This window comes from Stenotrophomonas sp. NPDC077659, from assembly GCF_050268705.1.
Lineage (GTDB): Bacteria > Pseudomonadota > Gammaproteobacteria > Xanthomonadales > Xanthomonadaceae > Stenotrophomonas.
Genome location: NZ_JBNNHG010000017.1, coordinates 1 through 43,336, shown reverse-complemented (window position 1 = coordinate 43,336; position 43,336 = coordinate 1). Strand labels below are relative to the sequence as shown.

Genomic DNA, 43,336 nt, shown 5'->3' with positions numbered 1-43,336 from the left:
TCGACAGGTTCACGCGGCTGTTGGTGGGTGCCGACCGTTGGTCGGCGCATCTGTCAGATATCGATATTCAAATGGGGTCGGAGCCCGGCCAGTACATCCACGCCATGCGTGGATGAAATCCATCAGATATCGAAATGGATCTCCGTGCCGACCAAAGGTCGGCACCCACCAACATCGGTATCCGCCATCAGCAGCACGTTCCGACAGATCGCGGGACAATGTCGAAGGCGGGGTGCGTCCGGTTGAGGGGGCGGCGCAAGTACGTCCATGTAGCCTTGGTCGCACCATCCATGGCGCTCACATCCCGCAAACCCACAGTGCCCCGCCTTCGACAGGTTCACGCGGCTGTTGGTGGGTGCCGACCGTTGGTCGGCACATCTGTCAGATATCGATATTCAAATGGGGTCGGAGCCCGGCCAGTAGATCCACGCCATGCGTGGATGAAATCCATCAGATATCGAAATGGATCTCCGTGCCGACCAACGGCCGGCACCCACCAACATCGGTATCCGCCATCAGCAGCAGGTTCCGACAGATCGCGGGATAATGTCGAAGGCGGGGTGCGTCCGGTTGAGGGGGCGTGAGCCGCATGGATGCGGCGACCGAGGCTACATGGACGTATTCACGCCGTCCCCCTCAACCGGACCCACCCCGCCAACCCTCAGGAAACCAGCTTCTGCTGTTGACGTTGACGTTGACGTTGACGTTGATTCGGCAGGTGCAGGGCGCAGCCTTGCCAGCCCCCCCCCCTTATACTTCCCGCCGTGAGTACCTTCCCCACGCTCGTCGCGCTGGAATCCCCGCTGCTCGTCGCCTACAGCGGCGGCCTGGATTCGACCGTGCTGCTGCACTGGCTGCACAGCTGCGCACAGGCCAACGGCACGCCCCTGCGCGCCGTGCACGTGCACCACGGCCTGCAGGCCAGCGCCGATGCCTGGGTGCAGCACTGCCAGCAGCAATGCGATGCGCTGGGCATCGCACTGGCGGTACACCGCGTGCAGGTCGATACCACGGCAGGCCTGGGCCTGGAAGCGGCGGCACGCCAGGCGCGGCGCGCGGCCTTCGCCGCCGAACTGCGCGAAGGCGAAACGCTGGCGCTGGCCCAGCACCAGGACGACCAGGCCGAAACCTTCCTGCTGCGCGCACTGCGCAGCTCCGGCATCGATGGCCTGGCAGCGATGACTGAGGACAGCGTCCTGCACGACAACCGCCTGTGGCGGCCGCTGCTGCACACCGCACGCGCAGCACTGCGCGACTACGCGCAGACCCACGCCCTGCACTGGATCGAAGACCCCAGCAATGCAAGCGACGAAGTCGACCGCAACTTCCTGCGCCTGCGCGTCCTGCCGCTGCTGCGGCAGCGCTGGCCACATGCAGCCGCTGCGCTGGCCGGCAGTGCCGCCCACTGCGCGCAGACGCGCACGCTGCTGGACGAGGAAGACGCCGAGCTGATCGCACACCTGGAAGTGGTGCCCCGCGTACTGTCGCTGCAGCTGCTGCGCCAGGTATCGCCGGCACGCGGTGCACGGGTGCTGCGCGCCTGGGTGCGCGCGCATGGCGCCGCGCCGTTGCCGGCCTCCGTGCTGCGGCAACTTCAACAGGAGCTGCTGGAAACCCCCAAAGATCGCCAGGCCCAGGTGCGTTGGCAGAATCATGCCATCCAGCAATGGCGCGACCATGCCTACCTGCTGCCGGCACACCTGCCGGTGCTGCCGGCAGGCTGGCAAGCAACGTGGGATGGCCGTGAGCCGCTGCCGCTGCCCGATGGCGGGCAGCTTCGCCTGCTTGGCGGCGAAGCGTTCGACCGCCCCCTGCAGGTCCGTGCGCGGCAGGGCGGCGAACGCATCCTGCTGCCGGGCCGCACCCATTCACACGCGCTCAAGGACTGCCTGCAGCGCGAACACCTGGCGCCGTGGCGGCGCGCGCAGCTGCCCCTGTTGTTCGACGGCGGGCAGCTGCTGGCCGCCGCTGACGTGGTGGTTTCCGCGCCGCTGCAGGCCTGGCTGCAGGCCCACGATGCGCAGCTGCAGTGGCGACCCGGCGGTTGGTGAATTGACCCCCGCGCGGCAGCCGTCCACACTTGTCGCATGGCCAAGAAGTCCCCCGAAAACGCCTCCCCCGTTGCCCGGTTCGAGCAGTCGCTTGAATCGCTTGAACAGCTGGTGGAGCAGATGGAAACCGGCGAGCTGAGCCTGGAAGCGTCGCTCAGTGCTTACGAACGTGGCGTCGGTCTGTACCGCCAGTGCCAGCAGGCGCTGGAACAGGCCGAACTGCGCGTGCGCCTGCTCAGCGACCCGGCACAGCCCGAAACCGCAGAACCCTTTGATCCGCCCAGCCATGACGGCTGACGCGCAGTTTGCCCGCTGGCGCGACCGTATCGAAAGTCAGCTCGACGCCGCCCTGCCCTCCCCTGCCGAAGCACCCCGGCGCCTGCACCAGGCGTTGCGCTATTCGGTGCTGGGCGGTGGCAAGCGCATGCGCCCGCTGCTGGTGTACGCCAGCGGCCAGCTGTTCGGCGCACCGGCGGACCAGCTCGATGCCGCTGCCATGGCGGTGGAAATGATCCACGCCTATTCGCTGGTGCATGACGACCTGCCGGCGATGGACGATGACGCCCTGCGCCGCGGCAAGCCGACCACCCATATCGCCTTCGACGAAGCCACCGCGATCCTGGCCGGTGACGCCCTGCAGACACGCGCCTTCGGCCTGCTGGCCGATGCCCCGCTGCCGGCCACGCTGCGCGTGGCCTGCCTGCAGACCCTGGCCCACGCCTCCGGTGCGTCCGGCATGTGCGGCGGCCAGGCGCTGGATATCGATGCCACCGGCCAGCAGCAGTCGCTGGCCGCGCTGACCCGCATGCACGCCCTGAAGACCGGTGCATTGATCCGCGCCGCGGTGCGCATGGGCGCGCTGTGCGGCCACGCCCCGGAAGCACGGCTGGCCCAGCTGGATGACTTTGCCGATGCGCTCGGCCTGGCCTTCCAGGTGCGCGATGACATCCTTGATGTCGAAGCCAGTTCCGAGCAGCTGGGCAAGACCGCCGGCAAGGACCAGGCACAGGACAAGAGCACCTTCCCGGCACTGCTGGGCATGGACGGCGCCAAGGCGCACCTCCGCGAACTGGCAGCGCGCATGCAGTCGGCGTTGGCCGGGTATGGCGAAGAGGCCGACGCGCTGCGTGCGCTGGCGACGCTGGCGGTAGAACGCGATCACTGAGCGGGCTCGCCGGGCCTGGCCCGGCGCTACCCGCGCCGCAAATGGAAACGCCCGGCACTGCCGGGCGTTTCTTCATGCGTCGTTGATCGTTGCCGCTTACTTGATCAGGCGCAGCGCGAACGGGTAGCGGTAGGCTTCGCCGTTGTTGGCCTTCACTGCAGCGATGACGCTGAACACCAGGCTGATCAGGCCGACAACCGGCGCCAGGATGCCGCCAATGATCACGATCATCAGGATGATGCAGATCAGCATGGCGATGCTGATGGTGATCTGGAAGTTCAGGGCTTCCTTGGCCTGGTCGGTGACGAAGGCCTTGCTGGCGTCATCCTTGTTGATCAGCCAGATGATCAGGGCGCCGATGAAACCGGTGAAGATGCCCAGCAGGTGCGCGGCCAGCGCCATGGTGCGCTGGTCGCTCGGCACGCTCGCGGCGGCCGGCACGTTTTCGAAATCGCTCACGACAAAACTCCTTTTCTTTGGGTGGTCTTGAGCAACCGGCAGCGGGCCGATTGCGTCAGGCGCGCATAGCTTACGCCATCAATGGCATCAATCATTACCGGCGATGGTCATCCGCCCGACCAGGATCGAGCCGGTCCGGATGTGCGAGCGCGGGTCGATGTCACTGCCGACCGCTTCAATGGCGCTGAACATGTCCCGCAGGTTGCCAGCGATGGTGATGCCGTCGACCGGGTACTGGATCTCCCCGTTCTCGACCTTGAAGCCCCCGGCGCCGCGCGAATAATCGCCGGTCACCCCGTTCACGCCCTGCCCCATCAGCTCGGTCACCAGCAGGCCCTGGCCCATCTGCCGGGCGATGTCCTGCAACGGGCCTGCGTTGGCCGCCAACTGCAGGTTGTGCACGCCACCGGCATTGGCCGTGGTCTGCAGGCCCAGCTTGCGTGCTGAATAGCTGCCCAGCACATAGCGCTGCAGCACGCCGTCACGGACCAGCGCCGAGGCGCGGGTGGCCACGCCGTCACCATCGAAGGCGGCCGAACGCAGGCCACGGCGCAGATGCGGCAGCTCCTCGATCTGCATCCAGTCGGGGAACAGCTGCTGGCCCACGCTGTCCAGCAGGAAGCTGGCCTGACGGTACAGGGCACCGCCGGACACCGCCGACAGCAGGTGGCCGACCAGGCTGCGCGCGACTTCCGGGGCGAACAGCACCGGCATGCTGCTGGTGGGCAGCGAGCGCGGCTGCAGGCGGGCCACGGTGCGCTCGGCCGCGTGGCGGCCCACATGGTCGGCTGCCTCCAGGTCCTCGCGGGCCAGGCCACCGGTGTACCAGCCATCACGTTGCATGCCGTCGCCGCTGCCGGCGATCAGCGCGCAGCCGACTGAATGGTGGGTGCCGCGCTCGCGGCCGATGAACCCGTGCGAGTTGGCATAGACCGAGACGCTCTGCATGCTCGACACCGAAGCGCCATCGGAGTTGCTGATGCGGGCGTCGGCCTCGCGGCCAGCCGCTTCACAGGCCAGGGCCAGGTCCACGGCCTCGTCGGCCTGCAGCGCCCAGGGGTGCCAGCTGTCCAGATCAGGGAAATCGCGGGCCATCAGCGCGGCCTCGGCCAGGCCGGCGGCCAGGTCGTCTTCGGTGTGCCGGGCGATCGCGCAGGCCTGCTCGACCGTGGCCGCCAGGCTTGCCTCGTTCAGGTCGGCGGTGCTGGCACTGCCCTTGCGCTGGCCGAAATAGACGGTCACGGCGATGCCACCGTCGCGGGTGGACTGCACGGTCTCGACCTCGCCGAGGCGGACATTCACTTCCATGCCACGGTCTTCGCTGCAGCTCACTTCGGCTTGGCTGGCGCCCAGCGCGCGGGCGCGCTCCAGCAGCTGCTGGGAAAGGTCGGCCAGGCGTTCCAGACGGGCCGGGCTGTCGTCGCCGACGGCCACTTCAGGGGCGATCACGTTCAATGCTTTATCCTGTGCGGGTTGGGCCCGGCATCACGCCGGGCGACTTTTTTGAGATCAGGTAGGGACGATGCGCGGACGCGACGAAGAAACCGGTGAATTCCACGACAAGAGCCGCAGCCAGAACCGGCGCGACGCGCTCGATGTCCTGGCCCTGGGCGAGAAGCTGGTGTCGCTGACCCCGGCCCAGCTGGCGCGCCTGCCGATCCCGGAAGACCTGCTGCCGCATATCGCCGAGTGCAAGCGGATCACCGCCCACATCGCCCACAAGCGGCAGTTGGCGTTCCTGGCCAAGCACATGCGCCGCGAGGAAGACGCCACGCTGGACGCGATCCGCGATGCGCTGGACGCCAACAGCGAAACCGGCCGCCGCGAGGTGGCGATGATGCATCGCGCCGAAGACTGGCGCGAGCGCCTGCTGACCGATGGCGACAAGGCGCTGGCCGCCCTGCTGGACGACTACCCGCAGGCCGACCGCCAGCAGCTGCGCACGCTGGTGCGCAACGCGCAGGCCGAAAAGGCGAAGAACAAGCCGCCGCGCGCCTACCGCGAGATCTTCCAGGTGCTGCGCGCGCTGATGCTGCCGGCGGCGCTGGGCCTGAAGGCCGTGGCCGATGAGGCCGACGACGTCGAGACCGGCGAAGCCGACGAGGACTGAGTCCGCGCCGGCCCGGGCGGTGGCGCTGGCCATCGCCCGGTTCAGGCCTGGGTACCGCCGACCGTGATGCCCTCGATCAGCAGCGAGGGCTGGCCCACACCCACCGGCACGCTCTGGCCATCCTTGCCGCAGATACCCACGCCCTCATCCAGCGCAAGGTCGTTACCGACCATGCGTACCTTCTGCATCGTTTCCGGCCCGTTGCCGATCAGGGTAGCGCCCTTCACCGGCGCGGTGATCCGGCCATCCTCGATCAGATAGGCCTCGGTGGCCGAGAACACATATTTGCCGCTGGTGATGTCGACCTGGCCGCCACCGAAGTTGACGGCGTACAGGCCCTTCTTCACCGAACGGATCATCTCCTTCGGGTCGTGCTGGCCGGCGCGCATGTAAGTGTTGGTCATGCGCGGCATGGTCAGGTGCGCGAAGGATTCGCGGCGGCCGTTGCCGGTCGGCGCCACGCCCATCAGCCGCGCATTGAGGCTGTCCTGCATGTAGCCCACCAGGATGCCGTCCTCGATCAGCGTGGTGCACTGGCTCGGGTGGCCCTCGTCATCGATGTTGAGCGAGCCGCGACGGCCATCCAGGGTGCCGTCGTCGACGATGGTCACGCCCGGCGCGGCCACCCGCTCACCGATGCGGCCAGCGTAGACACTGGTGCCCTTGCGGTTGAAGTCCCCTTCCAGGCCGTGGCCGACCGCCTCGTGCAGCAGGACGCCGGGCCAGCCCGGGCCGAGCACCACCGGCATCACGCCAGCCGGCGCGGGTACCGCATCCAGGTTCACCAGTGCCTGCCGCAGCGCCTCGCGGGCGAAGGCTTCCGGGCGGCCCTCGGCAAACAATTCGGCATAGCCGTAGCGGCCGCCGCCGCCGGCATAGCCCGATTCTCGGCGGCCGTTCTGCTCGACGATCACCTGCACGTTCAGCCGCACCAGCGGGCGCACGTCGGCGCCCAGCACGCCGTCGGTGCGCGCGACCAGCACGGTGTCGACGCCACCGGACAGGCTGACCATCACCTGCTTCACCCGCGGGTCGGCAGCACGCAGGTAGCCGTCCAGGCGCTTGAGCACCTCCACCTTGGCCTCGTTGCCCAGGCTGTCGATCGGGTCCAGCGTCGGGTACAGCGCACGCGCGTTGCCGCGCAGCAGCGAACGACCGGTCTGCGCGCCGCCCTCGCGCGAAATCGCGCGGGCCGACTGCGCCGCGGTCAGCAGGGCATCGGCATGGATGTCATCGGAATAGGCAAAGCCGGTCTTCTCACCGGCGATTGCGCGCACGCCCACGCCCTGCTCGATGGAGTGGGCGCCGTCCTTGACGATGCCGTCTTCCACGCTCCAGCTTTCGCGCCGGGCATGCTGGAAGTACAGGTCGCCGAAGTCCACGCCGGGGCCCAGCAACTGGCCGAAGGTGCGCTCCAGGCCGGCGGTGTCCAGGCCACCGGGGCGCAGCAGGCGGTCCTGGGCAAGCGTCAGTGCGTTATCAGTCATGGTCTCGATCTGGGGGTCTGGAGGCGGCCAGGCAAGGCCGCGGATGAACAGGGGCCACGCCGCTCAACGCGGGCGCGGCAGGTCGGTGACGCTCGGCGGCACGCCCGGAACCGGAACCGGGGCCGGAGCCGACGCCGGCGATGGAGCCGGGGTGCGGTCGCGGCTGCGCTCGATCACCTCCACCTTGGGCTCCTTCCACGGGCCGGTGACCCGGTAGGTGCGGGCGCCGATCTCGCCCAATGGCTTGGACAATACCGCATTGGTGGCCGCACCCAGCGCCGCGCCCACGGGGCCGCCGGCCACCGCGCCAACCACGGTCAGCAGGTTGCCCGCGCGCGGGTTGACATCGATGGTCTGGTCGAACTGCTGCTGGCGCAGATCGGTCTGGCCGCGGATGGTGATGTTGGCCGCCGGGCCCTCGATCAGCACCTTGTCGGTACGCGCCATGCCATCGGCGAAGCGCATGCCGCCTTCGATATGGTTGAAGGCGAAGCCCTTGGAGAAGAAGTCGCGGAAATCGAACATCAGGCGACGCGGCAGCTGCGCCACGCTGAGCAGGCCGAGCACGCGGCCGGCGCCGGGATCCAGTTCCAGCAGCTGGCCATTGCGCGCATCGATGTCGAGCGTGCCCTGTAGATTGCCCAGCTGGAAATCCGACGGGCCACCTGCCCAGGCTGCCTGCAGCTGCGCCTGTCCGGAGCCGCCACGCAGCTGGCCGCCGTAGTCCAGGTTCTGCATCAACCCGCCCAGGTCTTCGCTGCGCACGTCCGCGGTCAGCTCAGTGCGTGCACCGTCGCCCTTGCCCAGCCAACGGCCGGTGATGTCGATCTCCTGATCGGGTGCGCGGAAGCGCAGCTGGTCCACGTTCAGCCCATTGCCCAGCGGCCGCGTACGCAGCACCGCCTGGCCCAGCACCACCTTGCCGAACTTCAGGTCGGCGATGTCCAGCGCGAATGGGGGCAGCTTGGCCGGATCGATGTCATCGGCACCGGTCTGCGGCCGCGCAGCAGCCACTGCCCTGTCAGCGTCCGGCGCGGTCGGGGGCGACTGCCAGTGCACGCGGTCAAGCTGGCCGCTGATGGTGCCGCCGTCGGCATTGGGCACGCTCAGGCGGCCTGCCAGCGCGGGACCGTCCAAGCGCACCTCCAGGGCCTGCGCGCCCGGCCGCAGCCGCAGCCGGGTCTGTTCAAAGATACCGCCGATCAGCATCAGCCGGCCGACCTGCACGTCCACCGCGCGCAGCGGCATCGGGTCGCCGTCACCGCCTGCGCCACGGGCCAGGCTGATCCACTCCAGCGCATCCAGGGTCGGACTGTGGCCGTTGATGACCAGCCCGCTCGGCGGCGGATCACGGTCGACGCGACCGCTTCCCATCGTCACCTGCACGCCGGTCTGGTTGTTGTGGGTGCGCGCCGCCAGGGCCAGGCGCTGGCCGAAGGCGACGTCGATGCGCCCATCGCCCATCGGTAGCTGGGCCGACACAGTGGTGGCCAGCGGGTCTGCCGCCGGCTTGTCCAGCGGCGCCGGCAGGTCCAGGCGGGTACCGACCAGGTCCGAATGCAGGCGAAGCTCGCTCGGCGGGGCCGGCGCACCGGGAACTGCCTTGGGCAGGTTGACCGCGATGGTCCAAGCCGAGGTGCCATCAAGGTAGGGCTTCAGCCAGGCCATCTCCGGCGCCCGGTCGATCAGCACCTTGGCATCCAGGCGGGCGGACAGTTCCGATTCGAAGGCCAGCGCCGGATCACGCACGTAGCCCCCGGCGCGCAGGCTCAAGCGGCCGTCCTGACCGAGGTGGCGCACGGCCAGATCCTCGGCACCGAACCCACCGCTGCCATAGCGTGCCTGGCCGCGCATTGCATCGAATTCGAGATCGAAGCGTTTGTCCACCAGCTTCACCCCGGCCAGGTCCACCGTGCCTCCCAGGTGGCCGCCGCCTTCGTCGTGGTGCAGCGGCTGCAGCAGATCGAAATGCACGTTGGCCGGTCCGCTGGCCACCAGATTGTCGAGGGTGTCGCCGTATTCTTTGTGCAGCCCGCTCTGCCGCAGCATCGCCAGCAGCCGGCCGGCATCGCTCTGGCTGTCGGCGCGCACGTACAGCGGCTGCTGGCCGAAATCGGCAATGCCCGCCTCGAACTTCTGCACTGCCACGCCGGCCAGATCGCCGCGGCCCTGCATGTGGAAGCCGGGGCCGATGAAGGCGATATCGGCATCGACCTGGCCCATCACCGGCCAATCGTGCTGGAAGCGGATGTCGCCGTTGCTGATGTGGCCGGTGGCCTCGAAGCGGCCATCGTTGTGGTCGAACGGCCAATCGTCCAGATCACCGCTGACCAGACCGATGCCGCCGCGCACCTGGCCGCCCACCAAAGCGGCATCCAGCCAATCGGTGGCGCCCTTGCTCATTTTCGAATGGATCCAGAACCGCTTGGCGGCGGTCATCGGCACATCATCCAGCTTGGCCGCCAGTTGCAGCCACGGGCGCGTGCCGTCGCCCTGGAACCAGACCCCGCCGCGCACGTCGGCCGCATAGTTGGTGCCTTCCACGCGCATGGCCGGGGTGCCGATGCGCCAGCCGCCCGCTTCATCGCGCCAGCCGACGATCTGCCCGGCCAGGTGCAGGTCGTGGCGCTCGCCGAAGCCGGTGGGCCAGTCGAACTGCAGTTCCTGCTGCGGCTTCAGCTGCAGGCTGAAGCCATCAGCATCGCCTTCGAAACGACCGCCCAGGCCGCGCACGCCCGGTGCGTCGCCGATGCTGGCAAAGCCCAGCGCCTGCAGTTCACCCTGCGCCCACAGTGGACCGTCACGCTGGCCCTGCATTTGCAGCGTACGCACGTCCAGCTGCGGCTTGGACAGATAAAGCCAATGGCGCAGCCCTGCATCCAGCCGGTCGCTCAAGGCCAGAGCGCGCAGAGCGGTACCGGCCTGGACCGGCCCGCTGCTGATCCGCAGCTGCCTGCCCACCTGCACCTGCAGGCCGTCAAGCCGCTGTTCGTCCGCTCCGCTGCGCAGGCGCAGCCGTGGCACCTGCAGCGCCCAGCCATCGCCCTGGCGCTGCCAGCGCAGGCGCGCCTGCACGCGCTGCAGCTGCAGGCCGGGCGCGGCCACCCCCGGCATCGGTGCGCCTTCCAGGTGCACCTCGCGCAGGTCCGAATCGGTGGTGACGGCCACCGGTGCGAAATCGCGCAGGGTCAGCCATAGATTGAGTTCGCCCTTGCCCTCACGCAGGCGCAGGCCACCGGCTGCCAGCAACGGCGACCAGGCATGGAAATCAACCGGGTCGGCCCCCAGCCACGCCTGGCCATTGCCATGGCGGCGATCCAGATCCAGCACCGCCGTCAGTGGCAGCGCGTCGGCCTGTGCCCAGGCGCGTACGCCCACCCGAAGACGGTTGCCATCCACCCGCAGGCGCAGGTCGATGCGCGGCAGCGTGGCATCCACGCCCAGCGCGGGCGCGTGCACGCCCAGGCGGCCACCGATCACCTGCAGCTCGCCCAGCCGACGCAGCGCATCGAGCGGGTCACCATCGCTGCTGGACTGCGGCAGGCCACGCACAGACCAGCGTCCGTCCACGCCCTGCTGCAGGTCCAGGGCCACACCGCGAAGGCGCAGCTCGGTAAGGGAACGGCCCGGCAGCAGGCCGCTGTACATCGACACCAGCACTTCGGCCTCGCCGATGGCCAGGCCCTGCCCGGCACCGATGCGCAGGCCCTTGAGCTGCAGCAGCGGGCCACGCCGCGTCCAGGCGGTATCCAGCTGTTCGAAGCGCACCGGTTGCCCGGCACGTTCACTCAACCACGCAGCGATGGCCTCGGGGTGGCGCTCGGCCAGCGGCAGCAGCTGGCTGAGCGTACCCACCAGCAGGGCCAGTACGACCAGCGCGACCGCACACGCAGCAATGAAATGACGGCGGATCCTTCGCAGTCGCAGGCGCGGCGGCGCGCTCATCGGCCTCGACCGGTGCCCGGCCCGTGCGGGTTACAGCAGAACGACATCGAACTGCTCCTGCAGGTACTGCTCATCGGCCTGGAAGCGGATGCTCTTGCCGAGGAACTCCTCCAGCTCTGCCACCGCCGCCGACTCCTCGTCGGTGATGCGCGCCACGACCTTGGTCGAGGCGATCACCAGCAGGCGCGCCGCATCGAACTGGCGCACTGCGCGGGTGATCTCGCGGAAGATCTCGTAGGTCACCGTTTCGGTGGTCTTGATGCTGCCGCGGCCGCTGCACTGCGGGCAGGTTTCCGACAGCTGCCGCTCCAGGCTTTCCACCGTGCGCTTGCGGGTCATTTCGACCAGCCCCAGCGGCGAGAAGTCGTAGACCGTGGTCTTGGCATGGTCGCGGGCCAGGGCTTTTTCCAGCGTGCGCAGCACCTGGCGGCGGTGCTCGGCGTCATCCATGTCGATGAAATCGATGATGATGATGCCGCCCAGGTTGCGCAGCCGCAGCTGCCTGGCCACCGCCTGCGCGGCCTCCAGATTGGTGCGGAACACGGTCTCTTCCAGGTTGCGCTGGCCAAGGAACGACCCGGTATTCACATCGATGGTGGTCATCGCCTCGGTCTGGTCGATGACCAGGTAGCCACCGGATTTCAGCGGCACCTGCTTGTCCAGCGCGCGGCCGATCTCGTCCTCCACGCCGAACATGTCGAAGATCGGCCGGTCGCCCGAATACAGTTCCAGCTTCTCGGCCAGCACCGGCATGTACTTGGCCACGAAGGCCTGCAGCTGGGCGAAGGTTTCCTTGGAATCCACCTTCACCTTGTCCACGTCCTTGCGGATCAGATCGCGCACCGAACGCAGCGGCAGGCTCAGGTCTTCGTAGATGTTGCTGCACGAAGGCGCCTCGCGGCCGCGGCGCTCGACCACGTTCCAGACGCGCGACAGGTAGGCCACGTCCTCGGCGATCGCCTCGGCCGGCTGCCCTTCGGCATTGGTGCGCACGATGTAACCATAGCCGCCGTGCTGGGCGGACAGTTCGGTCACCAGCGCCTTCAGCCGCGCGCGTTCGCCTTCATCCTCGATGCGCGCCGACACGCCCACTACCTTGGACTGCGGCAGCAGCACCATGTAACGGGACGGAATGCTGATCTGGGTGGTCAGGCGGGCGCCCTTGGTACCGATGGGGTCCTTCACCACCTGCACCACGATGTCCTGGCCGTCACGCAGCAGCTCGACGATGGGCACGCTGGACGGCGGCGGCAGGGTGGTGTTCTCGGTATCGGCACTGGCCACCGGCGCCGGCCGCACCACGTCGTTGGCATGCAGGAACGCGGCGCGCTCCAGGCCGACCTCGACGAAGGCGGCCTGCATGCCGGGCATGACCCGCTGCACCTTGCCCTTGTAGATGTTGCCGACCACCCCGCGGCGCCAGCCGCGTTCGATGTGCAGCTCCTGCAGCATGCCGTTTTCGATCACCGCGACGCGCGTCTCGCGCGGGGTCACATTGACCAGGATTTCCTCAGACATCAGCAGCCTCCCTGGCGGCATCGGCAATGGGGGCCGGCACGCCGCAGCGCGCCAGCAGACGATCGGTATGCAGCAGCGGCAACCCCATCACACCGGAGTAGCTGCCGGAAAGGTGTTCGATCCAGCGCTCGGCCCCGCCCTGGATGGCGTAGGCACCGGCCTTGTCCAGCGGCTCGCCGGTGGCGACATAGGCCGCAATGTCGTCGGCGCTGATCGGGGCAAAGGTGACTTCGGAGACGACCAGCTCACTGTCCAGCCCGTCAGCGCCCACCACCACCACGGCCGTCATCACCTGGTGGGTGCGCCCGGCCAGTCGCGCCAGCATCGCCCGCGCATCGGCCGCATCGGCCGGCTTGCCGAACACCTCGCCTTCCAGCACCACCTCGGTGTCAGAACCCAGCACCCGCGCCTGCGGGTCGACGGCCAGCACCTGCGCCAAGCCAGCGCGCGCCTTGTCGGCGGCGACACGGCATACATATGCGTCGGCGCTTTCGGCTGCCGCACGCCGCTCGGGCACCTCCAGGTCGAGTGCCTGGAAGGGGCGTCCGAGTCGAGCCAGCAGCTGGTTGCGTCGGGGGGAGCGGGAAGCGAGATAGAGCATCGGCACAGCATAACCTGAGGGCGCTGCCTGAATCGTCGGCAACCCCACCCGATGCACCGCCAACCCCGACCGGACTCACAGCGCGTTCATCGCTACGACACCACCCTCACCGCACAACAAGGAGATCCCATGCGCCGCACCGCCACCCCGCTGCTGCTCACCCTGTCCCTCGCTCTTGGAGCCTCGATGACCGCCCACGCTGCCCCGTCGTCACCGTCGATCGCCGCCGCGGCCGAAGGCACCCTGCTGAACATCTCGGCCAATGCCGAGGCCACCCGCGTGCCGGACGTGGCCACCCTCTCGGCCGGCGTGGTCACCCAGGCCGCCGACGGCAACAGCGCCATGCGCCAGAACGCCCAGCAGATGGACAAGGTGCTGGCCGCGATCAAGGCTGCCGGCATCGCCGAGCGCGACGTGCAGACCAGCGGCGTCAGCCTCAACCCGCAGTACCGCTATGCCGACAACGAAGCGCCGAAGATCACCGGCTACCAGGCCAGCAACACCGTCAGCCTGAAGGTGCGCGACATCGCCAAGCTCGGCAAGGTGCTCGATGCGCTGGCCGCACAGGGCGCCAACCAGATCAACGGCCCGCAGTTCGAGATCGACCAGCCCGAACCGGTCTATGACGAAGCTCGCCTGGCCGCGCTGAAGAAGGCCCAGGCCCGTGCCCAGACCTATGCGAAGTCACTGGGCCTGCAGGTGCGCCGCATCGTCAGCATTTCCGAAAACAGCAACGGCGGCTTCCGCCCGATGCCGATGATGCGGGCCATGGCTGCCGGTGCGGCGATGGACAAAGCCACCCCGGTGGCGCCGGGCGAGTCGACCGTGTCGGTGAACCTGGACGTGGTGTTCGAACTGGGGCGTTGACGGCCCATCATCCGCCGGGCATGGCCCGGCGCTGCCGCCGGACAAACCGGTAGCGCGGGGCCCCGCCCTGCGAGCGAAGCGGCATCCCACCTTCCGCCGGGCATGGCCCGGTGCTACCAGTTCATGAAGCCCAGCCCAACAGCCCTGCCCCTGCCTCTAGGCAGGTGCCGGCGGCTGGCGCTAATGATTGACCGCCAGCCGCGTGCGGCAACCCCGATGGCGGCCCTGGTGCGTTGAGGACTTCGTCACTGGCATGGAGGTGGACCATGGTTCGTACGTATCCCGTTGTACCGCTGCAGTTCGATCCCGCCCGCGTCGCCGCCTGGAGCGCGGCCATCGCCCTGCACCTGCTGGCCTTCCTGTTGCTGCTGATCCCGGCAACCTACCAAGCCATCACTGCTCTCCCCCGCGACACCACCGAGGTCAGGCTGATTCCCAAGGAACAGCCGAAGCCACCGGAGCCGTTGCCGGTGGACCCGAAGCCGGTGCAGGCGGAGGTCAAGCCCAGGCCGCAGGCCGCGCCGACTGTGGTTCCGCCGCTGCCCGCCCCGACCGCAACGCTGGAAGAGGCCCAGGGCATCATCCTGCCCGCGGCCGAACCGGCCCCCGTGCAGGCGGCACCGAGTCTGGCGCCGTCCACGCCGATGGCCGGGGTGCAACTGCAGTACCGCAGCGCACCGCCGCCGGCCTACCCGATCCAGGCCCTGCGCAACCACGAGCAGGGCACCGTGCTGCTGCGGGTCGAGGTCGATACCAGCGGCAAGCCGGTGAACGTCAGCATCGAGCGCAGTAGTGGCTCGCGCAGCCTGGACCAGGCCGCCCGCCAGCAGGTGCTGCGCCAGTGGCGCTTCGTGCCGGCCGAGCAAGACGGTGAGACCGTGCCGGCCATTGGCATGGTGCCGGTGCAGTTCTCCCTGCCCGACTGAAGCCCGCGGGCGGCCCGGCGCCATGCCGGGCCGCCCACTGCTCTCCAATTTGGCGCCTCGTCAAGAGCCGTCTGCGCCAAAACATTTCGCTTCGGTCGAAAGATCGTTACGAATTCAGTAAAACTTCACAGCTTCGTCACCTGGCAGAAACCTAGATTGATACGTCCCGGTACATACCGGATGACGCCCTCAATGCTCGAGTTTTCCAGTCAGGAGAGAAGCTGTGAAACACCCGATCCAACGGCCCGCCAGCCGCCGCCAAAACCACCTGGCATCGTCCATCACCCATATCCTCGCTGGCGGCACCCTGCTGCTGGTCGGCGCCGTTGCCTCCTCCTCTGCCTTCGCACAGGAACAGGCCACCAACCTTGACCGCATCACGGTCACCGGTTCGAACATCCCGCGCACCAACACCGAGACTCCGTCCCCGGTGCAGGTGGTGACGCGGCAGGAAATCGACCGCACCGGCAAGACCACAGTCGCCGAGTACCTGCAGACGCTGACCGCCGATGGCGCCGGCTCGATTCCCAAGACTTTCGGCAACGGCTTTGCCGGCGGTGGCGCCGGCATTTCGCTGCGCGGCCTCGGTGCTGGATCGACCCTGGTCCTGTTGAATGGCCGCCGCATGGCGACCTACGGCCTGGCCGATGATGGCCAGAAGGTGTTCACCGATCTCAGCACCATCCCGCTCGACGCCGTCGAACGCGTGGAGGTGCTGAAGGACGGCGCGTCGGCCATCTACGGTTCGGACGCCATCGCCGGCGTGGTCAACATCATCCTGCGCAGCGACTTCCAGGGCGCGATCCTGCGCGGTTCCTACGGCATGTCCGGTGATGGCGACGGCGATGCCAGGAAGGCCACCCTGACCGCCGGTACCGGCGACCTCTCCAGCGATGGCTGGAACGCCTTCTTCAGCCTGGACGTCGGCAAGACCGATGCGATCAAGATCAGCGACCGCAAGAACCGCAAGTGGATCGGTACCGGCGATATCCGTCGCTGGGGCTACGATGCCGCCGATGCGCAGTTCCTCGGTGGCGCCTACCTGTCCGGCGGCACCGCCGGCGGCACCGGCCCGAACGGTTCGGTGTTCGACAACACCGGCCACCTGGTCGCCCTGCCGGGCTGTGCCGGCGTGAGCACCATTCCGGGGCAGACCGATGCCACTGCCCAGGCACAGGGCTGCCTGTGGGATCCGGCGCAGCAGTACCGCGACCTGACCCCGGAAGAGAAGTACGTCAACGTGTTCGGTCGTGCCAGCTTTGCCTTTGGTGAAGGCGGCGAGGTCTACACCGAGATCGGCTATTCGAAGAAGGAAACCATCTTCAGCAATACGCCGTCCGGCGTCTCCGGCGGCTGGGGTTACCCGGGTGGCCCGGTCAATGCCAACAGCGGCCCGGGTGCTACCCAGCTGTATGCCGGCCACCCGGACAATCCGCTGCCCTACGCTGCGCGCCTGCGCTACAGCGCCTGGGATGTGGGCCCGCGCGTGACCAACAACACCAACGAGTTCAACCGCTTCCTGGTGGGCGTGAAGGGCAACTGGGGTGAGTGGAGCTACGACACCGCCTACCTGCATTCGGGCACCGACCTGGTCAACAAGCGCACCGGCTTCCTGAACTACGACGCCGTGCGCTGCGTGCTGGGCAACCCGGCCTGCCCGTATGGCACCTGGCGCATTGGCGACAACGCGTCGCTGACCCCGCAGTCGGTCTACGACGCGATCAGCCCGACCATCAGCGCCCGCGCCAAGTCCAGCCTGGACATGTTCGACTTCACCATCTCGCGCAGCCTGATGGACCTGAAGGGCGGCCCGCTGGGCCTGGCCTTCGGTACCGAGTGGCGCAAGACCAGCAACAGCCTGACCCCGCAGACCTTCACCGACGTCGGCCAGATCATCGGCCTGGGCTACTCGGCCTATGACGGCACCCAGAACGTGTATGCGGGCTACGCCGAACTGTCCGCGCCAGTGCTGGAATCGTTGGAACTGTCCGGCGCCGTGCGTTACGACAAGTACGAAAGCGGTGAAGGCAAGGCCACGCCGAAGCTGGGCGTGAAGTGGACCCCGGCCGACTGGATCGCCCTGCGCGCCAGCTACGCCGAAGGCTTCCGCGCGCCGAACCCGGCCGAAAACGGTGACGGTGGCCTGGCGGCCTTCTCCAACGCCCGCGATCCGGTGCGCTGCGCCATCGATCCGGCCAACGAGTGCACCGCGCGCTCGGTGGCGATCATCACCCGCCCGAACAAGGACCTGAAGCCGGAAGAGTCCAAGAGCTACTCGGTGGGTATCGTGCTGCAGCCGACCTCCACCACCTCGCTGACCGTGGATGCCTGGGAAATCAAGCGCACCAACGAAATCGCCCAGGGCAGCACCGCCGATGCGATCGCGGCCGGCAACGTGCTGCGTGACTCCAACAACATCGGCGGCGTGGCCAACAGCGGCACCATCCTGGCGGTCAACACGGCTTATGTGAACGCCAACTCCTCGCGTGTGCGCGGTATCGATACCGATGTGCGGCAGACCTTCGACCTGGGTCCGGGCCAGCTGGAAATGGACCTGCAGTGGAGCCACATCCTCAAGTTCGAGCGTACCGAGGGTGATACCACCGTCGATTACGTCGGCACCCACGGCAACTGCGACGTGACCAACTGCATCGGTACGCCGCAGGACAAAATCAACTTCGGCACCACCTGGAAGCAGGGCCCGTGGAGCGTCAGCGGTGTGGTCAACTACATCGACAGCATCGAGAACAAGGACCGCCGCGGTGGCGATTACCTGGCCTTCTACGAAGACGGCACGCCGGTGGAGAAGATTTCCTCCTTCACCACCTTCGATCTTTCCGGCCGTTGGAACATCACCGATGCCTTCGAACTGAACGCCTCGGTGCAGAACGTGTTCGACCGCATCGCCCCGCTCGACCCCAGCACCTACGGTGCGGTCAACTACAACCCGCTGCACTTCAGCGGTGCGATTGGCCGTTACTTCACCGTCGGCGCCAAGTACACCTTCAAGTAATCGAAGTCGCGTCACCCGCAAAGGCCCGGGCATCTGCCCGGGCCTTTGCTTTTGCGGAAATGGTGGCGCCGATGCCGTGCTCTGTAGAGCCGAGCCCATGCTCGGCTGCGGTTCTGCAGCAGCCGAGCATGGGCTCGGCTCTACAAAAAACCACAGCAGCCGAACGTGGGTTCGGCTCTACAGGGACTTCAGGGCCGGACAGTCGACGCAAAAAAAACCCGCATCTCGCGATGCGGGTTTTCAAAGGTGGCGCCCGAAGTTGGACTCGAACCAACGACCCCCTGATTAACAGTCAAGTGCTCTAACCGGCTGAGCTATTCGGGCAGACGATCAGTATAACCACTCTTCACGCGCGATGGTAGGGGTGATTGGCAATCATTGCCGCCGCGCGATACAGCTGCTCGGCCACCACCAGCCGTACCAGCATGTGCGGCAGCGTCAGCGGTCCGATCGACCATTTCTCATCGGCCAACGCGGACACATCCGGTGAATGACCTTCCGGCCCGCCGATCAGGAATGCCAGGTCCCTTCCCTGTGCGCGCCAATGCTCCAGGCGCTGTGCCAGCTGTTCGGAACTGAGCTGGCGGCCCGGCACGTCCAAGGCTACGACATAGGCATTCTTCGGCAGCGCGGCGATCACCCGCTTGCCTTCGTCCTCGGTGGCGCGACGCGCATCGCGGCCCTTGCCGCGCAGGCCCGGCTCGATTTCCACCAGCTCGAACGGCAGCCAGTGCGACAGCCGCTTCTGGTATTCGGCAAACCCCTGCGCGACCCAGCTGGGTGCGCGTTCACCGGTGGCGATCAGGCGCGCTTTCATCTATGGCATCTCCAAAACGTCGACGGCGCCATCGGCGCCGTCGAAAGGTGCATCGCCGCGTGGCTCAGGCCACTTCGTCGTCGCTGGGCGGCGGCTGGTCGCCGACGGTCCACAGGCGCTCCAGCGCGTAGAACTCGCGCACGCGCGGCAGCATCACATGGACGATCACATCGCCCAGGTCAACCAGTACCCATTCGGCTTCGCGCTCGCCTTCCACGCCAAGGGGCATCACGTCGATGTTCTTGGCGAAGCGCACGACCTCATCGGCAATCGATTTGACGTGGCGGGTCGAAGTACCCGACACGACGATCATGTAGTCGGCAACGCTGGACCGGCCGCGCACGTCGATCTCGACCAGGTCCTTGGCCTTCAGGTCTTCGGTGGCTTGGCGGACGCTGGCCAGCAGATCCGGCACGGAGGGCGGCGGGCTGGGCAGTTCGACTTTGATGGTCTGGGGCTGGGTCTGGTTGCTCAAAGTGGATCGACTCTATAAACGTGGGGGCGATTATACGGGCAAGCCGCGCCGACGCCATTCACGGCGCGCTTCATGGCGTCGTGGCGCGGTACAGGCGCTGCTCGGCCACGTAGTCGGCCACCGCCGGGGGCAGCATCGCCCGCCAGGGGCCCGCCGCGGCAATCTGCGCACGTACGGCACTGGCCGATTCGCTGCGCAGGGGCTGGTGCAGGCGCAGCACGCGGCCGGCCGGGCTGGCAAACAAGGCCTGCTCGGTATCGCACCAGCGCCCTTCCAGGGCCTGGCCCAGCTCGCCGGCCACTGCATCACGCAGCGGGCTGCCCGGGCGCTCGGCCACGATGAAATGGGCCAGACCCAACAGCGCCTGCCATTCATGCCAGGCCGGCAGGGCCAGCAGGCTGTCGGCGCCCACCAGCCAGGCCAGCGGTCGGCTCGGGCCAAGTTCCGCGCGCAGCTCGCGCAGGGTGTCCACGGTATAGGACGGGCGGCCAGGGTGACGCGCGGCCCGGTCCAGCTCGCGCCGGTCCAGCAGCAGGCCGGGCTCGTCACCGATGGCCAGCGCCAACATGCGGCAGCGTTGTTCAGCGGTGGCGCCCGGTACGGCGCGATGCGGCGGGTCGGCAGCCGGCAGCATGCGCACGGCCACCTGCAGTTCGTCGCGGGCGGCCCGCGCGATGGCCAGATGGCCCAGGTGCACCGGATCGAAGGTGCCCCCGTAATAGATCCGCAGGCTCATCACTCAGGCCCGCGCGAGCAGGCGCACGGCACGGGCCTCGGACACCGCCACCAGCAGGCGCTCCAGCGCCACCCAGGCGTCACCGTCGGCACGCCCCTTGGCGATGCGGTCGACCAGGCCGGCCTCGGCCACGAAGCGTTCCCAGCGCTTGCCTTCCGGGTGGCGCTGCAGCGCGCGCTTGTAGGGCGCCTGCCGCGATTCCCAGATGCCGCGCGATTTCATTTCGGCGGCCAGGTTGCCGCCGCGGGCCTGCACCCGCGCCAGGCCGGCACCGGCCAGCAGTTCACGGATCACGATCGGCATCAGCGCGGCCACGGCCTCGCCTTCGCCACGCAGGCCGGCCAGCATGCGCAGCACGGCCTGCGGTTGGCCCGAGAAGGTCGCCTCGACCAGTCGGAACACGTCGTAGCGGGCGGCGTCGGCCACCAGCGACTCCATCCGCTCCACGTCCAGCGGCTGGCCGTCGGCCAGCAGCGCCAGCTTGTCGATTTCCTGCGCGGCGGCCAGCAGATTGCCTTCCACCCGCTCGGCCAGCCGCTGCACGGCCGCGCCATCGGCACGCAGGCCCTTGCTGCGCAGGCGGCGCTCGATCCAGTCCGGCAGCTCATGCGGCTTGATCGCCCAGGCCACCGACAGCACGCCGACGCGGTTGACCGCCTCGGCCCACTTGCCCTGATGGGCCTTGCTCCATTCGTTGGCGGTGATCAGCAGCACCACATCCGGCGCCGGATTGGCGCAGAACTGGCTGATCACCTCGGCGCCGTCCTTGCCCGGCTTGCCACTGGGCAGGCGTACCTCGACCAGGCGGCGGGCACTGAACAGGCTGGGTGCATTGAAGCTGGCATCGAGCTGGTTCCAGTCGAAATCCCGACCGTCGGCGTCGAACACCTCGCGCTCGCCGATACCGGCGGCGCGTGCGCGCGCCCGGATGGCGTCGGCCGCCTCCAGCACGCGCAGGGTTTCCGGGCCGGCAATCAGGTAGACCGGTGCCAGCGCGGTATCAGCGCCCTGGCTGGCCAGCTGCTCCGGACGCAGTTCCATCGCTGCGGCTCAGTGCTTGGCTGCGGGGACCGGCTCGGCCGGCACCGCGCCTTCAACCGGCTTGGCCTTCGGCGCCGACAGGCTGCCGCCCTTCTCGATCTCGGCACGCACCACGCTGTCGATGCGGCGGATGATCGAGGCGGACATTTCCCGGCGCAGCTCGTCGGCCAGGATCTCGCGTTCGGTGGTGGTACCGGTGGCGTCGGTCGGCGGCGACACGTAATCGCGCGACAGTTCGATGACCTGCTGCGGCACCAGTTCGCTGCCATCCTCGCGGCGGAAGATGAAGATGACCGCATAGCGCAGGCTGTATTCCTGTGCACGGCCCTGCGCGTCGATGGCGATGGGCAGGTCGCCCCAGCGCTCGGACAACACCTGCAGCTGCGCTGCCGGATCCTTGCTGTCCTCCTCGGCCAGCTTCGCACCGGAGGCCAGCAGGCTGCGGTTCAACAGCTTGACCAGCTCGCTGTAGGGCGCGGTGGACACCACCTTCACCGGCGCGGTGTCGGTCGGCAGCATCAACTTGTTGCGCAGGTGGAAGCCACAGCCGGCAAGGCCGAGGACAAGGACGAGGGCAAGCAGGATTCGGGTCATGGGAACAGTCTGGCGGAGCCGGGCGATCACGGCAACAGACAGCGTGCCCGAGGACGCGTGAACGCAGGGCCATCGGCCGGTGGCCGTGGCGACAACGCACCGGCCGCCTGTGCGGCGGCCGGTGCCGGGTACATCAGGCAGCGACGATGTTCACGATCTTGCCGGTGACGATGATGATCTTGCGCACCGTCAGGCCTTCCATGAACTTGGCCGTGTTCGGCTCGGCCAGGGCCAGCGCCTCCACCTGCTCGCGTGCAGCGTCGGCGGCCACCTCGATCGTGCCACGCAGCTTGCCGTTGACCTGCACAGCCAGGGTCAGCGCGTCGCGTACCAGCGCCGCAGTGTCGGCCTGCGGGAACGGCTGGTCTTCCAGCAACGTCTGGCCGTGGCCCAGCACCTGCCACAGCGCGTGGCTGGCATGCGGGGTGATCGGGTTGAGCAGCAGCACGACGGCCTGCAGCGCTTCCTGGCGCACCGCGCGGCCCTGCTCGCTGGCATCGTCGAACCTGGCCAGCGCGTTCATCAGTTCCATCACCGCGGCAATGGCGGTGTTGAAGCTGTGGCGGCGGCCGTAGTCGTCGCCGACCTTGCCGATGGTCTCGTGGGTCTTGCGGCGCAGCGCCTTCTGGTTGGCATCCAGCGCGGCCACGTCCAGTGCCGGGGCGGCGCCGTCAGCGGCGTGCTTGTGCACCTGGGCCCACAGGCGGCGCAGGAAGCGCGCCATGCCGTCCACACCCGCCTCGTTCCACTCCAGCGACTGCTCCGGCGGCGCGGCGAACATCGAGAACAGACGCACGGTGTCGGCGCCGTACTTGCCGACCATGGCCTGCGGATCCACGCCGTTGTTCTTCGACTTGGACATTTTCTCGGTGCCGCCAACCACCACCGGCTGGCCGTCGGCGATCAGGGTCGCGCCGGTGATGCGGCCGCGCTCGTCGCGCTGCACGTCCACGTCGGCCGGGTTGATCCAGTCCTTCGAGCCGTCCGGGTTCGGGCGGTAGTAGGTTTCGGCGATCACCATGCCCTGGCACAGCAGGTTGCGCGCCGGTTCGTTGCTGTCCACCATCCGCGCGTCACGCAGCAGCTTGTGGTAGAAGCGGAAATACATCAGGTGCAGGATCGCGTGCTCGATGCCACCGATGTACTGATCCACCGGCAGCCAGTAGTTGCCGCGCTTGTCGACGGCATCACGGGCGCCCGGCGAGGTGTAGCGGGCGTAGTACCAGCTTGACTCCATGAAGGTGTCGAACGTGTCGGTCTCGCGCTCTGCCGCGCCGCCGCACTCCGGGCAGGTGGTCCTGCGCCATTCCGGGTCGGTCTTGATCGGCGAACCGGTGCCGGAGAACGCCACGTCCTCCGGCAGCACCACCGGCAACTGTTCTTCCGGCACGGGCACCGCACCGCACTTGGCGCAGTAGATCACCGGAATCGGGCAGCCCCAGTATCGCTGGCGGCTCACGCCCCAGTCGCGCAGGCGGTAGTTGACGCGGCGCTGGCCCTGGGCCTTGCGCTCGAAACGTTCGGCCAGCGCCTCGAAGGCGCCCTGGAAATCCAGGCCATCGAATTCGGCCGAGTTGACCAGTTGCCCATCCTTTTCCAGATACGGCAGCCGGAGATGCTCGGCGAATGCGATGATTTCATCCTGCAGCTGGCTTGAATCAACCATGGACTGCGCTGCCGAAAGTGCCGCGTTGATATCGTCAAGATCTGCGGGGTAATCGGGGCAACCAACCCAAGCGCCCTTCAAACCGGCCTTGATCTGCGCCCAGCTCTCGACCCAGGCGGCCGGCGCCACGACATACTTGATGCGGCTGTTGGTGACGCCAATGGCGAACTCATGATCCCGCTGATCATGTGCCGGAACCGCCATCACCGCACCGGTCCCGTACCCCATCAGCACAAAATTCGCGACCCAGATTGAAATCGGGTCACCGGTTACAGGGTGAATTGCCTTCAGCCCAGTGTTGACGCCTCTTTTAGCCTGAGTCTCCAACTCCGCCTCGGATACGCCGCCCTGCTTGAAATCGGCGAGCTTTTCCGCCAGTTCCGGGTTGTTCTTCGCCGCGTGCAGCGCCAGCGGGTGCTCGGCGGCGATCGACACGAAGGTCACGCCCATGACGGTGTCCGGGCGGGTGGTGAACACGCGCAGCGGGTCCAGCGCGCTGCCGTCGACATCGCGCACGTCGAACTGGATTTCCAGGCCTTCGGAACGACCGATCCAGTTGCGCTGCATGGTCTTGACCGATTCCGGCCAGCCGTCCAGTTCATCCAGGCCGTCCAGCAGTTCCTGCGCGTAATCGGTGATGCGCAGGAACCACTGCGGGATCTCGCGCTTTTCCACCAGCGCACCGGAACGCCAGCCGCGACCGTCGATGACCTGCTCGTTGGCCAGCACGGTCTGGTCGACCGGGTCCCAGTTCACCACCGCATTGCGGCGGTAGGCCAGGCCCTTGCGCATCAGGCGGGTGAACATGCGCTGCTCGTGGACGTAGTAGTCCGGACGGCAGGTGGCGAACTCGCGCGACCAGTCGATGGCATAGCCCAGCGACTTCAGCTGGCTGCGCATGTGGTCGATGTTCCTGTAGGTCCACGCTGCCGGCGCGGTCCTGTTCTTGATCGCGGCATTTTCCGCCGGCAGGCCGAACGCATCCCAGCCCATCGGCTGCAGCACGTTGTGGCCGGTCATGCGCTTGTAGCGGCTGATCACGTCACCGATGGTGTAGTTGCGCACGTGGCCCATGTGCAGCGCACCGGACGGGTACGGAAGCATCGACAGGCAGTAGTACTTCGGCTTGTCCGAGGATTCATCGACCTCGAAGGCACGGGTGGCGTCCCAGAAGCTCTGGGCGGCGGATTCAACCTGCTGCGGGTCGTAGGCGATGGGTTCAGCGCTGGTCATGGAACACGCGGATGCGGCGGCAAAGCGGTACAGCGTACCGCAGTGCGGCAAACCACTCCAATCCCGTGGCGGGGAAGCCCATGCGGCGGTGGCGCAGCGGGCGTCTCAGCGCCCCCGCGACAGCGGCAGGGCCAGTGCCAGCCAGACCGCCCAGCAGGCAAAGGCCAGCCGCTGCGCCAGCGGTGCCGGCAGCACGCCCTGCAGGATAAAGGCGGCCAGGCCAGCCAGCGCACCGCAGGCCACCGCCAGGCCCGCCATCGCGCGTGCCTGCCCCGACCGCAGGCACGCGATGCCCAGCATCAGCGTGCCGACCACAAAGCCCAGCACCCACACCATCCACGCGCTGGCATGCAGTTGGCTGGCGCCGCCGTGCAGGTCCTCCGGGTCCAGCGGCAGCAGGCCCATCGCCGCGAAGGCCAATCCCGCCAGCAGCAGCATCTGGCTGCCCACGCGCGGCGCCCAGCCCGCCCCCAGTGGCAGCTGCCGGCGCAGGCGCTCGGCCACGACCATCGCCAGCGCACCTGGCAGTACCAGGCCCAGCAGGTTGAAGGCCAGCGCATGCGGCACGCCGTGGGCACCCAGCAGCGCCAGCGGATGCACGGACTGCGCATAGCCCGTCAGCCCCGCGCCGAAGCCGGCCACCGCCAAGATGAACAACGCCGCCGCCAGCAGCCCCACCCAACGATCAAGCCAGAGCACGGACATCGCGCGGATCCACCTGTAATGAAAGACCGCTGCATTGTCGCGGCAGGCGCAGAAACCGCCAAGCTGCGTCGTGCTGGCCTGTGCCCGCTGTGAGGACAGGGTTGAGACCGACATGGATCGACACCATAGAATCGGTCTCCCGTTGCCTGGCAATACCTCCCCCATGACCGAAACGACGACGCACGTATTTGATGCCACCACCGCGACTTTCGAGGCCGAGGTCCTGCAGAAGTCGCTGCAGACGCCGGTTCTGGTGGACTTCTGGGCCACCTGGTGCGGCCCGTGCAAGACCCTGGGGCCGATGCTGGAAAAGCTGGCGGCCGAGTACAACGGTGCCTTCGAGCTGGCCAAGGTCGATGTCGATGCCGAACAGCAGATCGCCGCCGCCTTCCAGATCCGCTCGGTGCCCACCGTATTCCTGGTCAAGGGCGGCCAGCTGGTGGACGGCTTCCCCGGTGCCATCCCCGAGGGCCAGCTGCGCGAATTCCTGGCCCAGCACGGCATCGTGCCGGCCGACGTCGGCGACACCGCCACCGAGGACGAGGCTCCGCTGGATCCGCAGGCACAGGTGGACGTGCTACGGGCACAGATCGCTGCCGAGCCGGACAAGGACGAGCTGAAACTGGACCTGGCCTTGGCCCTGCTGCAGGTAGGTGGCGTGGACGAGGCCGGCACGCTGATCGATGCCCTGCCCGCCAACCTCGCCACCGACGACCGCGCTGTGCGCGCCCGTGCCCGTCTGGCCTTCGCCACCGCGCTGAAGGATGCGCCGTCGGCGGAAGCCCTGGAGGCGCGCATCGCCGCCGACGGCAAGGACCTGCAGGCCCGCCACCTGCGCGGCGTACAGCTGCTGCTCGGCGGCCACGACGAAGCGGCGCTGGAACAGTTCCTGGAGATGCTGCGCATCGACCGCAGCTACGCCGATGGCCTGCCGCGCAAGGTGATGATCGATGCCTTCAACGTCATCACCGACGAAGACCTGGTTGGCCGCTACCGCCGGAAGATGGCCTCGCTGCTGTTCTGAACCACGGCGGGTGCCGTTCAGATACCGGCACTGAGCGCGGGCGATAATGTGATCGGTAGCGGTTTATTCAGCCGCTACGATCCATTCGGGGGGATGAGGTCGGGGCCATGAGGTCTTGCAGCTGCGCCCCGCACAGCCGGGACAGCACTCCGTGACCATTGGCCGTTCATCGTCATTCCTTGCGCGCCGTTTCACCGCACTGCTGTGCGCCCTGCTGCTGCCCGCCCTTGCTGCCGCACAGGACTGGAACTACCGGGTGCGCCCCGGCGATACCCTCTGGGATCTGGGTGGCCTGTACCTGAAGGCCGATGTGCCTTGGCAGCAGCTGCAGCAGCATAACCGCATCGACAACCCGTACCGGCTGCCGCCCGGTGGACTGCTGCGCTTTCCAGTGCGCTGGCTGCGGGTGGAACCGGCCCCGGCCCGGGTGCTGGCCGTGCGTGGCAGCGTATGGCTGACGGCCGCCAATGGCAGTGCCACCCGTGCCCTGTTGGCCGGTGAGCTGCTGCATAGTGGCGACACTGTGCAGACCGCCGCCGACGCCAGCGTCACCGTTGAATTCGCCGATGCCTCGCGCCTGCAGCTGCGCGAGCATTCGCAGCTGCGCCTGGACCAGCTGAGCCGCTACGGCCGCACCGGCATGGTCGATACCCGCATGCGCCTGCAGCAGGGCCGCGCCAGCAACCGGGTGACGCCTGCACGCGGCCCGGCCTCGCGTTACATCATCGATGCCCCTACCGCCACCAGCAGCGTGCGCGGCACACTATTCCGGGTCAGTGCCGGCGATGGCCCGCAGGCCGGTGCCACCGAAGTGCTGGAGGGCCGGGTCCAGGTCAGCAACCGTCATGGCCACCGCTTGGTCCGCCCCGGCCACGCCAGCCGCAGCGCCCGTGCCGATGTAGCGCCTGAAGCCGCTTCGGTGCTGCTGCCTGCTCCGCAGCTGCGCAGCGATGCCACCACTCTGGCGCCACTGCCGGCGCAGCTGGCGTGGCAGCCGGTTGCCGGTGCTGAACACTACCGGATCGAGGTGGTGCTGGCGGCGACACCGGAGATCCTGCTGTTCGCGGCCACCACCACCGACACCTCGCTGATCATTGACGACCTGCCGCCCGGCGCGCTGCGCCTGCTGCTGCGCGCAGTGGATGCGCAGGGCGTGGAAGGCCTCGATGCCAGTGCCGATTTCCTGGTCAGCGACCAGCCACCACCGCCACTGACGGTCTCACCAGTGCACGGCCAGACCGTCAACAGCGACCGGCCGCGCTTCCGCTGGAGCCAGGCACCCGGTGCCCGAAGCAGCGTGCTGCAGATCGCCGACGAACCGCGTTTCCTGGCCCCGCTGCAGCAGCAGGCCAGCACCGGCACCGCCCTGCGTCTGGCCGCACCGCTGCCGCCGGGCCAGTACTTCTGGCGGGTGGCCTCACGCGATGACAAGGGTCGGCAGGGGCCGTTCGGCCAGGCCCTGCCCCTGCAGCTCACCGATGAGCCGATCAACCCGGGCCTGCAACCGCCCGACGCCGCCCACCGCGAACTGACCTTGCGCTGGCAGGCGGGCAGCGACGGCCAGCGCTACCGCGTGCAGGTGGACCGGCACGGCGACTTCCGTGCGCCGCTGGTGGATGAAACGCTGGCGCAGCCACAGGTGAGCCTCAAGCGACCTTGGCGCGGCCCCCTGCACGTGCGCGTGCAGTACATCGACGACGACGGCCACGCCGGCCCGTTCTCGCCACCCCAGCAGGTCAAACTGCCCTGCCGGCTGTGCTACGGCGCCGGTGGCGGTGCGCTGCTGCTGTGGTTGCTGCTGTGAGACGCTTACCGCTGCCTTGGTCTCACCGCATCCTGCTGGCCCTGCTGGCCAGCATAGCCACGGCGGTGGTAAGCCACGGGCAGCTGCTGTGGCGGCAGGACGAAGCCGCCTACGATCTGACGGTGGGCGACTGGGGCTACCGGCCCGATCCCAGCGTGCTGATCGTAGCCATCGATGAAGAGAGCCTGCAGCGCATCGGCCAGTGGCCTTGGCCACGCTCGGTGCATGCGCGCCTGCTGGACCGGCTGACCGATGCCGGCGCGGAGCGGGTAGCGCTGGACCTGATGCTGTCCGAGCCGGATCGCGGTGATGCGCGCCAGGATGCCGCGCTGGCCGCGGCCGTCCGCCGCAATGGCCGCGTGGTGTTGCCCGTGCTGGCCGCGCCGGCAGCGGGCGACCGCCTGGCCGAGGAACTGCTGCCGATTCCGCTGATCGCCGCCAGCGCCGCGGCCATCGGCCACAGTGATGTTGAAGTCGATGGCGATGGCGTTGCCCGCGGCGTGTACCTGCGCGCGGGCATCGGCCAGGCGCACTGGCCGGCCCTGGGACTGGCCCTGGCCGACACTCCGGCCGACCGCGTGCATGGCCTGCCCGACCCTGATCCGGCGCTGGAATCGCCCTATCAATGGCGGCGCGATGACTACGTGCGTGTGCGCTATGCCGGTCCGCCCGGGCGCCTGCCGCAGGTGTCCTATGCCGATGTGCTCGAGGGCCAGGTGGACGCGTCGCTGCTGCGCGGCCGCCGCATCGTCGTGGGCATGACCGCCAGCGGCATCGCACCGCGGCTGCTGACACCGACCACCCGCGAATACTGGATGAGCGGCAGCGAGTACCAGGCCAACATCGCTTCGATGCTGCTGCAGGACAAACAGATCAAGGTGATACCGCGTGTCGTGCAGGATCTGCTGTCCGGGCTGGTGGTGGCACTGTACGTGCTGCTGCTCGGGCTGCGCCTGCCGTGGTTGGCGGCCCTGTGCGCGCTGCCGCTGGCACCGCTGCTGAGCTGGATGCTGCTGCGCGCAGGCAACCTGTGGTGGGCACCGGCCAGCGCCCAGCTCGGTGTATTGCTGGTGCTGGTCGTGTGGGCGGTCTGGCGCATCTCGGCCTGGCACCGCCAGGCCAACCGCGATGCGCTGACCGGGCTGGGCAACCGCCTGCGTTTCGAACAATCGCTGCAGGAGGAATGCAATGCCGCGCGGCGCAGCGGCAAGCCACTGAGCCTGGCCCTGATCGACGTGGACCACTTCAAGCAGCACAACGACCGGCACGGGCATCAGGTGGGTGACGGCGTGCTGCGCGACGTGGCGCGGCTGATCGCCGCGCACGCGCGCCGCCCGCGCGACATCGCTGCACGCTACGGTGGCGACGAATTCGCCCTGGTGCTGCCCGACACGCCGGCCGACGGTGCGCGCCAGGTGATCGAAGACCTCATTGCCTGCGTACGTGCACTGCCGCACCCGGGCGACGGGAGCGCTGCCGGCATCACGCTCACCATCGGCGTCTACACCCGCGTGCCCGACGGCATGCTGCAACCCCATCACTTCGTGGAAGGTGCCGACGCGGCCCTGTACCGCGCCAAGGACAACGGCCGCGACGGGTATGCCATGGGCGGTGACCCGTAGCGTCGAGCTTGCTCGACTGGCTTTTTCCTGACACCGCGCGAAGAGCCGTCGAGCTAGCTCGACGCTACGAAGGGTAAAACGCAGCGCCGTCGAACAGGCGGCAGGGGTTCACCATACGCATGCGAATGGCTAGACTCGACTCCTCGCCCCTGCGCCCTGCCTCCGATGAAAGCCAGCACCTTCCGCCTCGGCATCAATCTGTGGCCGCCGTTCCTGTTCACCGGCATCCACGTCAACCGCATCACCCCGGACTACCGGCAGATCGAGGTGGAGCTGCGGATGCGCCCCTGGAACCGCAACTATGTCGGCACGCACTTCGGTGGCAGCCTGTTCGCCATGACCGATCCGTTCTGGATGCTCGGCCTGCTGCATACCCTGGGCCGCGACTACTACGTGTGGGATCGCGCCGGCGCCATTGAATTCCTCAAGCCCGGCCGCGGCACCGTCCGCACCGCCTTCCATATCGACGAAGCGGTACTGGATGAACTGCGCGGCGAGGCGGCCAACGGCGAAAAAGTCCTGCGCTGGTTCAGCAACGACGTGGTCGATGCCTCCGGCGAGGTCGTCGCCCGCGTGCGCAAGCAGGTCTACGTACGGCTGAAACCGCAGGCACGCGGCAACGCGGCCTGACCTACAGCGGCACCGACAGTACCGACTCGCCCTTGGCATCGATGTCACGCGCACGCCGCGGCACCTGCAGGTGCGTGCCATCGGCAGACAGCACCGGCGTGCGTGTGGATGACCGCCATTGCGCAGGCAGCCGCTGCAGGGCCTGCTGCGGCGCATCCGCCTGCAGCCGCAGCCAGCGCTGCGCCCCCAGCAGGCGCAGCAGCGCGGCCACGTCCTGGCTGCGCGCCGCATAGTCCTGGTAGGCCGGTGCCGCGATGTCGCTCAGCGTGCATCCCACCATGTTGGACAGGCAGCCGAACTCCCAGCCGCCGACGCGGCCGACCACCAGCGGTTGGTCGGCCGCCAACAGTCGGTCATTGGCGGGGTCACATGCCCATCCCAGATTCGATGCCATGCGGCCAAGCGTGTGCTCGCGCCCCAGCATCAGCACGGCGCCGGTCTGCTGCAGCGAGCTGTCGATGGCGGCCCTGCTCATCGCGAACTCGCCCTGCATGGCCCTGCACAGGCGCTGGCCGGCGATTTCCATCGGTTGCAGTGCGCTTTCACAGGCCGCCGGCAAAACCTGGTCGGGCGGCAGTTCCGACAGCATCTCCGCCAACAGGTGCACATTGGTGCGTACCACCGCGGCGCCGATCATGCTGTCAACCAGCGTGTTGCCACCGCGCATCAACCGCCTGCCCAGCTGCACCGAACGGCAGCTGCCGGCCAGCGCAGCAGGAACATCGCCCTGCACGAAGGCCAGCGCGTGCACGCCGCTGCCATCCATCAGGGTCTGGTAGCGCGGCATCGGGAACAGCCACGTGACACCGTCAGGCTGGAACAGGGTGTCGAAGCGATCAGCATCGGCCAGCGCATCCAGGCGTTCATGCAGGCCTTCATGTCCGGCATGGCTGGCACTGAACCGTTGCACATCCGCGCGCACCTTGGCCAGACAGCGCTCGCCGGTGGGCCGGCAGTAACCCTGCCTGTCGACCTTCACCACCGGGTGCGTAGCCGCCAGCGCCGAATCCTCATTGCCGGGCGTGGCCCCGGTCTGCAAGCGCCGCACATCCTGCGCCAGCGCGGCCGCGCGCTGGGCCGGGTCCAGCCCATCAAAGGGCAGCGTCCACAGCAGCGCGAAACCATTCTTCCCCGGCAGCGGCCGCACATCCTCCAGCAGGCGCACCTGTTCCCGCTGCGCCGCTGGCAGCGGCCAGAACCGCGACAGGGTCCACAGCAGGACTACCAGCAGCAGCAACCCCAGCAGGGCCCAGCCTACTCCGCGCAGAATCCTCAACACAGCGTCCCTTCCCTGTATGGCACTCCGCCTGGCTGCCCAGCGTAAACGAGCACCGGCGGCCGCTACAATGCGCGGATGTCGCTCGAAGCCCCCGCCCTGGTCCCCCGCCCTTCCCTGCAGCGCCTGTTCCTGACCGGCCTGCTGACCCTGCTGCCGATCTGGCTGACCTGGGTCGTGGTGAAGTTTGTCTTCGTACTGCTGTCGGGCATTTCCAGCCCGCTGGTGGTGCCGCTCTCCGAAGAGATCGCGACCAACTTCCCGCATTACCTGGGATGGGTGCGTGCCGAGTGGATCCAGGACACCATCGCCCTGCTGGCGACCCTGCTGGTCATCCTGGCGGTGGGCGTGGCCAGCCGCCGCGTGGTCGGCCAGCGCCTGCTGCGCTGGGTCGGCGCCGTCATCAAGCGCATCCCGCTGGCCAGCATCATCTACGACAGCGCCAAGAAACTGCTGGACATGCTGCAGACCGAGCCGGGCAGTACCCAGCGCGTGGTACTCATCGATTTCCCGCATCGTGACATGAAGTCCATCGGCCTGGTCACCCGGGTCATCAAGGAACAGGGCACTGATCGTGAGCTGGCGGCGGTGTACGTGCCAACTACGCCCAACCCGACCTCGGGCTACCTGGAAATCGTTCCGGTGGAACTGCTGACCCCCACCGACTGGACCGTCGACCAGGCGATGAGCTTCATCATTTCCGGTGGCGCCGTGGCTCCGTCCAGCGTTCCGTTCACCCGCGCCGGCGAACGGCCGTAAGGCAACCGCAGCGGTCTGCTCAGCGATGCCTTCGCGGTGGACGCGGTGGCTGACTGAAGCCCCAGCGGCAGCCAGCTGACTGCGCCTTCACGCTGGCCGTACGCGCCCGGATCGTGCAAGCTCCACGGTCTGTGTTCCACGGAAGCTCCTGATGCCGTATCCCACCCGCGCCCTGGCCGCCGCCATCGCCGCGTTGTTCCTGTTCAGTGCGGTGCCCTCGGCCGAAGCAGCGAAGAAGAAGGCCAGCCGCCCCGCCGCCGCGCAGACCCGGCAGGCCGCCAAGCCGAAGGCGAAGCCGACACGCGCCACGCCGGCACGCAGCAGCACCGCACGCCGCGCCGCCGCGCGCCCCGTCGCACCGGCCCGCGCCGTGCCCAAGCAGGTGCAGCTGGAGCGCCTGTACGACGAATACTGGGACGCCTCGATGCGGCTGAATCCGCTGCAGGCCACCTTCCAGGGCGAAGCCCGCTACAACGACCAGCTGCCCAATATCCTGTCGGCCGCATGGCGCCAGCAGTCACACGATTTCACCACCGAGTGGCTGGGCAAGGTCGAGAAAGTCGGCAGCGACGGCCTGCAGGGCCAGGACCTGCTCAGCTATGAGATCTTCGTGCGCGATGCGCGTGCATCGCTGGCCGCCGAGCGCTACCCAAGCTGGATGATGCCGATCAGCCAGTACTACAACATCGGCAGCATCATGGCGATCCTCGGCGCCGGTGCCGGCGCGCAGCCGTTCAACACGATCAAGGATTACGACACCTGGTCGCGCCGCTCGCTGGGCATCCCCGATCTGTTCAACCAGGCCATCGACAACATGCGCCAGGGCATGAAGGCCGGCGTGGTGCAGCCGCGTGACCTGATGGAAAAGGTGCTGCCGCAGTTGGACGCGGTGATCACCCCGACCGCCGAGGAAAGCATCTTCTGGTCGCCGATCAGGACCATGCCGAGCGACATCCCGGCCGAGGAAAAATCGCGCATCAGCGCCGAGTACAAGCGCATGATCGAACTACGCATCATGCCGGCCTACCGCGCCCTGCGCGGCTTCATCGCCACCGAATACATGCCCGCCACCCGCAGCAGCAGCGGCCTGGGTGCCCTGCCAGATGGCCAGGCCTGGTACGCCAACCTGATCGTGCAGACCACCGCCAGCGACCAGACCGCCGCGCAGCTGCACGCGCTGGGCACGCAGCGCGTGCAGGAACTGAACGCGCAGATCGCCACGGTGATGAAAGACAACAGACTGCGCGGTTCGCAGGCCAAGCTGTTGAAGAACATGCGTAGCGACCGCCAGTTCCAGTATGCCGATGCCAACGCACTGATCACCCGCTACCGCCAGCTGCAGCAGCAGGTGGATGCGCGCCTGCCGCAGATCCTGGACACCCTGCCCAAGGATCGCCTGGAGGTGCGCGCGGTCGAGCCGGAGCGCGCACTGACTGCGGCCGCGGCCGCCTACCAGCCCGGCCAGCCCGGACAGCCGGGCGTGCTCTACATCAACACCCGCGACCTGCCCAGCCGCAAGCGCTGGAGCGTGCCGGTGCAGTACCTGCATGAAGCCATCCCGGGCCACCACGTGCAGCTGGGCCTGCAGCAGGAACTGGCCAAGCTGCCGCGTTTCCGCCGTCTCGGCGGTGATCTGGCCTTCATCGAAGGCTGGGGCCTGTATGCCGAAACCCTCGGCGACGACCTGGGTGTCTACAACGACCCCTACGACCGTATCGGCTACCTGTACTCGCGCCTGCTGCGCGCAGCGCGCGTGGTGGCCGACACCGGCGTACACGCGCAGGGCTGGAGCAAGCAGCAGGCAGCAAGCTATCTGCAGAAGACCGTGGACATGAGCGAGGACGACGCCAACGCCGAAGTGGAACGGATCATGGCCCAGCCCGGCCAGGCGCTGTCGAACGTGGCAGGCCTGGGCACGATCCTGGCACTGCGTGACAAGGCCAAGGCCCGCCAGGGCGCCGCGTTCGATCTGCGCCGCTTCCACGCCGAAGTGCTGAAGGACGGCTCGATGCCGCTGGACGTGCTGTCACACAAGGTTGATCGCTGGCTGGATCAGCCAGCTTCGACATCGGCCACGCCCACGCCATGAGCGGCGCAGCGAACCGCAGCCTGCTGGGCATCCACCATGCCGCACTGATCTGCAGCGACTACGCACGTTCCAGGGATTTCTACGTGCGCATCCTCGGCCTGCGCGTGCTGGCCGAGCACCATCGCGCCGCGCGCGGCTCGTGGAAGCTGGACCTGGCCCTGCCCGACGGTGGCCAGCTGGAACTGTTCTCCTTCCCCGCTCCACCATCGCGCCCCAGCCGCCCCGAAGCCCAGGGCCTGCGCCACCTGGCCTTCCGGGTGGCTGCGCTGGAACCGTTCATCCAGCACCTGGCCGAGTGCGGCGTGGCCTGTGAACCGATCCGCGTGGACGAATACACCGGCGCGCGCTTCACCTTCTTCGCCGACCCCGACGAGCTGCCGCTGGAGCTGTACGAGGCCGTCTGATCCCCCAACTGTCCAACTTTAGGGGGTCACTTCAGGGATGGATTTACGGCGTGTCCTGCAATCCCACACCGCCCCTGCCATCCCACGGAATGCCGCTCTTGCTCTGGAGGTTGCCGGCCAGCGGCCGGCACTACCGCAGGTGCAGGGCTGCAAGCCCTGCAAAGCCCCCCCTTCCCCATACCCCGCCGAATGGGTATACAGTCGCCCTGTACCGGCGCCGTGCCGGAATGAACCCTGGGAGGGGACCATGCGCAAGACCTTCAAGACCCTGTTGCTGGCACTGCCGCTGTGCCTGGCCGCCCTGTCGGCCCAGGCCGCCGACAGCGCCGCCGGCCGCTGGAAGACCATCGACGACAAGACCGGCAAGGTGAAGTCGATCGTGGAAATCAGCCAGGCCGCCAACGGCGGGCTCACCGGCAAGGTCGTCGAGATCCTGCACTCGGACAAGGGTCCAAACCCGGTCTGCGACGGCTGCGAAGGCGCCAACAGGAACAAGCCGGTGAAGGGCATGACCATCCTCTGGAACCTGTCCCAGGACAAGGGCAGCCACAGCAAGTGGTCCGGCGGTACCATCCTCGACCCGGCCAATGGCAAGACCTACAAGTCCAAGCTGGAGCTGCAGCCGGGCGGCGGCAAGCTGGACGTGTCCGGCTGCATCGCCTTCATCTGCCGCACCCAGACCTGGGTCCGCGAGTAACGCTCCCGGCCCGCGCCGTACCCCCGTGACCCGGCCGCGGCCGGGTCACCTCGTTGCAGGCATGCGATACTCTGCGGTTCCCCTCGGCTGCACCCCGCGACCATGACCCGTACCGCGCTCGTCACCACCGCCCTGCCCTACGCCAACGGCCCGCTGCACCTGGGCCATCTGGTCGGCTACATCCAGGCTGACATCTGGGTGCGCGCGCGGCGAATGAGCGGCGGCAAGGCCTGGTTCGTCTGCGCCGACGACACCCACGGCACGCCCATCATGCTGGCGGCGGAAAAGGCCGGGGTCACCCCGGAAACCTTCATCGCCAACATCCAGGCCGGCCATGAACGCGATTTCGCCGCGTTCGGCGTGGCCTTCGACCACTACGACTCGACGAACTCGGCGGCCAACAAGGCGCTGACCGAGCAGTTCTACCTGAAGCTGGAAGCGGCCGGCCACATCAGCCGCCGCTCGGTGGCGCAGTTCTACGACCCGGCCAAGGGCATGTTCCTGCCCGACCGCTACATCAAGGGCATCTGCCCCAACTGCGGCAGCGCCGACCAGTACGGCGACAACTGCGAAGTGTGCGGCGCTACCTACAACCCAACCGACCTGAAGGAGCCGAAGTCGGTGATCTCCGGCGCCACGCCGGAAATCCGCGATTCGGAACACTTCTTCTTCGAGGTCGGCCGTTTCGAAAGCTTCCTGCGCAGCTGGCTGGCCGGCGATGTCGCCCTGCCCGGGGTGAAGGCCAAGCTGATGGAATGGCTGGACGCCGACGGTGGCCTGCGCGCGTGGGACATCTCGCGCGATGCGCCGTACTTCGGTTTCGAGATCCCCGGCCAGCCGGGCAAGTACTTCTACGTCTGGCTGGATGCGCCGATCGGCTACCTGTCCAGCTTCCAGACCCTGTGCGGCGCGCTCGGCGAGGACTTCGAGTCGCACCTGCGCGAAGGCACCAGCACCGAACTGCACCACTTCATCGGCAAGGACATCGTCAACTTCCACGGCCTGTTCTGGCCGGCCGTGCTGCACGGCACCGGCCACCGCGCGCCCACCCGCCTGCACGTCAATGGCTACCTGATGGTCGATGGCGCGAAGATGAGCAAGTCGCGCGGCACCTTCGTGATGGCGCGCACCTTCCTCGACGCCGGCCTGGAACCGGAAGCCCTGCGTTACTACTACGCGGCCAAGACCAGCGGCGGCGTGGACGACCTCGACCTGAACCTGGGCGATTTCGTGGCGCGCGTGAACGCCGATCTGGTCGGCAAGTTCGTCAACCTGGCCAGCCGCTGCGCCGGCTTCATCAGCAAGCGCTTCGATGGCCTGCTGGCCGCGCAGCTGCCCGACGCCACGCAGTACCAGCGCTTCGTCGATGGCCTGGCGCCGATCCGTGAAGCCTACGAGCGCAACGACCCGGCTGCTGCCATCCGCCTGACCATGACCCTGGCCGACGAAGCCAACCGCTACATCGACGAGGTCAAGCCGTGGGTCATCGCCAAGCAGGAAGGCGCCGACGCGCAGCTGCAGGCGGTGTGCAGCCAGGGCCTGAACCTGTTCCGCGTGCTGGTCACCGCGCTGAAGCCGGTGCTGCCGGCCACCGCCGCGCAGGCCGAGGCCTTCCTGGCCGCGCCGGTGAACGACTGGACCGCCTTGGCGCAGCCGCTGCTGGGCCACCGCATTTCCGAATACACCCCGCTGTTCACCCGTATCGACCCGAAGAAGATTGACGCCATGATCGACGCCTCCAAGGACACCCTGCAGCCGGCCGCCGCTGCCGCCCCCGCCGCCAGGACCGAAGCCGTGAAGCCGGCTGCCCCGGCCAAGGACGAAGCAAAGAGCGCCGACGCACCGGCCTGCATCGGCATCGATGATTTCGCCAAGCTCGACCTGCGCATCGGCAAGGTGCTGGTGTGCGAGTTCGTGGAAGGCTCGGACAAGCTGCTGCGCTTCGAGCTGGATGCCGGCGATCTGGGCAAGCGCCAGATCTTCTCCGGCATCCGCGCCAGCTACGGCGAGCCGGAAGCGCTGGTCGGCCGCAGCGTGGTGTTCATCGCCAACCTGGCCCCGCGCAAGATGCGCTTCGGCCTGAGCGAAGGCATGATCCTGTCGGCCGGTTTCGACGGTGGCGCGCTGGCCCTGCTCGACGCCGACAGCGGCGCGCAGCCGGGCATGCCGGTCCGCTGATGCCGTGCGGGCGCGGCCCCCGCCGCGCCCCTTCAGGCAGACCGCCACGGAACGCATCGCCATGGGAGAGAGCAGGATGGAACTGGCGCTGTTCGATTTCGACCACACCGTCACCACCTGCGATACCTATGGCCGCTTCCTGCGCCGCGTGGCCACACCCGAGCAGCTGGCGCGGGCATGGTGGAAAGTCGGCCCCTGGCTGCTGGCCTACCGCCTGCGCATCATTTCCGCCGAGCGCATCCGCGCCCGCGTCACCCGCCTCACCTTCAGCCAACGCCATGCCGATGACATCGCCACGCTGGCGGCCGGTTTCGCGCGTGACGTGCTGCCCGAGGTGATGCGCCCGCAGATGCTGGAGCAGATCCGCTGGCACAAGGAACAACAGCACACCGTGGTGATCGTGTCCGGTTCGTTGGACCTCTACCTGCGGCCGTGGTGTGAACAGCTGGGTCTGCAGTTGATCTGCAACCGCCTGGAAAGCCAGGATGGCCGTCTGACCGGGCGCTATGCGGGCGGCGACTGCGCCCCGCGCAAGGTCGAGCACATCCGCCGCCAGTTTGACCTGTCGCGTTACCTGCGCATCCATGCCTACGGTGACAGCTACGAAGACCGCCCGATGCTGGACCTCGCCCACGAGCGCTGGTACCGCGGCAAACCCCTGAAGTAACCAACGCGCAGCCTTCGCCACGCATGAGCCTGATTCCGCCCCTGACCGAACGCCTGGACCGCCTGCTGCCGCAGACCCAATGTGGGCAATGCGGCTATGACGGCTGCCGCCCGTATGCACAGGCGATGGCACGCGGCGAAGCGGGCGTCGACCGCTGCCCCCCCGGTGGCGATGCCGGCGCACGGGCGCTGGCGCAGGTGCTGGGCGTGCCGGCTCTGCCGTTCGACCGCACACGCGGCGACCACAAGCCCGCGCAGGTAGCAGTGATTGTCGAAGCCGACTGCATCGGCTGCACCAAGTGCATCCAGGCCTGCCCGGTGGATGCCATCGTCGGCGGAGCCAAGTACATGCACACGGTCATTGCCGACCTGTGCACCGGCTGCGAGCTGTGCATTCCCCCGTGCCCGGTGGACTGCATCGACCTCGTGCCACGGTAACGGGTGGATTGGGGTCGGATTCCTTTCCGCAGGAAAGGGCTCTGACCCCGCTTCACGCGGTTCCGCTTTACGGCACGGCCGCCGTGATCACGATCTCGACCTTCCACTCGGCGTGCGCCAGCTTCGCTTCGAACGTCGCGCGTGCCGGGGTCGCACCGTCCACCACCCACTCATCCCACGCCTTGTTCATGCCGTCGAAATCGGCAATGTCGGCCAGGAACACTTCCGCACGCAGCACGTGCTGGCGATCACTGGCCACCAGCGCCAGCAGCTTGTCGATCTCGGCCAGCACCTGCCGGGTCTGCCCGGTGATGTCCTGGCTGGTGTCTTCCGGAATCTGGCCGGAGAGATAGGCAACCTTGTTGTGCACGGTCATCTCGGACATGCGCGGTCCGACGTCGTAACGCTCCATCATGGGCGTGGCTCCTGCAGGGTGGACAGAGCCTCATTCTCACCCAGCCGCGCAGGAAAATGTGGCCTCTGCCATGGCGGATCGCTGCCGCCAATCGCCGCACAGTGCCGGTGCTGGTCAAACGCCAGCGACAGGCGCACGATGCGCCACGTTCACGTTGACACCACCCTCGCCCCCGCTGCCGCACCCTTGCGCCGATGACCCCAGCCAACGACCCCTCCACCGCTTCGCATACCCCCGCATGGAAGCGGGTCCTGACCATCGTCGTTCCGCTCGTGATCCTGTCGCTGGCCCTGCACGGGCTGGCCGGTGAGTTCGACGAGCATGGCTACCGCGCCATCCGCGAAGCCTTCCACAAGCTCAGCGGCGCGCAGATCGCGCTCACCGTACTGCTGGGCCTGGCCAGCTACGCCTGCCTGATCGGCTTTGATGCCATCGGCCTGCGCCGCAGCGGCATCCGCGTGCACCCCGCACGCGTGGGCATCACCGCCTTTCTCGCCCACACGCTGGGCCAGACCGTCGGCTTTGCAGCACTGACCGGTGGCGCCGTGCGCCTGCGCGGCTACCGCAGCGCCGGGCTGGATCTGGCGCAGATCGGCCAGGTGGTGTTGATGAGCACGCTGGGCTTCGTGTTCGGCGCGTGGCTGCTGATCGGCGTGGCCCTGTGCATGGAACCGGCTGCCGCTGCGCTGGCTCTGCCGCTGGACCCTGCAGCCGTGCGCGTGGTGGGCATCCTGGCGCTGCTGGCCTACGCCGCCACCGTATTGCTGGTGGGCCGTGACGGGCGCCAGTTCCACATCTTCGGCCATGGCCTGTGGCTGCCCGACCGCCGCACCATGCTCGGCGTCACCGTACTCAGCGTCATCGAACTGGTGCTGGCCAGTGCCGCGTTCTACGTGCTGCTGCCCGACTCCACGCCCACCGGCCTGCCCGGCTTCGTCGGTCTGTACCTGGTGGCCGTGCTGGCCGGTCTGGTGTCGACGGTGCCGGCCGGGCTGGGTGTGTTCGAGTGGAGCCTGCTGAAGCTGCTGCCGCAGGTGGCACCGGCCGCCGTTCTCGCCGCTGCACTGATCTACCGTGTGACCTATTACGTGCTGCCGCTGCTGCTGGCCACCCTGCTCGCTCTCGCCCCGGCGCTGCGCCAGCCACTGCAGGCCAGCGCCGGGGCAACCCGCGCCGGCTGGCATGCGCTGCGCCCGTGGCTGCCTCAGATCATCGCGCTGGCGGTGTTCAGCATCGGCGCGGCATTGGTCATCGACGGCACGCTGCCGACGCCGCGCCGCCATCTGCTCAATGCCTCGCTGCCCATCCTGGAAACCTCGCACCTGATCGGCAGCCTCGGCGGTGTCGCCCTGCTGTTGATCGGCCAGGGCCTGGCGCGGCGCAGCCATGCCGCGTGGGTGCTGGCGATGGCGGTGTGCGTGATCACGCCCGTGCCCTTGTGGCTGCGCGGTGGCCAACTGCTGATCGCGTTCTCTGCGGTGCTGGCGGCGATGGCGTTGTGGGCCGCGCGCCGCGAGTTCTATCGCCAGGGCGCCCTGCTGGATGAAGCCTGGTCGTGGCCGTGGCTGCGCAACCTCGGGCTGGTGCTGGTGGCCGTTACCTGGCTGCTGTTTTTCACCTACAGCCATGTCGAATACCAGAACGAACTGTGGTGGCAGTTCGCGGTGTCCGGCAATGCGCCACGTGCCCTGCGCGCATTGCTGGTGGTGGCCATCGCGCTGGTGATGTTCGGTCTGGCGCGCCTGCTGCACAGCACGCGCAGCCCGCTGCCGCCCGCCGACGAGGCAACGCTGCGGGCGCTGGCACCGGTGCTGGCCGGCGCCACCGACACCCAGGCCTGCCTGGTGCTGACCGCCGACAAGGCGGTGCTGCGCGACGAAGCGCAACAGGGCTTTGTGATGATGCAGCGCTACGGTGGCTCACTGATCGCGATGGGTGATCCGGTCGGCCCGCCCGAGGTCGCGCGCGCACTGATCTGGCGTTTCCGCGAGGAAGCTGATCGCCTGGGCCTGCGCCCGGTGTTCTACCAGGTGGGTGAGGCCTACTGGCAGACCTATCTGGACCTCGGTCTGGGCCTGGTCAAGCTGGGCGAGGAAGCCATTGTGCCGCTGCACGATTTCGGCCTGGAAGGTCGCGAGCGCGCCGACCTGCGCCAGGCCTGGAACCGCGGCAAGCGCAGCCATCTTTCATTCCGCGTGGCACCGGTGGAGGAGATTCCCGATCTGCTGCCGCGCCTGCACGCCATTTCCAATGCCTGGCTTGAAGACAAGGCGGGTGACGAAAAAGGCTTCTCGCTGGGCAGCTTCGATCCGGTTTACCTGATGCGCTTCCCGGTGGCGCTGGTCGAGGCCGAAGGAGAGATCGTGGCCTTCGCCAACCTGTGGCAGGCACCGGCCGGTGCCGAACTGTCGGTGGACCTGATGCGCCACGTCAACGAGGCACCGAAAGGCACGATGGATTTCCTGTTCATCGAACTGTTCCTATGGGGCCGTGCGCAGGGTTATGCGCGTTTCTCGCTGGGCATGGCGCCGTTGTCCGGGCTGGCCCAGCACCGTCTGGCCGGCCGCTGGAACCGCTTGGCCGGGCTGCTGGCACGGCATGGCGAGCGCTTCTACGGCTTCAGCGGCCTGCGCCGCTTCAAGTCGAAGTTCGATCCGCAGTGGCGCCCGCGTTATCTGGCCGCACCCGGCGGCATGCATCTGCCGGCGGCGCTGCTGGATGCCACGCGGCTGATTTCACTGGACCCGCGCCGCGGGTGACCGGGCTGTTCCGCCGGGCATGGCCCGGCGCTACCTGAAGGGTTCGCCCCCGCCCCGGTAGGTGCGAACTCCCCCGGGTGGGTGCGAACTCTCTCCCCCGGGTGGGTGCGAACTCTCTCCCCCGGGTGGGTGCGAACCGTTGGTTCGCACGCTCTCCGCCGGGCATGGCCCGGCGCTACGGGTCAGGCGCCACCCTTGAGGATCACGTCAGCCAACCGATCATAATCACCGTTGAAGTGATGGTCGCCGGGCAGCTTCATCTTCTGCACACCGTCGTTGGCCGGCAGATCCGGGCACAGCGCGTCTTCGTCATCCTTACCGTACACACACAGGGTCTTGGCTGCCGGCAGCCTGGCCACTTCCGGCGCGATCGGCAGACCACCCCCTCCACCGCCCAGCCAGTTGCTGACGTGGAACTCGAAATCGGCCTTCCGGCCCACCGACAGCAGCACGATACGATCCAGCGCATCGCGGGTGGCCGGCGGCAGCTGGTTGATGGAGGCCGGCAGCACGTCGGCGCCCTGCGAGAAACCGATCAACATGACCTTGTCGCGGTGCCATTGCTGCTTGTAGTGGTCGATGATTTTCTGCAGGTCTTCGGCAAAGCCCTTCGGCGTGCGCTCGCTCCAGAAGTAGCGCAGCGAATCGATGCCGACCACGGCAACGCCCTGCTCGCTCAGCGAGGCGGCGACGTTCTTGTCCAGACCGGCCCAGCCGCCATCACCGGAGACGAAGATCGCCAGCCTGCCACCGTTGCCGCTGGCCGGCACTTCCACCACCGGCAGGCCCTTCAGTGCGGTCGGCGGCGGTGCCAGACTCACGCCCACCTGAGCCCCCATCACCCGCGCGGCCGCCACCAGGCCCGGTGAGGCATCGCCACGTGTGGTGCGCTTGAATTCACGGGCCATCGCCACCTGCTGCACGAACGCGCTGGCCTGGCCGGCCTTGCAGCCATTGCCACCGGCCGCACTCAGCCACGGAAAATTCAGTTCGGTCGGCTGCAGCCGGTTGTGCGTCACGCCATCGCCGCAGACCATGCGCTCGTGGCTGTGGTCAGGGCAGAAGCCGGTCGTCAGCAGGCCGGCAAACACCTGGGTATCGGCCTGCGCGGCCAGCGTGTAGGCCATTTCGGCGCCCTCGCCATCACCGCCCACCAGCGGCAGGTG

35 protein-coding genes and 1 tRNA gene are annotated in these 43,336 nt (G+C 68.0%); 19 read left to right on the top strand and 17 right to left on the bottom strand.

All coding sequences use genetic code 11. The features are described 5' to 3' along the window. Nucleotides 1-764 precede the first annotated feature (764 nt). The 3 genes from tilS to ACQKDV_RS04560 are packed head-to-tail and all read left to right on the top strand — an operon-like array spanning nucleotide 765 to nucleotide 3,216. Entirely contained in the window at nucleotides 765-2,051 is a 1,287-nt protein-coding gene (gene tilS / locus ACQKDV_RS04570; protein WP_427782600.1) for a tRNA lysidine(34) synthetase TilS, read from the top strand. A gap of 36 nt (nucleotides 2,052-2,087) precedes the next feature. Then, nucleotides 2,088-2,348 carry an exodeoxyribonuclease VII small subunit gene (locus ACQKDV_RS04565; protein WP_229290080.1) on the top strand — a complete coding sequence of 87 codons (261 nt, stop codon included), beginning with the start codon at nucleotides 2,088-2,090 and terminating at the stop codon, nucleotides 2,346-2,348. After that, nucleotides 2,338-3,216, top strand: coding sequence for a polyprenyl synthetase family protein (locus tag ACQKDV_RS04560; RefSeq protein WP_427782599.1), 879 nt, complete (start codon nucleotides 2,338-2,340; stop codon nucleotides 3,214-3,216). Before ACQKDV_RS04565 ends, ACQKDV_RS04560 begins: the two co-directional genes overlap by 11 nt. 96 nt (nucleotides 3,217-3,312) lie before the next feature. On the opposite strand, the gene ACQKDV_RS04555 is transcribed toward ACQKDV_RS04560, so the two are convergent. Beyond that, nucleotides 3,313-3,675: a DUF4870 domain-containing protein gene (locus ACQKDV_RS04555; protein WP_427782598.1), complete on the bottom strand. Its 363-nt coding sequence runs from the start codon at nucleotides 3,673-3,675 to the stop codon at nucleotides 3,313-3,315. Between the two features lie 87 nt (nucleotides 3,676-3,762). Further along, nucleotides 3,763-5,130, bottom strand: a complete 1,368-nt coding sequence (pmbA, locus tag ACQKDV_RS04550; RefSeq protein WP_427782597.1) for a metalloprotease PmbA — start codon at nucleotides 5,128-5,130, stop codon at nucleotides 3,763-3,765. Nucleotides 5,131-5,197: 67 nt separating this feature from the next. Here pmbA and yjgA point away from each other — a divergent pair, with 67 nt between their 5' ends. Continuing rightward, on the top strand, nucleotides 5,198-5,785 hold the full coding sequence (gene yjgA / locus ACQKDV_RS04545; RefSeq protein ID WP_427782596.1) for a ribosome biogenesis factor YjgA: 588 nt from the start codon (nucleotides 5,198-5,200) through the stop codon (nucleotides 5,783-5,785). A gap of 41 nt (nucleotides 5,786-5,826) precedes the next feature. Here the strand turns inward: yjgA and tldD are convergent, their stop codons facing one another. The 4 genes from tldD to ACQKDV_RS04525 all read right to left on the bottom strand — a co-directional run bounded on the left by tldD (nucleotide 5,827) and on the right by ACQKDV_RS04525 (nucleotide 13,336). Next, nucleotides 5,827-7,272 carry a metalloprotease TldD gene (gene tldD, locus ACQKDV_RS04540; RefSeq protein WP_427782595.1) on the bottom strand — a complete coding sequence of 482 codons (1,446 nt, stop codon included), beginning with the start codon at nucleotides 7,270-7,272 and terminating at the stop codon, nucleotides 5,827-5,829. A 63-nt stretch (nucleotides 7,273-7,335) separates the two neighbouring features. After that, nucleotides 7,336-11,217 (bottom strand): YhdP family protein, encoded by a 3,882-nt coding sequence (locus tag ACQKDV_RS04535; RefSeq protein WP_427782594.1) that lies wholly within the window; start codon nucleotides 11,215-11,217, stop codon nucleotides 7,336-7,338. Between the two features lie 30 nt (nucleotides 11,218-11,247). Then, on the bottom strand, nucleotides 11,248-12,735 hold the full coding sequence (gene rng / locus ACQKDV_RS04530) for a ribonuclease G (RefSeq protein ID WP_324808391.1): 1,488 nt from the start codon (nucleotides 12,733-12,735) through the stop codon (nucleotides 11,248-11,250). Next, nucleotides 12,728-13,336 carry a Maf family nucleotide pyrophosphatase gene (locus tag ACQKDV_RS04525; protein WP_427782593.1) on the bottom strand — a complete coding sequence of 203 codons (609 nt, stop codon included), beginning with the start codon at nucleotides 13,334-13,336 and terminating at the stop codon, nucleotides 12,728-12,730. The genes rng and ACQKDV_RS04525 overlap by 8 nt, the downstream gene beginning before the upstream one ends. 129 nt (nucleotides 13,337-13,465) lie before the next feature. Between ACQKDV_RS04525 and ACQKDV_RS04520 the strand changes: the two genes are divergently transcribed. From ACQKDV_RS04520 to ACQKDV_RS04510, 3 genes are all read left to right on the top strand, one after another. Continuing rightward, nucleotides 13,466-14,203 (top strand): SIMPL domain-containing protein, encoded by a 738-nt coding sequence (locus tag ACQKDV_RS04520; protein ID WP_427782592.1) that lies wholly within the window; start codon nucleotides 13,466-13,468, stop codon nucleotides 14,201-14,203. 266 nt (nucleotides 14,204-14,469) lie between these two features. Next, nucleotides 14,470-15,129, top strand: a complete 660-nt coding sequence (locus ACQKDV_RS04515) for an energy transducer TonB (protein WP_427782591.1) — start codon at nucleotides 14,470-14,472, stop codon at nucleotides 15,127-15,129. A 223-nt stretch (nucleotides 15,130-15,352) separates the two neighbouring features. Next, the gene (locus ACQKDV_RS04510; protein WP_427782590.1) at nucleotides 15,353-18,142 is read left to right on the top strand and encodes a TonB-dependent receptor; all 2,790 of its coding nucleotides are present in this window, start codon (nucleotides 15,353-15,355) and stop codon (nucleotides 18,140-18,142) included. A 247-nt stretch (nucleotides 18,143-18,389) separates the two neighbouring features. On the opposite strand, the gene ACQKDV_RS04505 is transcribed toward ACQKDV_RS04510, so the two are convergent. The 8 genes from ACQKDV_RS04505 to ACQKDV_RS04470 form a co-directional block, all read right to left on the bottom strand. Further along, nucleotides 18,390-18,466, bottom strand: a tRNA-Asn gene (locus ACQKDV_RS04505). A 22-nt stretch (nucleotides 18,467-18,488) separates the two neighbouring features. Then, nucleotides 18,489-18,959 carry a 23S rRNA (pseudouridine(1915)-N(3))-methyltransferase RlmH gene (gene rlmH / locus ACQKDV_RS04500; protein WP_427782589.1) on the bottom strand — a complete coding sequence of 157 codons (471 nt, stop codon included), beginning with the start codon at nucleotides 18,957-18,959 and terminating at the stop codon, nucleotides 18,489-18,491. A gap of 64 nt (nucleotides 18,960-19,023) precedes the next feature. Next, nucleotides 19,024-19,434, bottom strand: coding sequence for a ribosome silencing factor (rsfS, locus tag ACQKDV_RS04495; RefSeq protein ID WP_324808376.1), 411 nt, complete (start codon nucleotides 19,432-19,434; stop codon nucleotides 19,024-19,026). Between the two features lie 70 nt (nucleotides 19,435-19,504). Next, complete coding sequence (gene nadD / locus ACQKDV_RS04490; protein ID WP_427782588.1) at nucleotides 19,505-20,173, bottom strand: nicotinate-nucleotide adenylyltransferase; 669 nt, start codon at nucleotides 20,171-20,173, stop codon at nucleotides 19,505-19,507. Further along, nucleotides 20,174-21,211 carry a DNA polymerase III subunit delta gene (gene holA / locus ACQKDV_RS04485; RefSeq protein WP_427782587.1) on the bottom strand — a complete coding sequence of 346 codons (1,038 nt, stop codon included), beginning with the start codon at nucleotides 21,209-21,211 and terminating at the stop codon, nucleotides 20,174-20,176. It abuts the gene before it with no gap. A gap of 9 nt (nucleotides 21,212-21,220) precedes the next feature. Continuing rightward, nucleotides 21,221-21,805, bottom strand: coding sequence for an LPS assembly lipoprotein LptE (gene lptE, locus ACQKDV_RS04480; RefSeq protein WP_427782586.1), 585 nt, complete (start codon nucleotides 21,803-21,805; stop codon nucleotides 21,221-21,223). A gap of 133 nt (nucleotides 21,806-21,938) precedes the next feature. Beyond that, nucleotides 21,939-24,704 (bottom strand): leucine--tRNA ligase, encoded by a 2,766-nt coding sequence (locus ACQKDV_RS04475; RefSeq protein ID WP_427782585.1) that lies wholly within the window; start codon nucleotides 24,702-24,704, stop codon nucleotides 21,939-21,941. 105 nt (nucleotides 24,705-24,809) lie between these two features. Then, nucleotides 24,810-25,409, bottom strand: coding sequence for a DUF998 domain-containing protein (locus ACQKDV_RS04470; RefSeq protein WP_427782584.1), 600 nt, complete (start codon nucleotides 25,407-25,409; stop codon nucleotides 24,810-24,812). Nucleotides 25,410-25,572: 163 nt separating this feature from the next. On the opposite strand from ACQKDV_RS04470, the gene trxA reads away from it, so the two are divergent. The 4 genes from trxA (at nucleotide 25,573) to ACQKDV_RS04450 (ending at nucleotide 30,489) form a co-directional block, all read left to right on the top strand. After that, nucleotides 25,573-26,433, top strand: a complete 861-nt coding sequence (gene trxA, locus ACQKDV_RS04465; protein WP_427782582.1) for a thioredoxin — start codon at nucleotides 25,573-25,575, stop codon at nucleotides 26,431-26,433. Nucleotides 26,434-26,584: 151 nt separating this feature from the next. Next, nucleotides 26,585-28,237 carry a FecR domain-containing protein gene (locus ACQKDV_RS04460; protein ID WP_427782581.1) on the top strand — a complete coding sequence of 551 codons (1,653 nt, stop codon included), beginning with the start codon at nucleotides 26,585-26,587 and terminating at the stop codon, nucleotides 28,235-28,237. Further along, nucleotides 28,234-29,859, top strand: a complete 1,626-nt coding sequence (locus tag ACQKDV_RS04455; RefSeq protein WP_427782580.1) for a CHASE2 domain-containing protein — start codon at nucleotides 28,234-28,236, stop codon at nucleotides 29,857-29,859. The genes ACQKDV_RS04460 and ACQKDV_RS04455 overlap by 4 nt, the downstream gene beginning before the upstream one ends. A 165-nt stretch (nucleotides 29,860-30,024) precedes the next feature. Continuing rightward, nucleotides 30,025-30,489, top strand: coding sequence for a DUF4442 domain-containing protein (locus tag ACQKDV_RS04450; protein ID WP_427782579.1), 465 nt, complete (start codon nucleotides 30,025-30,027; stop codon nucleotides 30,487-30,489). Nucleotide 30,490: 1 nt separating this feature from the next. On the opposite strand, the gene ACQKDV_RS04445 is transcribed toward ACQKDV_RS04450, so the two are convergent. Beyond that, nucleotides 30,491-31,768 carry a hypothetical protein gene (locus ACQKDV_RS04445; RefSeq protein ID WP_427782578.1) on the bottom strand — a complete coding sequence of 426 codons (1,278 nt, stop codon included), beginning with the start codon at nucleotides 31,766-31,768 and terminating at the stop codon, nucleotides 30,491-30,493. 75 nt (nucleotides 31,769-31,843) lie between these two features. On the opposite strand from ACQKDV_RS04445, the gene ACQKDV_RS04440 reads away from it, so the two are divergent. From ACQKDV_RS04440 to rnfB, 7 genes are all read left to right on the top strand, one after another. Continuing rightward, nucleotides 31,844-32,524, top strand: a complete 681-nt coding sequence (locus tag ACQKDV_RS04440; protein WP_427782577.1) for a DUF502 domain-containing protein — start codon at nucleotides 31,844-31,846, stop codon at nucleotides 32,522-32,524. Nucleotides 32,525-32,675: 151 nt separating this feature from the next. Then, a complete protein-coding gene (locus tag ACQKDV_RS04435) occupies nucleotides 32,676-34,613 on the top strand; it encodes a DUF885 domain-containing protein (protein WP_427782576.1) in 1,938 nt (645 codons plus the stop codon). Beyond that, nucleotides 34,610-35,017 (top strand): SMU1112c/YaeR family gloxylase I-like metalloprotein, encoded by a 408-nt coding sequence (gene gloA2 / locus ACQKDV_RS04430; RefSeq protein ID WP_427782575.1) that lies wholly within the window; start codon nucleotides 34,610-34,612, stop codon nucleotides 35,015-35,017. Before ACQKDV_RS04435 ends, gloA2 begins: the two co-directional genes overlap by 4 nt. Nucleotides 35,018-35,264: 247 nt before the next feature. Then, on the top strand, nucleotides 35,265-35,714 hold the full coding sequence (locus ACQKDV_RS04425) for a DUF2147 domain-containing protein (protein WP_427782574.1): 450 nt from the start codon (nucleotides 35,265-35,267) through the stop codon (nucleotides 35,712-35,714). A 102-nt stretch (nucleotides 35,715-35,816) separates the two neighbouring features. Beyond that, complete coding sequence (gene metG / locus ACQKDV_RS04420) at nucleotides 35,817-37,892, top strand: methionine--tRNA ligase (protein WP_427782573.1); 2,076 nt, start codon at nucleotides 35,817-35,819, stop codon at nucleotides 37,890-37,892. A 76-nt stretch (nucleotides 37,893-37,968) separates the two neighbouring features. Further along, nucleotides 37,969-38,559, top strand: coding sequence for an HAD family hydrolase (locus ACQKDV_RS04415; RefSeq protein ID WP_427782601.1), 591 nt, complete (start codon nucleotides 37,969-37,971; stop codon nucleotides 38,557-38,559). A 23-nt stretch (nucleotides 38,560-38,582) separates the two neighbouring features. Further along, nucleotides 38,583-38,996, top strand: a complete 414-nt coding sequence (gene rnfB, locus ACQKDV_RS04410; RefSeq protein ID WP_427782572.1) for an Rnf electron transport complex subunit RnfB — start codon at nucleotides 38,583-38,585, stop codon at nucleotides 38,994-38,996. Between the two features lie 67 nt (nucleotides 38,997-39,063). On the opposite strand, the gene ACQKDV_RS04405 is transcribed toward rnfB, so the two are convergent. Beyond that, entirely contained in the window at nucleotides 39,064-39,411 is a 348-nt protein-coding gene (locus ACQKDV_RS04405) for a RidA family protein (RefSeq protein ID WP_313442627.1), read from the bottom strand. A gap of 194 nt (nucleotides 39,412-39,605) precedes the next feature. Here ACQKDV_RS04405 and mprF point away from each other — a divergent pair, with 194 nt between their 5' ends. Beyond that, on the top strand, nucleotides 39,606-42,170 hold the full coding sequence (gene mprF, locus ACQKDV_RS04400) for a bifunctional lysylphosphatidylglycerol flippase/synthetase MprF (RefSeq protein WP_427782571.1): 2,565 nt from the start codon (nucleotides 39,606-39,608) through the stop codon (nucleotides 42,168-42,170). A gap of 182 nt (nucleotides 42,171-42,352) precedes the next feature. Here mprF and ACQKDV_RS04395 read toward each other — a convergent pair. After that, nucleotides 42,353-43,336, bottom strand: a 984-nt coding sequence (locus tag ACQKDV_RS04395; protein WP_427782570.1) for a virulence factor family protein, incomplete at its 5' end; no start/stop codon positions are given.

Bases quoted from the DNA above. Each gene is read 5' to 3' on its own strand.
- ACQKDV_RS04565 (WP_229290080.1), top strand. From the start codon at position 2,088: ATGGCCAAGAAGTCCCCCGAAAACGCCTCCCCCGTTGCCCGGTTCGAG.
- ACQKDV_RS04560 (WP_427782599.1), top strand. From the start codon at position 2,338: ATGACGGCTGACGCGCAGTTTGCCCGCTGGCGCGACCGTATCGAAAGT.
- yjgA (WP_427782596.1), top strand. From the start codon at position 5,198: ATGCGCGGACGCGACGAAGAAACCGGTGAATTCCACGACAAGAGCCGC.
- tldD (WP_427782595.1), bottom strand. From the start codon at position 7,272: ATGACTGATAACGCACTGACGCTTGCCCAGGACCGCCTGCTGCGCCCC.
- ACQKDV_RS04535 (WP_427782594.1), bottom strand. From the start codon at position 11,217: ATGAGCGCGCCGCCGCGCCTGCGACTGCGAAGGATCCGCCGTCATTTC.
- rng (WP_324808391.1), bottom strand. From the start codon at position 12,735: ATGTCTGAGGAAATCCTGGTCAATGTGACCCCGCGCGAGACGCGCGTC.
- ACQKDV_RS04525 (WP_427782593.1), bottom strand. From the start codon at position 13,336: ATGCTCTATCTCGCTTCCCGCTCCCCCCGACGCAACCAGCTGCTGGCT.
- ACQKDV_RS04520 (WP_427782592.1), top strand. From the start codon at position 13,466: ATGCGCCGCACCGCCACCCCGCTGCTGCTCACCCTGTCCCTCGCTCTT.
- ACQKDV_RS04515 (WP_427782591.1), top strand. From the start codon at position 14,470: ATGGTTCGTACGTATCCCGTTGTACCGCTGCAGTTCGATCCCGCCCGC.
- rlmH (WP_427782589.1), bottom strand. From the start codon at position 18,959: ATGAAAGCGCGCCTGATCGCCACCGGTGAACGCGCACCCAGCTGGGTC.
- holA (WP_427782587.1), bottom strand. From the start codon at position 21,211: ATGGAACTGCGTCCGGAGCAGCTGGCCAGCCAGGGCGCTGATACCGCG.
- lptE (WP_427782586.1), bottom strand. From the start codon at position 21,805: ATGACCCGAATCCTGCTTGCCCTCGTCCTTGTCCTCGGCCTTGCCGGC.
- ACQKDV_RS04475 (WP_427782585.1), bottom strand. From the start codon at position 24,704: ATGACCAGCGCTGAACCCATCGCCTACGACCCGCAGCAGGTTGAATCC.
- ACQKDV_RS04470 (WP_427782584.1), bottom strand. From the start codon at position 25,409: ATGTCCGTGCTCTGGCTTGATCGTTGGGTGGGGCTGCTGGCGGCGGCG.
- trxA (WP_427782582.1), top strand. From the start codon at position 25,573: ATGACCGAAACGACGACGCACGTATTTGATGCCACCACCGCGACTTTC.
- ACQKDV_RS04450 (WP_427782579.1), top strand. From the start codon at position 30,025: ATGAAAGCCAGCACCTTCCGCCTCGGCATCAATCTGTGGCCGCCGTTC.
- ACQKDV_RS04440 (WP_427782577.1), top strand. From the start codon at position 31,844: ATGTCGCTCGAAGCCCCCGCCCTGGTCCCCCGCCCTTCCCTGCAGCGC.
- ACQKDV_RS04435 (WP_427782576.1), top strand. From the start codon at position 32,676: ATGCCGTATCCCACCCGCGCCCTGGCCGCCGCCATCGCCGCGTTGTTC.
- gloA2 (WP_427782575.1), top strand. From the start codon at position 34,610: ATGAGCGGCGCAGCGAACCGCAGCCTGCTGGGCATCCACCATGCCGCA.
- ACQKDV_RS04425 (WP_427782574.1), top strand. From the start codon at position 35,265: ATGCGCAAGACCTTCAAGACCCTGTTGCTGGCACTGCCGCTGTGCCTG.
- metG (WP_427782573.1), top strand. From the start codon at position 35,817: ATGACCCGTACCGCGCTCGTCACCACCGCCCTGCCCTACGCCAACGGC.
- ACQKDV_RS04415 (WP_427782601.1), top strand. From the start codon at position 37,969: ATGGAACTGGCGCTGTTCGATTTCGACCACACCGTCACCACCTGCGAT.
- rnfB (WP_427782572.1), top strand. From the start codon at position 38,583: ATGAGCCTGATTCCGCCCCTGACCGAACGCCTGGACCGCCTGCTGCCG.
- ACQKDV_RS04405 (WP_313442627.1), bottom strand. From the start codon at position 39,411: ATGATGGAGCGTTACGACGTCGGACCGCGCATGTCCGAGATGACCGTG.
- mprF (WP_427782571.1), top strand. From the start codon at position 39,606: ATGACCCCAGCCAACGACCCCTCCACCGCTTCGCATACCCCCGCATGG.